This window comes from Pseudofrankia coriaricola, assembly GCF_032027725.1.
GTDB lineage: Bacteria > Actinomycetota > Actinomycetes > Frankiales > Frankiaceae > Pseudofrankia.
The window spans coordinates 115,344-172,732 of the sequence record NZ_JASNFO010000032.1 but is presented as its reverse complement, the minus strand read 5'-3'; the positions used below and the strand labels follow the sequence as shown (position 1 = coordinate 172,732).

General features: G+C 71.5%; 50 protein-coding genes (2 of these 50 cut by a window edge). 28 read left to right on the top strand and 22 right to left on the bottom strand.

Annotated features, from left to right (window positions below; genetic code table 11):
- Positions 1–245, top strand: the 3' end of a protein-coding gene (locus tag QOZ89_RS18295) for a TetR/AcrR family transcriptional regulator (protein ID WP_071050990.1). It extends 436 nt beyond the left edge of the window; the window shows 245 of its 681 coding nt (coding positions 437–681); its start codon lies off the left edge, out of view; the stop codon is at positions 243–245.
- Between the two features lie 29 nt (positions 246–274).
- Here the strand turns inward: QOZ89_RS18295 and QOZ89_RS18290 are convergent, their stop codons facing one another.
- The gene (locus tag QOZ89_RS18290; RefSeq protein ID WP_241841989.1) at positions 275–604 is read right to left on the bottom strand and encodes a hypothetical protein; all 330 of its coding nucleotides are present in this window, start codon (positions 602–604) and stop codon (positions 275–277) included.
- 121 nt (positions 605–725) lie between these two features.
- Here QOZ89_RS18290 and QOZ89_RS18285 point away from each other — a divergent pair, with 121 nt between their 5' ends.
- The gene (locus QOZ89_RS18285; RefSeq protein ID WP_312624317.1) at positions 726–1,958 is read left to right on the top strand and encodes an IS4 family transposase; all 1,233 of its coding nucleotides are present in this window, start codon (positions 726–728) and stop codon (positions 1,956–1,958) included.
- Positions 1,959–2,296: 338 nt separating this feature from the next.
- Here QOZ89_RS18285 and QOZ89_RS18280 read toward each other — a convergent pair whose 3' ends face one another.
- Complete coding sequence (locus QOZ89_RS18280; RefSeq protein WP_071051052.1) at positions 2,297–2,578, bottom strand: CopG family transcriptional regulator; 282 nt, start codon at positions 2,576–2,578, stop codon at positions 2,297–2,299.
- Positions 2,579–2,855: 277 nt separating this feature from the next.
- Between QOZ89_RS18280 and QOZ89_RS48270 the strand changes: the two genes are divergently transcribed.
- The 5 genes from QOZ89_RS48270 (at position 2,856) to QOZ89_RS18255 (ending at position 8,199) form a co-directional block, all read left to right on the top strand.
- Positions 2,856–3,152: a hypothetical protein gene (locus tag QOZ89_RS48270; RefSeq protein ID WP_157910561.1), complete on the top strand. Its 297-nt coding sequence runs from the start codon at positions 2,856–2,858 to the stop codon at positions 3,150–3,152.
- A gap of 56 nt (positions 3,153–3,208) precedes the next feature.
- Positions 3,209–4,744: an acyl-CoA carboxylase subunit beta gene (locus QOZ89_RS18270; RefSeq protein WP_071050988.1), complete on the top strand. Its 1,536-nt coding sequence runs from the start codon at positions 3,209–3,211 to the stop codon at positions 4,742–4,744.
- 2 nt (positions 4,745–4,746) lie between these two features.
- On the top strand, positions 4,747–5,865 hold the full coding sequence (locus tag QOZ89_RS18265; RefSeq protein ID WP_241841999.1) for an LLM class F420-dependent oxidoreductase: 1,119 nt from the start codon (positions 4,747–4,749) through the stop codon (positions 5,863–5,865).
- Positions 5,862–6,746 carry an enoyl-CoA hydratase-related protein gene (locus tag QOZ89_RS18260; protein ID WP_083419200.1) on the top strand — a complete coding sequence of 295 codons (885 nt, stop codon included), beginning with the start codon at positions 5,862–5,864 and terminating at the stop codon, positions 6,744–6,746. Before QOZ89_RS18265 ends, QOZ89_RS18260 begins: the two co-directional genes overlap by 4 nt.
- A 94-nt stretch (positions 6,747–6,840) precedes the next feature.
- The gene (locus tag QOZ89_RS18255) at positions 6,841–8,199 is read left to right on the top strand and encodes an ABC transporter substrate-binding protein (protein WP_312624316.1); all 1,359 of its coding nucleotides are present in this window, start codon (positions 6,841–6,843) and stop codon (positions 8,197–8,199) included.
- 157 nt (positions 8,200–8,356) lie between these two features.
- On the opposite strand, the gene QOZ89_RS18250 is transcribed toward QOZ89_RS18255, so the two are convergent.
- The 3 genes from QOZ89_RS18250 to QOZ89_RS18240 form a co-directional block, all read right to left on the bottom strand.
- Entirely contained in the window at positions 8,357–9,292 is a 936-nt protein-coding gene (locus QOZ89_RS18250) for a TolB family protein (RefSeq protein ID WP_312624315.1), read from the bottom strand.
- A gap of 239 nt (positions 9,293–9,531) precedes the next feature.
- Positions 9,532–10,818: a hypothetical protein gene (locus QOZ89_RS18245; RefSeq protein ID WP_312624314.1), complete on the bottom strand. Its 1,287-nt coding sequence runs from the start codon at positions 10,816–10,818 to the stop codon at positions 9,532–9,534.
- Complete coding sequence (locus QOZ89_RS18240; RefSeq protein WP_241841988.1) at positions 10,815–11,429, bottom strand: RNA polymerase sigma factor; 615 nt, start codon at positions 11,427–11,429, stop codon at positions 10,815–10,817. Before QOZ89_RS18240 ends, QOZ89_RS18245 begins: the two co-directional genes overlap by 4 nt.
- 319 nt (positions 11,430–11,748) lie before the next feature.
- On the opposite strand from QOZ89_RS18240, the gene QOZ89_RS18235 reads away from it, so the two are divergent.
- The gene (locus tag QOZ89_RS18235; RefSeq protein WP_071050984.1) at positions 11,749–12,270 is read left to right on the top strand and encodes a MarR family winged helix-turn-helix transcriptional regulator; all 522 of its coding nucleotides are present in this window, start codon (positions 11,749–11,751) and stop codon (positions 12,268–12,270) included.
- Here QOZ89_RS18235 and QOZ89_RS18230 read toward each other — a convergent pair whose 3' ends face one another.
- From QOZ89_RS18230 to QOZ89_RS18190, 9 genes are all read right to left on the bottom strand, one after another.
- A complete protein-coding gene (locus QOZ89_RS18230) occupies positions 12,271–13,044 on the bottom strand; it encodes an SDR family NAD(P)-dependent oxidoreductase (RefSeq protein WP_071050983.1) in 774 nt (257 codons plus the stop codon).
- A 279-nt stretch (positions 13,045–13,323) separates the two neighbouring features.
- Positions 13,324–13,857 (bottom strand): nuclear transport factor 2 family protein, encoded by a 534-nt coding sequence (locus tag QOZ89_RS18225; protein ID WP_083419199.1) that lies wholly within the window; start codon positions 13,855–13,857, stop codon positions 13,324–13,326.
- On the bottom strand, positions 13,848–14,774 hold the full coding sequence (locus tag QOZ89_RS18220) for a TIGR03619 family F420-dependent LLM class oxidoreductase (RefSeq protein ID WP_071050982.1): 927 nt from the start codon (positions 14,772–14,774) through the stop codon (positions 13,848–13,850). Before QOZ89_RS18220 ends, QOZ89_RS18225 begins: the two co-directional genes overlap by 10 nt.
- A gap of 398 nt (positions 14,775–15,172) precedes the next feature.
- Positions 15,173–16,456, bottom strand: coding sequence for an ABC transporter substrate-binding protein (locus tag QOZ89_RS18215; protein WP_312624313.1), 1,284 nt, complete (start codon positions 16,454–16,456; stop codon positions 15,173–15,175).
- Positions 16,457–16,823: 367 nt separating this feature from the next.
- The gene (locus tag QOZ89_RS18210; RefSeq protein ID WP_312624312.1) at positions 16,824–17,495 is read right to left on the bottom strand and encodes a TetR/AcrR family transcriptional regulator; all 672 of its coding nucleotides are present in this window, start codon (positions 17,493–17,495) and stop codon (positions 16,824–16,826) included.
- Between the two features lie 186 nt (positions 17,496–17,681).
- The gene (locus QOZ89_RS18205; protein WP_312624311.1) at positions 17,682–18,059 is read right to left on the bottom strand and encodes a hypothetical protein; all 378 of its coding nucleotides are present in this window, start codon (positions 18,057–18,059) and stop codon (positions 17,682–17,684) included.
- 415 nt (positions 18,060–18,474) lie between these two features.
- Complete coding sequence (locus QOZ89_RS18200) at positions 18,475–19,740, bottom strand: ABC transporter substrate-binding protein (RefSeq protein WP_312624310.1); 1,266 nt, start codon at positions 19,738–19,740, stop codon at positions 18,475–18,477.
- Positions 19,741–19,938: 198 nt separating this feature from the next.
- Positions 19,939–21,789, bottom strand: coding sequence for an ATP-binding cassette domain-containing protein (locus QOZ89_RS18195; protein WP_071050977.1), 1,851 nt, complete (start codon positions 21,787–21,789; stop codon positions 19,939–19,941).
- Complete coding sequence (locus tag QOZ89_RS18190) at positions 21,786–23,852, bottom strand: ABC transporter permease (protein ID WP_312624309.1); 2,067 nt, start codon at positions 23,850–23,852, stop codon at positions 21,786–21,788. The genes QOZ89_RS18195 and QOZ89_RS18190 overlap by 4 nt, the downstream gene beginning before the upstream one ends.
- 854 nt (positions 23,853–24,706) lie before the next feature.
- On the opposite strand from QOZ89_RS18190, the gene QOZ89_RS18185 reads away from it, so the two are divergent.
- The 4 genes from QOZ89_RS18185 (at position 24,707) to QOZ89_RS18170 (ending at position 28,785) form a co-directional block, all read left to right on the top strand.
- Entirely contained in the window at positions 24,707–25,783 is a 1,077-nt protein-coding gene (locus QOZ89_RS18185) for a beta-ketoacyl-ACP synthase 3 (RefSeq protein ID WP_312624308.1), read from the top strand.
- A gap of 176 nt (positions 25,784–25,959) precedes the next feature.
- Positions 25,960–26,823: a mycofactocin-coupled SDR family oxidoreductase gene (locus QOZ89_RS18180; protein WP_071050976.1), complete on the top strand. Its 864-nt coding sequence runs from the start codon at positions 25,960–25,962 to the stop codon at positions 26,821–26,823.
- 217 nt (positions 26,824–27,040) lie between these two features.
- Positions 27,041–27,874 (top strand): SDR family NAD(P)-dependent oxidoreductase, encoded by an 834-nt coding sequence (locus QOZ89_RS18175; protein WP_071050975.1) that lies wholly within the window; start codon positions 27,041–27,043, stop codon positions 27,872–27,874.
- Between the two features lie 62 nt (positions 27,875–27,936).
- Entirely contained in the window at positions 27,937–28,785 is an 849-nt protein-coding gene (locus tag QOZ89_RS18170; RefSeq protein WP_312624307.1) for an enoyl-CoA hydratase-related protein, read from the top strand.
- Positions 28,786–28,866: 81 nt separating this feature from the next.
- Here the strand turns inward: QOZ89_RS18170 and QOZ89_RS18165 are convergent, their stop codons facing one another.
- Positions 28,867–29,973 carry an acyl-CoA dehydrogenase family protein gene (locus tag QOZ89_RS18165; protein WP_071050974.1) on the bottom strand — a complete coding sequence of 369 codons (1,107 nt, stop codon included), beginning with the start codon at positions 29,971–29,973 and terminating at the stop codon, positions 28,867–28,869.
- 123 nt (positions 29,974–30,096) lie between these two features.
- Positions 30,097–30,891, bottom strand: coding sequence for an NIPSNAP family containing protein (locus QOZ89_RS18160; protein ID WP_312624306.1), 795 nt, complete (start codon positions 30,889–30,891; stop codon positions 30,097–30,099).
- Positions 30,892–30,944: 53 nt separating this feature from the next.
- Here QOZ89_RS18160 and QOZ89_RS18155 point away from each other — a divergent pair, with 53 nt between their 5' ends.
- The 5 genes from QOZ89_RS18155 (at position 30,945) to QOZ89_RS18135 (ending at position 37,768) form a co-directional block, all read left to right on the top strand.
- Positions 30,945–32,306, top strand: a complete 1,362-nt coding sequence (locus QOZ89_RS18155; RefSeq protein WP_071050972.1) for a thiamine pyrophosphate-binding protein — start codon at positions 30,945–30,947, stop codon at positions 32,304–32,306.
- Between the two features lie 96 nt (positions 32,307–32,402).
- Complete coding sequence (locus tag QOZ89_RS18150) at positions 32,403–33,686, top strand: amidohydrolase family protein (RefSeq protein ID WP_071050971.1); 1,284 nt, start codon at positions 32,403–32,405, stop codon at positions 33,684–33,686.
- Between the two features lie 157 nt (positions 33,687–33,843).
- Positions 33,844–35,523, top strand: a complete 1,680-nt coding sequence (locus tag QOZ89_RS18145; protein WP_312624305.1) for an AMP-binding protein — start codon at positions 33,844–33,846, stop codon at positions 35,521–35,523.
- A 183-nt stretch (positions 35,524–35,706) separates the two neighbouring features.
- The gene (locus QOZ89_RS18140) at positions 35,707–37,200 is read left to right on the top strand and encodes an AlkA N-terminal domain-containing protein (protein WP_491723656.1); all 1,494 of its coding nucleotides are present in this window, start codon (positions 35,707–35,709) and stop codon (positions 37,198–37,200) included.
- Positions 37,201–37,228: 28 nt separating this feature from the next.
- Positions 37,229–37,768 carry a methylated-DNA--[protein]-cysteine S-methyltransferase gene (locus QOZ89_RS18135; RefSeq protein WP_071050969.1) on the top strand — a complete coding sequence of 180 codons (540 nt, stop codon included), beginning with the start codon at positions 37,229–37,231 and terminating at the stop codon, positions 37,766–37,768.
- 116 nt (positions 37,769–37,884) lie between these two features.
- Here QOZ89_RS18135 and cysN read toward each other — a convergent pair whose 3' ends face one another.
- The 4 genes from cysN to QOZ89_RS18115 all read right to left on the bottom strand — a co-directional run bounded on the left by cysN (position 37,885) and on the right by QOZ89_RS18115 (position 43,162).
- Positions 37,885–39,807: a sulfate adenylyltransferase subunit CysN gene (gene cysN, locus QOZ89_RS18130; RefSeq protein ID WP_312624303.1), complete on the bottom strand. Its 1,923-nt coding sequence runs from the start codon at positions 39,805–39,807 to the stop codon at positions 37,885–37,887.
- A gap of 130 nt (positions 39,808–39,937) precedes the next feature.
- Positions 39,938–40,885, bottom strand: a complete 948-nt coding sequence (gene cysD, locus QOZ89_RS18125; protein WP_312624302.1) for a sulfate adenylyltransferase subunit CysD — start codon at positions 40,883–40,885, stop codon at positions 39,938–39,940.
- Entirely contained in the window at positions 40,882–41,919 is a 1,038-nt protein-coding gene (locus QOZ89_RS18120; RefSeq protein ID WP_312624301.1) for a DUF7064 domain-containing protein, read from the bottom strand. Before QOZ89_RS18120 ends, cysD begins: the two co-directional genes overlap by 4 nt.
- A gap of 16 nt (positions 41,920–41,935) precedes the next feature.
- On the bottom strand, positions 41,936–43,162 hold the full coding sequence (locus tag QOZ89_RS18115) for a sulfotransferase family protein (RefSeq protein ID WP_071050965.1): 1,227 nt from the start codon (positions 43,160–43,162) through the stop codon (positions 41,936–41,938).
- 128 nt (positions 43,163–43,290) lie between these two features.
- Between QOZ89_RS18115 and QOZ89_RS18110 the strand changes: the two genes are divergently transcribed.
- A complete protein-coding gene (locus QOZ89_RS18110; RefSeq protein ID WP_083419194.1) occupies positions 43,291–44,088 on the top strand; it encodes a TetR/AcrR family transcriptional regulator in 798 nt (265 codons plus the stop codon).
- 16 nt (positions 44,089–44,104) lie between these two features.
- Here QOZ89_RS18110 and QOZ89_RS18105 read toward each other — a convergent pair whose 3' ends face one another.
- Positions 44,105–44,875: an SDR family NAD(P)-dependent oxidoreductase gene (locus tag QOZ89_RS18105; protein WP_071050964.1), complete on the bottom strand. Its 771-nt coding sequence runs from the start codon at positions 44,873–44,875 to the stop codon at positions 44,105–44,107.
- 335 nt (positions 44,876–45,210) lie between these two features.
- Here QOZ89_RS18105 and QOZ89_RS18100 point away from each other — a divergent pair, with 335 nt between their 5' ends.
- Both QOZ89_RS18100 and QOZ89_RS18095 read left to right on the top strand, forming a co-directional pair.
- Positions 45,211–46,002, top strand: a complete 792-nt coding sequence (locus tag QOZ89_RS18100) for an enoyl-CoA hydratase/isomerase family protein (RefSeq protein ID WP_071050963.1) — start codon at positions 45,211–45,213, stop codon at positions 46,000–46,002.
- 269 nt (positions 46,003–46,271) lie between these two features.
- Positions 46,272–47,969 carry a FadR/GntR family transcriptional regulator gene (locus QOZ89_RS18095; protein WP_071050962.1) on the top strand — a complete coding sequence of 566 codons (1,698 nt, stop codon included), beginning with the start codon at positions 46,272–46,274 and terminating at the stop codon, positions 47,967–47,969.
- On the opposite strand, the gene QOZ89_RS18090 is transcribed toward QOZ89_RS18095, so the two are convergent.
- The gene (locus tag QOZ89_RS18090) at positions 47,917–48,528 is read right to left on the bottom strand and encodes a TetR/AcrR family transcriptional regulator (protein ID WP_071050961.1); all 612 of its coding nucleotides are present in this window, start codon (positions 48,526–48,528) and stop codon (positions 47,917–47,919) included. The genes QOZ89_RS18095 and QOZ89_RS18090 overlap by 53 nt on opposite strands.
- A 226-nt stretch (positions 48,529–48,754) precedes the next feature.
- Between QOZ89_RS18090 and QOZ89_RS18085 the strand changes: the two genes are divergently transcribed.
- The 8 genes from QOZ89_RS18085 to QOZ89_RS18050 form a co-directional block, all read left to right on the top strand.
- Complete coding sequence (locus QOZ89_RS18085; protein WP_312624300.1) at positions 48,755–51,079, top strand: xanthine dehydrogenase family protein molybdopterin-binding subunit; 2,325 nt, start codon at positions 48,755–48,757, stop codon at positions 51,077–51,079.
- Positions 51,079–52,065 carry an SRPBCC family protein gene (locus tag QOZ89_RS18080; protein ID WP_312624299.1) on the top strand — a complete coding sequence of 329 codons (987 nt, stop codon included), beginning with the start codon at positions 51,079–51,081 and terminating at the stop codon, positions 52,063–52,065. The genes QOZ89_RS18085 and QOZ89_RS18080 overlap by 1 nt, the downstream gene beginning before the upstream one ends.
- A gap of 131 nt (positions 52,066–52,196) precedes the next feature.
- Positions 52,197–53,120 carry an FAD binding domain-containing protein gene (locus QOZ89_RS18075; RefSeq protein ID WP_312624298.1) on the top strand — a complete coding sequence of 308 codons (924 nt, stop codon included), beginning with the start codon at positions 52,197–52,199 and terminating at the stop codon, positions 53,118–53,120.
- Positions 53,113–53,583: a (2Fe-2S)-binding protein gene (locus QOZ89_RS18070; RefSeq protein WP_071050957.1), complete on the top strand. Its 471-nt coding sequence runs from the start codon at positions 53,113–53,115 to the stop codon at positions 53,581–53,583. The genes QOZ89_RS18075 and QOZ89_RS18070 overlap by 8 nt, the downstream gene beginning before the upstream one ends.
- Before the next feature lie 513 nt (positions 53,584–54,096).
- Positions 54,097–55,380: an aromatic ring-hydroxylating oxygenase subunit alpha gene (locus tag QOZ89_RS18065; RefSeq protein ID WP_071050956.1), complete on the top strand. Its 1,284-nt coding sequence runs from the start codon at positions 54,097–54,099 to the stop codon at positions 55,378–55,380.
- Positions 55,381–55,417: 37 nt separating this feature from the next.
- Positions 55,418–55,744 (top strand): hypothetical protein, encoded by a 327-nt coding sequence (locus tag QOZ89_RS18060; protein ID WP_083419193.1) that lies wholly within the window; start codon positions 55,418–55,420, stop codon positions 55,742–55,744.
- A 285-nt stretch (positions 55,745–56,029) separates the two neighbouring features.
- Complete coding sequence (locus QOZ89_RS18055) at positions 56,030–56,623, top strand: carboxymuconolactone decarboxylase family protein (RefSeq protein ID WP_071050954.1); 594 nt, start codon at positions 56,030–56,032, stop codon at positions 56,621–56,623.
- 45 nt (positions 56,624–56,668) lie between these two features.
- Positions 56,669–57,389, top strand: partial view of a TauD/TfdA dioxygenase family protein gene (locus QOZ89_RS18050; RefSeq protein WP_312624297.1) — the 5' portion only. The gene runs 113 nt beyond the window's last position; 721 of the gene's 834 nt are visible here — the first part of the coding sequence; its start codon is at positions 56,669–56,671; its stop codon lies off the right edge, out of view.

The following is a 57,389-nucleotide window of genomic DNA, read 5'->3' as shown; positions in this document are numbered from 1 at the left end:
GGATCATTTCCCGCGAGGCCCGCCAGCACGAACGCGAGGTGCCGGACGAGGAGGCACGGGTCTTCGCGGCCTTCCTGCTGGTGGTGTCCCTCGGCTGGCGGCTGTTCCGCCCGATCGGCCTCGCCACCGCGGGCGTCGACCCAACCATGGTCGACGCCGACGCGATGGTGACGAAATGGCTCCACCTGCTGTCCGAAGCCTTCGTGCTCGGCCAGCCGGCCGCCAGCCCCGCCCCGCCCGCCTGACGGGCGTCCTCGGAACGTGAGTGTCGAGATCAGACTTTCTGGATCACGATGTGGTCGGGGAGAAGCTGGCAGAAGTCGTCCATGTCCGAGGTGAAGACAGTGACATCACCGCGTTGCCGCCGCGCCACGACAGCGACGACGGCGTCGATGGCGTACTTGTGGCCGTGAAGCCCTGCGATGGCAAGCAGACGCCTGGCCTCGCGAGCCTGGTCCTTGTCGAGCGGTGGCACGTCGACCCTGGAGAGTGCCCAGTCCCAGCGCTTTTCGATCGCGCGGCTGTCGAATGCCTCAATGAGGGTCATCGGTGAAGCGACGACCTCGATGTCATTTTCGTGCGCAAGGTCTAGGCGCTTGGTCATGGTTCAATGCCGTTTAGCCTAATTTGATCTTGCTGTTGGGGTCTGCCCGGCTCTGTTTCGGGTGAGTGGCTGCGGCGTGGCGGCGTGGCATCGGTGCTGGTGGGTGGTTTGGTGACGTTTCGTGGCTTCGAGGGTGACTCCCGATCAGGTGTCGGTCGGGGTGTTGGTGACGGCGGTGTCGCGGGATGCGGTGGACGAGGCGGTCGCGGTCTGTGGGGTCAGTGAGCGGCGCAGGGGTGGGAAGCTCCCGCCGCATGTGGCGATCTATCTGACGCTGGGTCTGTGTCTGTTCCCGGACGACGACTACGCCGAGGTCGCGGTGAAGGTCACCGGGTCGTTGGACCGGTTCGGCTGCTGGGACGCGGCGTGGTCGCCGCCGACGGCGGGCGGGATCACCCAGGCGCGTAAGCGGCTGGGTCGGGCGGTGATGGCCGAGGTGTTCGAGCGGGTCGCCGGGCAGGTCGCGACGCCCTCGACGCGGGGTGCGTGGTTGCGGGGCCGGTTGCTGCTGGCGGTCGACGGGTTCGAGGTCGACGTGCCCGACACCCCGGAGAACGCCGCCGAGTTCGGCTACGCCGGCTCGGGGGAGAAACGGTCGGCGTTCCCGAAGATGCGGGTCGTCGCGCTGGCGGAGTGCGGCACGCATGCGTTTCGGGCCGCCGAGGTCGGTGGGTGGGCGGCCGGGGAGAAGACGCTGGCGCGGGGGCTGCTGGTGCGGCTGGACCGGGATGAGGTGCTGACCGCGGATCGTGGGTTCTACTCGTTCGAGAACTGGTCGCTGGCGGCGGCCACCGGCGCGGACCTGATCTGGCGGGCCCCGACCGGGCTGGGGCTGCCGGTCGTGGAGGTCCTGTCCGACGGCACGTTCCTGACCGTGCTGATCAACCCGGAGATCACGGCCGGCCGGCGGCGGTCCGCGCTGCTGGCGGCCGCGAAGGCCGGGGCGCAGCTCGATCCGGACGAGGCGCACCTGGCCCGGGTCGTCGAGTACGACATCCCCGACCGGGCCGGAGGCGGGACCGGTGAACTGGTCGTCGTGCTGAGCACGATCCTCGACCCGGCCGACGCCCGCGCCGACGAGATCGCCGCCGGCTACAACGAACGCTGGGAACAGGAGACCGCGAACGACCAGCTCAAAACCCATCTACGCGGCCCCGGCAGGGTGCTGCGTTCCCGACTGCCCGAGCTGGCCGTCCAGGAGATGTGGGCCTGGCTGATCGTCCAGTACGCGCTCACCGCCCTGATCGCCGGCGCCGCCGAGGCCGCCGATCTCGATCCCGACCGGGTCGGCTTCGCCCGCACCCTGCGCCTGGTCCGCCGCTCCGCCACCGGAACGGCGGACATTCCCCCCTGAGGACTGGAAAGGCCAGCTCCCGGCCCTGCACGCCGAACTCACCCGCGTGCTCAACCCACCGCGGCGCCACCGCACCTGCCCCCGCGCCATCAAACGCGCCCGCCACAACAGCTACCGCGTCAAGAGACCCAACGAACCCGCCTCGACCCGCCACCCAGGCTTCGCCACGATCCGGCTCCACCCACTCAACCCGCGCGCCTCATCACCCGAAACATCAAGATCGACTTAAGCTAAACGGCATTGGGTCATGGTTCGGTCCCCGCGTACAGCCAGCGAGAGCGCCTCGGAATCGAGTACGAACACCTTGGGCCGCCGGGCGATGGCGGATCCGGACCCGCTCAAGACGCTGTTCCGGCCTGGTCGCCATCGCGCTTCGCGCGGCGGCGCGCGTGCTCCGCGTCGATCTCTTCCATTTCCCTACGGGCGTCGGCCCGCTCCTCGTCGGTAATCGGGCCGTACTCCTCTTCCAGCCAAGCGACAAGCTCGCCCAGTCGGTCGCGCGCAAGTTTGCGGCGCAGAACTTCGGCGATGTAGGAGGAGATGTCCTGCTCGCCGGTCTCGGCGCGGATTTCTTCCAGTAGTTCCTCGGGAACAGTGATCATGATCGTCTTGGTTCCCACGCTCGTGACCATAACCGCCGTATGCGGGGTTGGCGAGGGGTGCTCTCGGTGGCGGACTTCGGCCGGGGCCTGGGTCGCGAGTGGGGTCATGCACGCCTCCTGGCTGATGGCTACGACACTGTCGACTACGACAGTAGTTGCGTCAACCGAAAAGGTCAATTCGGGGCAAGTCGGCAAGTCGGCAAGTCGGCGTGTCGCGTGAGGGGGCGTGAACGTTGCCTCCGGTCTCCCGGCAGGAAAGTCGGCGCCTCGACGATCCGGAAGGGAGCACTGGGGCGTGCGGGCGCCCGTCCTACTTGGGCTGGAGGCGGGCGCCGGCGTCGATGCGGATGACCTGGGCGTTCAGGTAGCTGTTGGTGAGCAGCTCGACGGCCAGGGAGGCGAACTCGTCCGCGGTGCCGAGGCGGTGCGGGAAGAGGACGTCGCGCTTCAGCTTGTCCTTGAACGCAGCGGAGCCCGGGCCTTCGCCGTAGATCGGGGTGTCGATGAGCCCGGGGGCGATGCACTCCTGGCGGCCTGGCGACGATGGAACGAAATTCTAACGACGGTGCTGCCGACGCAAACACCTGCATAAGTGGTCATCGGCCCGAACCCTTGCGGCAGAGAAACAAGGTTCCATATTGTGGTCGGGTGGGCGGCGATGACTCGGACGGGGCGGACGGCTTAGGGGGATGGGGTCCGGCGCTCGCCGAGATCGGACGCCGCAAGGCGGTGGCGCTCGGGATGGGCGGCGAGGCCCGGCTCGTCCGGCAGGCCCAGCGCGGCCGGCTTAACGCCCGGCAGCGGCTCGCCGCGCTGTTCGACCCGGGCACGTTCTACGAGATCGGTGCCCTGGTCGGGGGAACCGAGGACCCGCCGGTCCCCGCCGACGCGTTCGTCGCCGGCTCCGGGCGGATCGACGGACGCCCCGCGCTCGCCGGCGCCGAGGACGTCACCGTGCTCGGCGGCTCGATCGGCACCGGCGCGGCCGACAAGCGTTACCGGCTGACCCAGCTCGCCCGCCAGGAGCGGGTGCCACTGGTGATGATGCTCGAGGGCGCTGGCCACCGGGTCACCGAGGGCGCGACCGGCCGCCGGCCCGGCGACCTTGGTGGCTTGGTCGAGCTTTCGGGTCTGGTGCCGATGGTGTGCCTGGTGCTGGGCGCTTCGGCCGGCCATGGCGCGCTCACGGCGCCGCTGTGCGACTTCGTCGTCATGACGGAGACCGCGTCGATCTTCTCGGCTGGCCCGCCGCTCGTGCGTTCGGCCACCGGCGAGGTGATCACCAAAGAGGACCTCGGCGGCCCGGACGTCGCCGTCACCACCAGCGGCGTCGTCCACAACGTCGTCGCGGACGACCGCGCGGCCATCGCGCTGGCCCGCCGCTATCTGTCCTACTTCCCGCTTAACGTCGCCGAGCCGCCGCCGCGCCGCCTGGACGGCCCCGATGCCGGACCGCGCCGCGTCGATGAGCTGCTCGAGCTGATCCCGCCCGATCCGCGGCGCCCGTACGCGATTCGGCCGGTGCTCGAGGCGATTGTCGACGACGGCGAGCTGCTCGAGGTGCAGCCCGATTTCGGCCGATCCATCGTCACGACCCTCGCTCATCTGGGTGGCCACGCCGTGGCGGTCGTCGCCAACGACCCGAGCGTGCTTGCCGGCGCGATCGACAGCGACGCGGCCGACAAGGTGGCCCACTTCCTCCAGGTGGCCGGCGTCTTCGGCCTGCCCTGCGTCTTTCTCGCCGACAATCCCGGTGTTCTCGCCGGCAGCGCCGCCGAACGCGCCGGCATCCTGCGCCACGCGGCCCGGATGTACGCCGTGCAGCATCGCCTCACGGTGCCGAAGCTGCACGTGACGTTGCGCAAGGCGTTCGGCTTCGGCTCCTCGATCATGGCGATGAACCCGTTCGACGGCCAGACCCTCACGCTCGCCTTCCCGTCCATCACGCTGGGCGCATTGCCCGCTTCCTCCACGGCGAGCAAGATCGAGGATCCCGAGGAGCGGGCCCGGGTCGCGGCCGAGCAGGCCAAGTCATCCATCACCGGAGGCGCCCGGCTGTCCTATGACGACGTCATCGACCCGCGCGAGCTGCGCAACGCACTGCTCGTCGGCCTCGCGCTGAGCGAGGGCCGCGAGTGGGCGGGCGTGAACCGCCCGCCCCAGCCGGGAGGGATCCTGCCTTGACCGTGCTCAAACTTGGCCTGCGCCTCAGCCTTTACCGGGCCGCCCGGCTCGCGGTGCCCGTCGACGAGGTCCGCCACGCGGAACGCCTCGGTTATCACTCCGTCTGGACCGCCGAGGCGTACGGAAGCGACGCACTCACGCCGTTGGCCTTTCTCGCGGCCCAGACCGAGCGGATCCGGCTGGGGACCGCCGTCGTTCAACTCGCCGCCCGACCGCCGGCCACGCTCGCGATGCAGGCGATGACGATCGACGCTCTGGCCGGCGGCAACCGGCTGATCCTTGGGATCGGGCTTTCCGGGCCGCAGATCGTCGAGGGTTGGTACGGCCAGCCATGGGGACGGCCGAACGCCCGGCTTCGCGACTACGTGACGATCGTGCGCAAGGTGCTGGCCCGCGAGGAGCCGCTCCGTCATGACGGCGAGGAGATCCAGCTGCCCTATGCCGGCCCCGGCGCGCTCGGCCAGGGCAAGCCACTGAAGTCGATCATGCATCCGGTGGCGCCGGTCCCGATCTGGCTCGGCGCCGGCGGCCCGCGCAACACCGCGCTCGCCGCCGACCTGTGCGACGGCTGGCTGCCGATGGGGCTCGGCCCGGACGGCGTGCCCCCGGCGGTCCAGGAACGGGCCGCGCGCGGCGGGTTCGACGTGTTCACCGGCTCGTCCGTGCGGATCACCGACGACGTACGCGGCGCGCTCGACGCGATGCGCCCGCTGACCGCCATGTACGTCGGCGGGATGGGCAGCGCGACGCACAACTACCACCGCGACGCGATGGCCCGCCGCGGCTTCGCCGCGGCCGCCGACCGCATCGGCGAACTCTGGCGCGCCGGGCGCAAGGAGGAAGCGATGGCGGCCGTTCCGGACGAGTACCTGGAGCAGACCGCCCTGCTCGGCTCGCCGGCCCGGATCCGGACGCGCTGGGAGACCGACTACGTCTCGCCCGGCATCACCGGGGTCATCATCGATGCCCACCAGCCCGAGGCGCTGGAGCTGATGGCCGACCTCGCCGGCACGAGAGACCTGGTGAGCGACCTAGAGGGCCAAAGGGCGCGCGAAAATAATCTTCCTTCGCACCTCCGGAGGACGTTGTCCCCAGGATCACCGGCGGGAGACGGCCGGTGACCGCCGACTACGAGTTTCTGCTGGTCGACACCCCGGCGGACGGCGTCCGCCGGATCACGCTGAACAGGCCGGAGAAACGCAACGCCATCTCGACCCCGTTGCGCACCGAGCTGCTCGACGCGTTGCGGGCGCATGACAACGACCCGGGCGTGCGGGTCAGCATCGTCCGTGGCGCGGGCCCGTGTTTCTCCGCCGGCTACGACCTTGGATCCCCGCTCATGGCCGACCCACCGTTCTACTCGGCGCCGGGCGATGGCCAGTGGGCGCGGCAGGCGGGCGAGACCTGGTTCAGCCTCTGGGACCTGGCCAAGCCGGTGATCGCCCAGATCCACGGCTACGCGATCGCCGGCGCGACGGAGCTTGCCTCCGCCTGCGACCTGGTCTATGTGGCCGAGGACGCGCGCATCAGCTACCCGGTGGTCCGGGTGGCGAGCCCGCCGGACTGGCAGTACCACACGGTGCTGCTCGGCCTGCGCCGCGCGATGGAGCTGATGCTCACCGGCGATGCCGTCGACGGCATCGAGGCCGCCCGCATCGGCTTCGCCAACCGCGCCTACCCGGCCGACCGGCTGGCGGAAGAGGTGCTCGCGATCGCGGTCCGCGTCGCCGGCATCCCCAGCGAGCTGACCCAGATCAACAAGCGTTCCGTCCACCGGGCCTTCGACGTCTGGGGCGCCCGCGCCGCCATCCGCGCCGGCACCGAGCTCACCGCCCTGGCCGCCCACACCGAGGCCGCAACCCGTTTCCGCCGCGACGCCCTGGCCGCTGTGAAGGCCGCCGTGACCGACAGTTCCAGCGGTTCCGCCCAAACCGCTGGCCCAGCCGGACCCGATGGTTCCGTTGGTTCCGGAAAAACGGGGAAGACGTCAGAAGCGGACTGACTTGCTAAGCAATGTGAGCCGTGTCACCCTCGGATGAGGAAATGCGTACGCGATGTGGGCGTGCGTTTCTTTGTCGTGAGGGTGAGGTATTCCTGTGCGATTATCTGGTATTGCCGCGGTGGCGGCGGCCGGCCTGTTATGCGTTACCGCCTGTGGCGGTGGTGGCGGTGGCGGTGGCGCCGCGGCGTCCGCGGCGCCGACGGTCGACCCGAAGGCCTTCCAACCGGGTGCCACGACGGGCTGGAACGACGGCGGAGTGAAGGTCGACGCGGCCGGCCTGCGCTGCGCGGACGCCTCTCCCGACCCGAACCGCGGCATCACCGCCACCGAGATCAAGGTGGGTGGGCTGGTGAGCCTCACCGCCCCCGGCGGCACGGCCCTGGGCGGCGCCGAGGTCGGCGCCGAGGTCCGCTTCAAACGGGCGAACGACGAGGGTGGCGTCAACGGTCGCAAGATCAATTATATTGGCACCAAGGACGACGGGACCGACCCGGGCCGCTCGGTGCAGCTCGCGCAGAGCCTCGCCGAGCGTGACCAGGTCTTCGCCGTCGTCCCGACCATTTCGACGTTCCCGAACTTCCTCGACCCGCTGTGCAAGGCCGCGATCCCGTTCTTCGGCTGGGGCACTAACACGGCGATGTGCGACTCCGCGCTCGGTTTCGCCTTCACCGGCTGCCTGCTGCAGACCGACCGTAAGTCCGTCCCGAGCGTGACCGGAATGCTCACCAGCGCGGTCCTCGGCGGCAGCCCGGCGGGCAGAACCGCCGCGGTGCTCGGTTCCGACAACGACTCCGCCCGCGAGGGCGTCGAGGTCTACAAGCGCACGCTGGGGCTCGCCGGCCTGAAGGTGACCTATGCCGAGGCCTCGGCGCCGACCAGCGGCGTGAACGACGCGACCCCGATCGTCAGCGCCATCATGACGTCCAACAAGGGCGCCCCGCCGGACATCATGGTTCTGAGCCTGTCCTTCCCGTCCACCCTGAAACTCACCGAGGCGCTGCGCGCCGCCGGCTTCACCGGTGAGATCGTCAACCAGGTCGGCTACGACCCGCGCCTGGCCGGCTTCGCGTCCTTCAAGGATTCGCTCACCTACCTGCAGTGGGCGCCGCTGGAGTCGTCGACCTCCTCGCCTGGCCTCGACCAGCTGAAGAAGGACTTCGCCAGGTACGCCCCGGACCAGAAGATCAGCCTAACGGCGATGGCCGGCTACTGGTCGGCCGACTTCTTCCTGACCGCGGCCGAGAAGGCCGGCCCGAACCTCACCGCCACCTCGTTGCTCAAGCTGCTCAACGGCGGCGGCTACACCTACGAGGTCCCCGGCGCGGTCGCCGAGAGCCGCTGGCCGCTCAACCACAACGTCCCGACCCCCTGCGGCTCCGCCGTCCGCCTCGTCGCCGGCCACTACGAGGTCGTCCAGCCGCTGGCCTGCGGCGCCACCGTCCCCATCCGCTGACCCTGGGCCGGGCCGCTGGGCAGGCCCGGCACGTCGTCCCGTGACGTGCCGGGCCTGCCGAGATGGGCCGGTGCCCCCCGGCCGCGCCGGGCCGGCCGCCCGCGGGAGGGCCGATGAGAGTCGGCCAGCTGCTGGCCCGCCGGCAAGGAGGTGCTGCCTACCAGGCCAGGATGGCGGGGTGGCCGCGACTCAGGGGAATGCGCGCGGCGTTGCCGGTGGCGAGGTCGATGCGGTACACATCGAGGCCGGCATCGTTCAGCATCAGCATCGTCCCGCTCGGGTCGAGCGCGAGCGTGCTGCCGTCCCCGGATCCATCGAGGGCCGAGTACTCGTGGTGCCCCTCCCACAGAACGCGTAGCTGCCTGCCCGTGGCCACGTCGAACTCGAGAAGGCGCTTTTCCACACCCCCATGATCGGGCCGGGACGTGGGAACGTAGAACCTGTCACCGTCCGCGCTCAGCAGCGGCGTCTGGTAACGCTCGTCGTCTTGCTGATGATCGAGGTTGACTTGGCGCGAGCCGGCCAACAGGTCGCCTCCGGCGCGGGTCGTGTCAAGAATCCATAGCCCAGCCTGGTCCAACGATGTCGCGGCGCCCACGACGTTGAGCTGGAAGGCGAGCGAGCGGCCGTCGGCGGACCAGCTGAAGCTATTGACGATGCCTCTGTCCGTCGTGAAGGTCGTGACGCTTCCGTCGCCGACGTCGATGACGTCGACGCCGGCACCGGTGGGAGTGCCGGTCGAGCTCGCGGCCTCCCGTTGGAATGCGATCCGGCCACCGTCCGGCGATACGGCGAACACCGAGATGCCTCGGTCTCTGACGGTATCGATGGGGATCAGCGACGCCACCGCGCCGTCGGTGTCGACGGTCAGCCGGAAGACATGTGCCTTCCAGGCGGAGTCCGTAGCGAGGAGGAAGAACGTCCGCGGGTCGGCCGCGGCGGCCGACACCCCCCACCAGGAGTCGTTGGCGGGTGGTGGCACCGTCGCCGTCACCTCCCCCGACAGGGAGTCGCGGACCGCGACCTCCTCAAACGCCTTGTCCTGGTCGCTTCCACCCCTATTGAGGGTGACGAAGGAGCGCGCCGGCGACACGGCGGGTGAAACCGAGGCGGTGAGTTCCTTCCCGCGCTGGAGCCCGTTTGCCAGTGGTCCGGCACCGGCGGCGAGCAGAAGCGACGCCGCGATGGCTACGGGTATGAGCCAACACGCGCGTCCTTTCCGGCCCGGGCGATGGGCAGGCGATCGCATGGGAAGGTGTCCCTCCCGGCGATCCGCGGCGTCTCCCGGCGAGATGTTTCCGGTGACCGGCATTTCCACGGCTCTCTCCCTCGTTACCAGGTGACCAGGGCGCCATAGCCGGCCAGGCTCAGGCGCGCGAATCGAGTGGTGTGTCCGGTCGCGGCGTCCACGACGGTGAGGCCTTGGTCGCCGCCGCCCCAGGCGACCAGCCAGCGCCCGCTGGGGTCCAGCGCGAGCTCCGAGATCATCCAGGTCGTCGCCGGGACCGGGTGGGTGAGCAGGACGCGCAGCTGACGACCCGTGGCCGCGTCCAGCTCGACGACACGGGTCGGCGCCAGTCCACCGTCGGCGACCGCGTGCCTGCTGATCACGAAGATCCGGGTGCCGTCCGGGCTGAGGACCGGGCTGATGTAGCCCTCGTCGCGGGCCTGCTGGCCGGTGACCGGCTGCCTGGAGCCCTCGAACAGGGTGCTGTGGGTACTCGTGTCGAGGATCCACAGCCCGGCCCGCGACGACGGGTTCGCCGGTACCGGCTGCTCCGGATGCAGGAGCGCGTCGATCTGGAAGGCAAGATGGCGCCCGTCGTCCGCCCAGCTAAGATCGGTCAGATACCCGCGGACGCTGTTGGGGAACTCTCTCTCGACCCCCCCGATCGCGACGTCGACGATCTGGATGCCCATGGCGGGCGGCGCGTCCAGGCTCGCCGGGGCGTACTCGGCCGGGAGTGCGAGGCGGCGGCCGTCCGGTGAGACGGCGAGCCAGGGTTCGGGAACCACCGGGACGTGCACGGCGTCCAGCCGGTTGATCGACGCGACGCGGCCAGCCGGGCCGAGCACCAACCGGTACAGCCACCAGGACGGATGCGCGCGCAGGTCGTCGCCGAGCAGGTAGAACGTCCCGGGCTGCGCAGCCGCGACGGCCTTCCACTCGATCCCGTCCGGCGGTGCCGGCGTCGCGGTGACCGAGCGGCTCCGCGCGTCGCGGACGGTCAGCTGGGGGCTCCGGACGCCGGTGTCGCCCAACTCCAGGGCGACGAGGTACCGGTCGGGGAGCACGTCCGCACCGGTGGCGGAGACCGAAGGGCCGGGGGAGACGGACGGCGCCACGGTGACGGTGACCCCAGCCGGGGTGACGGACGTGTGCCGCGCCAACCGCGGCAGCAGCACCACGCCGACGACGACGAGCAGGATGACCCCCACGACCAGCGCCGGCGCGATCCGCCGCCTCGGCCCGGCGCCGTCGCCGGCCCGTTCGCCTGGGCGCGCGTGGGCCCGACGGCCGGGCAGCGCCCGGTCCGGCTCGAAGGCCAGGTCGTCGGCAGTCACGATCTCGGCGACGGCGGCGAAGGCGTTGCGCAGGCGGTCCTCCAGGGCGGTCATGCTTCCTCCTCGCCGAGCAGGTCGCCGAGCGCGCGCAGTGCCCTGGTGGCGGTGGACCGGACGGTGGCGGGTGCGATGCCGAGCGTCTCGGCGATCTCGTCGTCGCCGAGGTCGAGGTAGTAGCGCAGGACGAGGACGATCTGGCGGCGCGGCGGCAGCCGGCGCACCGCGGCAAGCACCGCCCGCCGGTCCTCACCGAGCAGCACGGCCGACTCCGCCGACCAGACCGGTGGCTCGTAGCGCACCCCGACGCGGCGCGCCACCGCCCGGCGGCGCAGCTGGCTGCGCCCGCGGTTGACGACGCTCGCGCGCAGGTACGCCACCGCTCGCTCCGGGTCGCGCAGCCGCGGCCAGTGCCGCAGCAGCCCGATGAACGCGTCCTGGACGACGTCCTCGGCCGCGCGCTGGTCACCGAGCAGCAGCACCCCGAGCCGCAACAGCCCGAGCCGGTGCTCGGCGAACAGCAGACCGACCGCGTCGCGGGAACCATGGCCGGGGGCTGTGTCCGGGAACCGGGCGGTCATGCGGCCAGGATCTCGGCGCCCGCTGAGCCCGGCCGCGGTCGCCGCGTCCGCCGCGTCCGCCGCGTCCGCCGCGGTCCCGGCGGGCATGGTGGCCCCGGCGGGCACGGCTGGCGCGGCGGCGGCCTCGGCTCGTGGGCGGGGGGTGGATGGTCGCACGTGTAGATGACGCGCGACTCGGCCATCCGCTGCTCGTCCCGGCGAGTTTTCTCCGACCAGGCCGGCGGAGCTGCCTGCCCGACGGAACGTTCTGGTCGTGGCGGAGGCGGCGGGGAGGTCCGGGTGGCCGAGGGGCGCACGCTGGTTTGCTCGATACCGCGCCGTTTATATGTACCGTGCATACAGTGTGTACCGCGCACATCGAGAGTAGGCTCGGTTCCAGCGCGGATGCGAGGGGAGAGGGGTCGCGATGGAGCCCGAGACGACGGCGGATGCGGCCGGCCTGGCTGAAGTCGCCGACATCGAGCGCGAGCTGATGTTAATCAGCCGGTACATGGTCATGACTGCCACCGCCCGGGCGGAGGCGGCCAAGGCCGAGCAGCGGTTGGAACGTAGCGCCTACCTGTTGCTCAGCCGGATCGAGGCCGAGGGCCCGATGTCCATCGGCCAGCTCGCCGAGGCCTTCGGACTGGACGCGTCGACGATCAACCGGCAGACCGCCGCGATGCTGCGCGCCGGCTTGGTCGAGCGAATCCCGGACCCGGAGGGCGGGGTTGCCCGCAAGCTGCGCATCACCGATCATGGCCTCGCCCGGCTGTACGCCGACCGCGCCTGGGCGGTGGGTGGCATCGCCAGGATGGTCCGCGACTGGGACCCGGCGGATCTGGCGACCCTGGCCCACCTGCTCGCCCGCTTCAACCTCGCCATGGAGCGGGGCCAGGGGCGTCCCTGGCCCCGCCAGGACCGTTCGGAACTCCACCCCGCCCACTGATCAGCGGGCGACGACGAGGCCGCCGTCCACGAGAAGCACCTGGCCGGTGAGGAAGCTGCCGGCGTCGGCGGCCAGGAGGAGGGCCGGGCCGACCATCTCGTCGGGGTGGGCCAGCCGGGCCTGGTGGCTGGCCTTGGTCATCCGTTCCCGCGAGTCGGGGGTGGTGGCGCGGACCATGTCGGTGTCGACGGCGCCGGGGGCCAGCGCGTTGACCCGGACACCGCGCGGCGCGAACTCGGCGGCCATGGAACGGGTGAACGCGACCATCGCCGCCTTGGCGGCGGCGTACATCGACACCCCGGGGGAGTGCAGGAAGGCGCCGGCCGAGACGACGTTGATGACCGAGGCGGACGGGCTCGCGGTCAGGTAGGGCAGCGCCTCCTGCACGAGGAAGACCGGGCCGCGCAGGTTGACGTCGAACGACTTGCCCCATGCATCGGGGGTCATCGCGCCCAGTGGCTGAGCGAGGCCGGTCGCGGCGTCGTTGACGACGATGTCGATGCGGCCGAAGGTCGCGGCGGTCCGCTCGACGAGCGTGCGCAGGGCGGCCAGGTCGCCGACATGAGTGGGGACGCCGAGGGCCTGTCCACCCATCGCCTTCAGGTGGGTCTCGGTCTCGGCGCAGGCGTCGGCCTTGCGGCTGGCGACGACGACGGCCGCGCCGGCGGCGACGAAGCCCTCGGCGATCGCGCGGCCGATGCCGCGGGTGCCCCCGGTGATGACCGCGACCCGGCCGGTCAGGTCGAAGAGGGCCCGTAACTTCTCAGCGTCCATACCCGCATGGTGTGGTCTCCTAGAACCAGGAGTCAATCACTAGCCCCCAGAAGGAAGATGGAGGCCAGATATCGTGCTTTTAACTGGCCTCGCGGTCGGCAGGCGGCATTAGAACCTGGTTCTCGGGAGACGGGGTCGTGGCGCGGCTGGGCGGCCGGGCCGGTCAGCCGCCCGAGCCGAGGATGACGGCGCTGCGACCGATGGCGGCCAGCGCGCGGTGGACGTTCTTCACCTGGTTGGCGGCCGTGCCGCGGGGACGGTCACCCCGATGTCGAGATGTCAGGAGCGGTGCAGCGCGCTGGCGGAGACCGGTCCGACGTGCTGCCACAGCACGTTCACGGTCCGCCGGGCGAAGCGCCACGCGCCGTCGGCGCCCCTGCCGTAGGCGTCCGCGTAGCGGATCACCATGCGCAGGTCGGCGGGCTCTCCGTCCGCGCCGGTGTGCAGGTGGTGCGCGTCGCAGTACGTCTCGCCGACGGCGCTGTCCCCGTCGACCTGGCAGCGGTGGTTGCCGACGAGGTGGAACGTCTCCGGGAAGCGGGCGCCGAGCGCCCTCGGGATCGAGGCCATCGCGGCGGCTCCGGTGACCGTGGTCGCGGGATCCTCCAGGTTCGCGTAGCGCACCTGGAGCACAGCGTCGTCGGCGAACAGCGAGACGAACAACTGCTCGTCCCTGGCGTCGGCCGCCGCGGCGTAGCTGTCGACCAGGTCGCGCAGCGCGAGCCGGTCGGCCGGGTCGCCGGCCGAGCGGCCGGCGGGGAGCAGCCCGGCGGGGCGTGTCCTTCCGGCCGCGTTCAGCTCGTTCAGCTCCACAGCTTCTCCCAGCGCTGGCCTAGGTCGCCGACCCAGGCGGCCGCCTCGGCGTGGTCGCGGACGAACGCCGCGGCCGGCAGCGAGACCTCGGTGACACCGATCTCGGCCATCGCCGCCGCGCCGGCCAGCGTCCGGTCCAGGTCGAGCGCGCGGCCCTCGCCGCGGACCAGTGGCAGGGTGTGGCGCACGCGCGGGACGGCGTCGCCGCGGCCCGCGGCGGCCCAGGCCTCGCGGATCTTCCCGACCCCGGCCGCCACGCCCTCGGGCGACTCGCCCATGATCGGAATCCAGCCGTCGCCCAGCTCGGTGATACGGCGCAGGTTGCGCCTGGTCAGCGGGCCGCTGAACAGGACCGCCGGCCCGTTCCGCTGGACCGGCTTCGGGTCGCACCAGATCTTCTCGAAGCTGACCGTCGGCAGGTCCACGGCGGTGCCGCCGCCGGGAGCCCACAGTGCCCGGCAGGCGGCGATCGTGTCGTCGAGGATCTGCGCCCGGTTGTCGAAGTCGAGGTCGAGGGTCTCGTACTCCTCGGGCTGCCAGCCGGTACCGACGCCGATCTCGAGGCGGCCCAGGCTGAGCGCGTCCAGCGTCGCGCAGATCTTGGCGAGCATCGGGGCGCGGCGCAGCCCCGCGATGAGGACGCCGGTCGACAGCCGCACCCGCGACGTCGCCCCAGCGACGACCGACAACAGCGTGAGCGGCTCCAGCCAGGGCGAGCCGTTCGGGAAGTTGAACGTCCCGAACGGGTACCGGTCCGTTCGTTCGCCCATGATCACGTGGTCGCTCTGCACGAGAGTGTCGACGCCGGCGTCGTCGGCGGCGCGGCACAGATCGATGACCTTGTGTTGCTCGTCGGCCTTGAACATCGACTCCCCGACGGGCAGGCCGATCGCGAGCCGAGGACGCGACGTCGCCATCGCTCGGGCCTCCTTTGTGTGTCGCCGTCATGAGCTTGTGTGTCGCCGTCATGAGCTGCACCAAGATTATGTATATTGTCTACAATCATATCTTCCTTGAGTCGCGGGCGCGCGGGTTACGTGGAGGCCCCGGGTGTCAGAGGCGTGTGGCCGGCTGGCGCAGGCTCGCCGCCCAGGCCACGACGCGGTCCACAAGGCGACGCGGGTCGGGGGCCACATTGCTGTTGTGGTGGGCGTCCGGGAGGACGAAGAGCATCACGTCCGGGCAGGCCGTCAGCCAGCCGGGGCGTACTTCATGAAGTGACGACCGGGACGGCCACGAAGATCGTCGGCGGTGGCCGGCCGCCCGGCGGGGTCGGGCGGCCGGCCAGCCGCGGTTGGTCACTGGACGCGACAGCTCACTTGCGGGCGCCGCCCGAGCCCAGCGCGGTGCCGCACCAGAACCCCGCGGGGCCGTTGCCGCCGGGCACCACCTCGAAGGCGTCGCCCGCCGCGTTCACCCGCAGGAAGTTGAAGCACTTGGCCGGTGCCTCCGGCTCGTTGAGGTCCACGGGCGCGATCAGCCCGCCGGCGGAGTAGTCGTGCACCTGGCGCAGGTTCTGGATGAACGCCTCGCGGGTGGGGCACTGCCCGGCGCGGTCGAGGCCGAGCAGCATCTCGTCGGCCGTCACGTAGGAGGCGAGCGCGACCTCCTCGTCCGGGTCGGGGAGCTCCGGGGCGTAGGCGGCCATGGCGTCGTGGTAGGCGCGCATCGTGGGGGAGTTCTGCTGGAACGACTGGTAGCCAGTGATGACCGACATGCCGGCCATATCCCGGCCCCTGGTGGAGAGCAACTGGGTGCCGTAGCCGGCGCTGACCAGCGCCACCTTGAGCCTGATGCCGGCCGCCTTCGCCGCCGCGAGGATGTCGATGTAGGGTTCCGGCTGCATCGTGCCGATCAGCGCGTCGGCGCCGGTTCTCCTGAGGCCGTCGACCACCTTGGCGGGGCTGGAGACGGACTCGCTGTAGTCGCTCGTGCCGACGACGCTCACGCCCTGGGACGTGAGGCTGGGGGCGAACTGCACCGCCAGGCTGTGTGACGCCGGCGAGGACTGGTCGACGACGAGGTAGGCCTTCGTCCCGCCCTGCTTCTTCACGTACTCGCCGAACGTCGAGACCGGTTTTCCCTCGTTGAACAGCGAGCCGAAGTTGAACATGTTGTCGTGGCCTTCGGTCCAGGACTTGTCGGCGGCCACGCCGACCACCGGCACGCCGGCCTTGTCCATCCATTCGGCCGACGGCCCGATGACGATGGACTGCGCGATGAGGCCGAAGACGTGCTCGTTGTCGAGGAGGTCGTGCGCCGCCCGCGAGAACGCCTCGGGGGTCGACTCGTCGTCGCGCCACTCGAGGACGACCTGCCGTCCATGTACACCGCCCTTCGCGTTCTGCAGGTCCACCCGCGCCTCGATGGCGCTGCGCGCCGAATGGAACGCGGCGGAGACCACGCCGCCGGTGTCCGGGTAGATGAGTCCGAGCTTTATGGTCTTGCTGGTCACACCCGGCGACGGGCAGGAGCTGTCAGCGGCGTCCGTCGAGCCGGGTGAGGACGAGGCGGATGCGCAGCCCGCCGCGGCGGACAGCCCGAGCAGTGTGGCGGCCGCCGCGGCGACCGTCCGCCCGCGTAAGTGCTGACCTTTCATGACGTCTTCGTCTCCTGTCCGAACCAGAACGGAGTGGGGTCACATAGCGATCGTGATGTTGCGCACGCTACCGTTCCTGTTCCGGCCCTTTTCGGTGGGGTGGGGTGTCCCGGCCGTGGGCGGCTATTCGGGCATGTCCCGGCCACACAAAAATGATTTCGACGTCGCCGTCAAATATATGGGCGGCAAATTCGGATGTCGGCTGGCCCGCGGCGTTCCGGGCCATTCGTCAGGCCGGGGCGGGTCACGGCGTCGCGTGCGCCGCCCCGATGTCGGGACGGTGCGGAACGCCTCCGCGGTGAGCTGGGCGCTGTTGCCGACGTCGCGCGGCCGGTGACCGGGCGGCGGCTGGTGGTGCCGCTGTGGCCTAGTGGGCGCGCCGCTCCGCGGCGACGATGCTCGCGAGGAAGATCTTGCGGACCACGTCGTCGTGCCGGCCCTGCTCCGGGTCGACGGACTCGGAGAGCTGCCGGCTGAGCACGAAGCCGCGGATGGCGTGGAAGAGGGCGCTGCCCTGGGCCCGGTCGGAGCCGGGCCCGAGCGTCTCCTCGACAAGCCGCCGGATCTGATCGGCGACCCGCCCCGAGATGTCGGTCAGGGCCGCCGTCGCGGCGGCCGAGGTGTCCGGGTCGCTCTGCAGGTTCAGCATGATCTGTAGCCGGGCCAGGTAGCTCGGCGCGCCGTAGTACTGCGCGAGAAGCTCGTAGAGCGACTCGATGCGCTCCTCGAGCGTGTCGCCCTCGATGTGGCGCTGGGCTATCGAGGCGATGAACCGGCGGTTGAGCTCGTCGACGGCGGCGAGCATCAGCGACTCGCGCGAGCCGAAGTAGTACTGGATCGCCCCCCAGCTCAGGTTCGCGCGCCGGGCGATCTCGTTGGTGCTCGCCCGGTAGAAGCCCAGCTCGAGGATGCACGCGACGGCCGCGTCGAGGATCTGGGTGCGCCCGGCAGGGTCGCGTCCCGACCGGCGACGCCGTGACCGGTCACGCGGTGGCTGACCGGTCACGTTCTCCATGAGGTTCTCGGCCGTCTCGGACACGTCGCTCCTTGTGCGTACCACTTGGGCCGGGGCGACGGAGCTCTTCCGTGCGCCCGCCGCGGCCACCAGCGATGCGGTCGACCAGATCCTTTCACGGCGCGGACGTGCCCTGGAGGTCGTCATGCCTGGCGGGCGGCCCCGCGACCTTGACCGCCGCCGCATCCCACGGCCGCCGGGTCTCGCGGGTCAGCTCAGGTCGAGGTCGCGGGCCTCGCCGCTTGCCCACCAGTAGAGCCGCGTCTCGTCGTAGGTGACGACGAGCAGGGTTCGCACCGCGCCGGGCGGCCAGTTCCGCGCGCGTACCTCGTTCTCCCAGGCGTCCTTCAGCCAGCCCGGCTCGCCCTCCTCACCGCCGCGCAGGGCCACCGAGCCCGCGCCCCGGCTGCCGAGCCGCCAGCCGCCCGCCCGCAGCCAGGTGTCGACGGCCCCGGCGAACACCCGTGCCGGCTCCGTCGAGTGCGCGGCCCGCATGGCCGACACCGGCGGCAGCGCCAGCGGCAACGCGACCACCTCGACGAGGTGCCCGGCGCGCACGCCGTGCTCGTCGCCGTCCCATCTCGCCACGCGATTGCCCACCTGTGCAGGATAAACAATTCCGAGATCAGGGCAAGGCGCCGCCAGGGTTTTCCGCGGGTATGCCCGCCGACTTTCCGGCATCCGCCCACGACCACGCTGGCTTTTCTTTTGTATTGCGCTTTTCTAGCGCTTGCGACTGCCTTTTTGGCGGTGCATACCGCCGACAGGACCGGCGGCCGGCGCAGGAAATACCAAGACGCCGTCGCCATCGCTGAACGCTGTTGTCCTCGTCATCCCCCGGAACGCCGCGGCAAGCCGGCTCGACATTGCCGCCGTCCCGCGGTTCGCCAGTCCCGGGTCGCGCGTCCCGAGGGATGGCGTCTCGGCACACAGATCGGGCTCGGCCGCCCCCCGGCGGCCGAGCCCGACTGTCCCGGGTCCTGTTACCGGGCCCGTCCGCGGATCAGGACTGCGGCGCCACGGTGACGCCCGGGATCACGTCGCCACAGATCGGGTCGGCGCCCTTGACGAGGGTGAACTTGTCGCCCTCCAGCTTCGTGATCCAGGTGCAGTTGCCCGCCCCGCCCACGATGTTCTCGCGGTCGTTGATGTCGACCTTGCGCCCGCCGAACAGGCCCAGGCCGTCCCAGTCGTGGATGCCCGACAGCGAGGTGATGAGCGACGCCTGGGTCGGGTTGGCGCCGGCCCCCTTGAGCCCGCGGACGAGCAGGCCGATGGCCGCGTACCCGTTGTACGTGGCGTAGGAGGGCACGACGGTGACGCCGGCGGCCTTGAGGTCGCTCTGGAACTGCTTGGTGGCGGCCGTCTGCAGCTCGACGGGCTCGTAGCCGAGGGTGAAGTAGACGTTCTGCGCGGCGTTGAGCGCGCCGGGGCCGGCCTGCTCTAGGTCACCGCCGTATCCAGCGGGCAGCAGCGCGACCTTGATGTCGACGCCCTGCTGGCGCAGCCCGGTGATCAGGGCGAAGGAGGTGTTCGGGTCGACCGACGCGGTGAACGCGTCGATCCCGGCCTGCTTCATGGCCAGCACGGTCGGGCCGACGTCGGTGCTGCCGAACGGGAACTTGGCGTTGAGGTAGCCGACCTTGACGCCCGCGGCCTTGGCCGACTCCCCGGCCGAGAGGGCGGCCTCCGAGGACAGCGGCGAGACCGAGTAGCCAATCGACGCGAGGTTGGTGACGCCCTGCAGCTTGAAGAACTTGCCGATGGTCGTCGCGACCTTGGTCTGCTGCAGCGCCCCGACGACGGAGAACATGTTCTTCGCCGTGATCCACTCGGGGCCGTCCTCGGCCATGCCGACCACCGGGACCTTGTGGGCGGTCAGGTAGTTCGCCGCCGTGAAGGCCAGGGCCGAGTGTGCGATCACGACCAGCACGTGGTCCTGGGTGACCATCTTCTGCGCGGCCGAGAGCGCGCCGTCCGGCGTGGTCATCGTGTCGCCCACGACGTACTTGATGGTGTAGCCGTTCCGCGCCGCGTACACCACCCCGGCCTTGACGCCGTCGACACTGGTCTTGTTGCCAGAGGCGGCCGCGCCGGTGACGTCGGTTAATATTCCGACCGTAATTGTCTTGTTGCCGGCTGGGGCGTTCGCGTTCCCGCCGCCGCCCCCGTCCGACCCGGACGAGCCGCCGCAGCCGGCCGCCGCGACGAGCAGGGCGGTGGCACCGGCCACCGCGACGCCGAGAATTCGCTTTCTCCCGCGGATCATTTTTGCTCCCCGTGCATCGGTGGTGGGTCGCGGATGCGTTCTGGCTTGTCGTTTGGAGGAGAAGGATCCGGGACACCCGTCCGGCGCCGCCGTGCACCGGCGCTGTCGGCGCTGTCTGCGCTGTCGGCGTTGTCGGCGTCCGGCGTGGCCGGGCGGAGCGGCCGGTCGAGGCCACGGGGGCGCGGCCGCCGTTCCGATCTAGGTGTCGGCGGCCGTCGCGTCGCCGAGGTAGTGGCGCAGGACCTCGCCGCGGGCGTCGGTGGTGGGTCCCTGCCAGGCCACCGTGCCGCGTTGCAGGACCAGGCACTCGTCGGCGAAGTCCAGCGCGCGGTGGACGTACTGCTCGATCATGATCACGGTGACGCCGGCCTGGCGGGCCCGGGCGAGGCCGTCGAAGACCTGGTCGACCATTTTCGGGGCGAGTCCCAGCGACATCTCGTCGGCGATCACCAGTTTCGGTGAGGTGGCCAGGGCCCGGGCGAGGGAGAGCATCTGCTGCTCTCCGCCGGAGAGCAGCCCCGCGACCTGGCGGCGCCGGGACGCGAAGATCGGGAAGATCTCCAGCGCCAGGTCCACCGCCTCACGCCGGGCCCGCCGCCCACCGGACGCCCCGGCGGCCATCCGCAGGTTGTCGATGACCGTGAGGCCGCGAAAGACTCCCCGTCCTTCGGGCAGGTGGACCAGGGCGGCGCGGCGGATGCGGTGGGGCCGCCAGGCGCTGATGTCCTGGCCGTCGAAGACGACCCGGCCGGCGGACGGAGGGACCAGCCCCGAGACGGCGCGGGCCAGGCTGCTCTTCCCCGCGCCGTTCGCGCCCAGGATGGCCAGCGCCGTGCCGGTGCCCATGGTGAAGGAGACGCCGCCGAGCGCGAGCGCCTCGCCGTAGCGCACCGCCAGCCCGTCGACGGTCAGCAGCGCGCCACCCGCCGGGCCGGCGCCCAGGGCCGCGTCGCGGTCGCCAGCATCGGGACGGGCCGTGGCCAGGGCCGGCCCCGGGGCGCTCGCCTGGGCGACGGCGGCCGGACCGGCCGGGCCGTCGCCGTCCGCTGCACGCTCCCGAGACGCGTCGACCGCGTCCCCGGCCTCCGCCGCGTCGGCTTCGTCCGCGGCCTCCCCAGCACCCACGGCACTCGTGGTGTCCGTGGTGTCCGTGGTGTCCCGGGTGTCTGCCAGCTCCTCGCCGAGATAGGCGGCCTGGACCGTGGGGTCCGCCCGGACTTGTTCGGGGGTGCCGCTGGCGATCAGCTTCCCGAAGTCGAGGACGTAGATGGTGCTGGACAGGCGCATCACGAGTTCGACGTCGTGCTCCACCAGCAGGGCGGAGATGCCGCGCTCGCGGGTGGCGCGCCGCAGCACGCGTTCGAGCTGCTCGGTCTCCGCCGAGTCCAGTCCGGAGGAGGGCTCGTCCAGCAGGAGCACGGTCGGGGACGTCGCGAGCGCGCGGCCCAGCTCGACGAGCCGGGCGGTTCCCAGCGGCAGCCCCATGGCCGGGTGGTGGGCGACGTCGGTGAGCCCGAGCAGCTCCAGCAGGCCGTCGACGTCGTCGGTCTCGGCCGCCCGCGGCCGGTGCAGGCTGCCGACGGTGAACAGGTCGGACCAGACCCGTCGCCTGGCGTTGCGGACCCGGTGGGCGAGCACGAGATGGTCGCGGACGGTGAGGCTGGTGAACAGCTCGGGGTGCTGGAACGTGCGCGCCAGCCCCCGGGCAGCCCGCGCCTGCGCGCTGGCGCCGGTGACGTCCACGCCGTCGAGCAGTACCTGCCCGCGGGTCGGGCGCAGCAGCCCGGACACCACCGCGAACAGGGTGCTCTTCCCCGCGCCGTTCGGCCCGACCAGCCCGACGATCTGACCGGGTGGGACGGAAAGGCCGACGTCGTCGACGGCGACGAGACCGCCGAACCGCATCGTGACGCCGACGCAGGCCAGCCGTGGCGCCTCCGACGGGCCAGCGGGTAAAGGCGCCACGGCGCCCCGCGCCAGCTGCGCGGCCTCGGCGTCGGTCTGGGTCTGGGTCGTCGTGCCGTCCGTCGTCACCGGGCCGCCGGTCATGGTTCCGCCTTCGTCGTCGCGGCGGCCGCTTCCCGAGCCGGGCCGCCGACGTGGGCAACGGATGCTTCGGCCACGACCGGCGGGGGCGCGCCGGTCCCAACGTCCATCCCGGCCAGCGCGGGCGTGGCGGGCGACGACGGCTTCGCGATGCGTGACAGCGCCCCGGTCAGCAGCCCGCGCAGCTGGCGTCCGGCCTGCGGGACCGCGCCTTCGGGGTTGCGCGCGACCCCGATCGCGCCGAGGCCGAACAGGATCGGCAGCAGCGAGGTCAGCCGGGCCGGGGCGTAGCTCTGCAGCACTCCCTGCATCAGGGTGAACGACAGCCCGGCGAGCAGGGCGGCGGAGATCGACCGGACCCCGAGGGTCACCACCACCGCGAGCCACACCAGGCCGGCATAGGTCGCCCAGGACGTCGGCTGGGCCGTCATCTGGTACATCGCGACGAACGCACCACCCACCGCGGCGACGAACGCCGCCAGCGCGCCGACGATGACCTTCACCTGCACCACGGACAGGCCCAGCGTCCGCGCCGCCGGCGCGCTGTCCCGCACCCCGCGCAGCGCGAGCCCACTCGTCGAGCGGCGCAGGTTCAGGGTCAACGCCGCCAGGACCGCGAACACCCCCAACGCCAGGTAGGCGAACGTCAGGTCGTCGACGGCCCAGCCGGGGCGTTCGATGATGACCCCGAGCCCGCCCTGCAGGAAACGGCCGCGGGTGAAGACCAGCGTCTCGACCAGCAGCCCGAACGTCAGCGTCGCCAGACCCACATAGAGATCACCGAGCCGGATCGTGAGCAGCCCGAGGACCGCGCCGGCGGCGGCCGCGATGAGCCCCGCCAGGACGATCGCCAACAGCACGGGCAGGTGGGCGTTCGTCGCGAACTGGGCGGCGCCGAGCGCTCCCGCACCGGCGAAGACGATCTGCGAGAGCCACAGCATCCCGCCTTCTCCGGTGGCGACGGTGAACGTCAGATAGGTGATGCCGTAACACAGCCCGAGCGCCGTCAGCCCCAGCCAGTACGGCGAGCCCCTGAACATCAGCGGCACGAACGCCACGACGACCAAAGGGACCAGCCCGAGCCACTTCTCCCAGGGGGCGGCGTAGGCGGCCGCCGCGGTGGCCGCCGAATCCTGCGACGCGGGCCGGATCGCCTGGTCGAGCGGGCCGCCCGCGCCGGCGTCCTCGTCGACCGACCCCGACCGGACAACGTAGAAGATCAGGAAGACCACCATGAACGCGAACGGGACGCTGGGCACGATCGCCGCGGTCAGCGAACTGTTCGTGGGCAGGTACTTCTGGATCACGTCGGTGATGACGCCCATCGCCAGCGCCGCGACCACCGCGCCAGGCAGCGAACGCAGCCGCGCGGCCACCACCGCGGCGATCGCCGCCGACATCAGCGCCGTCATCCCACCCGGAGACAGGCCGTCCGTCGGAGCGACCAGAACACCGGCGAGCCCGGCCAGCGTCGAACTGACCGCCCACACCCCCAGCGAGACCCGGCCCGGGTGGGTGCCCGACAGCGAGGACATCGCCTCCGAGTCGACCATCGCCCGCACCTTCAGGCCCACGTCCGTCAGCCGCAGCACCACCGTGCCCGCGGCGACCACGAAGAGGAGGAACCCGTAGGTGATCACCTGGTCGGTGGTCACCACCGTCCCAAGAATGTGGAAGGGCTCGTCGTTCAGTGACGCCAGGCCCGGCGCGGACGTGATCGCCTGGTTGCCGAAAATCAGGTCGCTGATCGGGGGCAACGCCACCGACAGGCCGATCGTCGCGACAATCTTGACGAGCGTCGAGGAGTTCCGGATGAACCGGAACAGCACGGCGTAGAGCACGACGCCTAGCAGCGGTGCCAGCACGAGGATCGCCAGCAGGCCGGCCGACACCGTCGACATTCCATGCTGAGAGTTGAGCCAGTAGTAGAACCGGGCGACGACGTAGGCCATCGAGCCGAAGGCGAAGTTGAAGACGCCAGCCGAGACATAGGTGACCACCAGCGCCGCCGACGCGATCGCATAGATGGAGCCGAGCGCCAAGCCAGCCAAGATGTACTGAAGCACGCTAATTCCTCCGCGCCAGCCTCATCGGCCGACCGTTAACGTAAGAACGCGACAGTACTTTCGGGAAGTTCGGAATGGGTCCAGGTCGCGCGCCTTCTCACCGACATTGCTCCTTAGTCGAGCCGGTTGCCGGGGTCAGTGGCATGCCGCCTGCTTCACGTCGGCCGACGGGGTGTGACGAAGGTTACATTCTTCGATGTCGGAGTCAAGCTTTGCCGAGCTCCGCGACTCCCCGGAAGGGTGCACTCACAGAGTGTGCGTTCACTCGCATGGCTGTGGTCGGCGTGGAGGCCGCGCAGCCGCATGACCGCGGCGTGGAACAGGCCGCATGACGTCCGGGTCCCGCCAGCCCGTAGCGACTTCCATTACGGCCACGCGGGGCGCTCGACCACGATCCACGCCACGCCTGGCGGGAGGGCTCGGCCGCCCGGTCCACCCAGCCGGTATCGCGCGGTGCCGCCAGCCGATCGTTCTCCTTGCCGGCAGCCGGCAGCCGGCAGCCGGTGCGGGGACCGTTTCGGCGGATCCGGAGGGTCGAACGCCTCGGCCTCGACCCGCCCTGGCGGCATCGCCCGCCGCGCCGGTACGCTATCCATCCGCGATTTATTTTGTGTTTTCGCTGGCGTCACCGAAGGCGGGCTGGACGCGTACCGGCCGCACCTTTAAGGCGCGCCACGAGGCCGTGCGGACCAGTCCGTGGGGATTGGTATCGCCCATCGATCCATTGCTAACGAGACGTTGGTTCCTGCTATGTCGAAAAACAGTTCGACGCTGTTCATGGCACCCCTTGGCCGCATGACGTGCGCGGCCACTGGCGGATGTCGTCGAAGGTCGGCGTGAGGAGTACGGAGTCCATGACAGTCGTCGAAACCCCAGTGCTCAGCGGCTTCTCTCCCATCGCGGGCGCGGCCACCGCGGCGGGAGTGTCCGTGCCGGTCCCGAGGTCCGTGGGTTCGCGCGGCGCCCGGCCGGCGGTCGGCGGGGCGCGGTTGCTGGGTACCGGCGCCTACCGGCCCGCGGGCCGGCTGACCAGCGACGAGGTGGGCGGAAGGTTCGGCCGTACCGCGCAGTGGGTCGAGGCGCGGACCGGCTTCGCGGCCCGGGGGGTCGCCGCCGCGGACGAGACCGTGGGCGCGATGGCGCTCGCCGCGGCGCGCGACGCCCTCGACGACAGTGGGCTGCCCGCCGGAGCGGTCGACCTGGTGATGGTCGCGACCTGCAGCTCCCCGCCGCGCACCGGCGTTGTCGCCGCCGACGTCGCGAGCGGCCTTGGCGTGCCCGGCGTGGCGACCGTCGATCTCAACGCGGTCTGCGCCGGTTTCTGCTACGCCGTCGCGGCGGCGTCCGACTCGGTGCGCGCCGGCACCGCCCGCCACGCCGTCGTCGTCGGCGCCGAGCGGATGACCGACTACGTCGACCCGGCCGACTTGGGCACTTCGATCATCTTCGGGGATGGCGCCGGCGCGGTCGTCATCGGGCCGGCCGCCGCGGGCGCGGCCGGGGAGCCGGCCGCGATCGGCCCGGTGACGTGGGGGAGCGACGGCTCCCGCGCTTCGCTCATCCGGGTCGAGCCGGAGAACCAATGGATGCGGATGGAAGGACCCGCTGTCTTCCGCTGGGCCATCGAGACCGTCCACAAGATCGCGCTCGACGCCTGCGAGCGTGCGGGTGTCGCTCCGGCCGACCTGGCGGCCGTCGTGCCGCACCAGGCCAACCTCCGTATTGTCGACACCGTCGCCGAGAAGCTCGGCGCGGTCAGGGCCGTGGTCGCGCGTGACGGTGCCGGGGCGGGCAACACCTCGGCCGCCTCCATCCCGTTGGCCCTGCACCGGCTGCGCCGCGCCAGGGCGGTGCGGGCCGGTGACCTGGCGCTGCTCGTCGGTTACGGCGCCGGCCTCACCTGGGCGGCACAGGTGGTCCGCATCCCGTAGCACAGGTTGCTTGGCCGCGTCTGGCAGGTCTTTCATCTTCGTGTATCGGACTGCTATGGAATGCGTCTCTCCCCGCCAGAGAACTACGATGACGACCGGCGTCGTAGGCGCAGCCGCCACGATCGCGTCCCAGGCCACGATCGCGACGTAGATCGCGATTGAGGAGGAAGAGATACATGGGCAAGCTGGACGGCAAGGTCGCCTTCATCACCGGCGCCGGGCGGGGGCAGGGGCGTAGTCACGCCATCAAGCTCGCCAGCGAGGGTGCGGACATCATCGCGGTCGACATCTGCGAGGACATCCCGTCCGTCAACTACGAGATGGCGAGCGCCGAGGATCTGGCGCAGACCGTCAAGGAGGTCGAGGCGCTCGGCCGCGGCATCGTCGCCGTCAAGGCCGACGTGCGGATCAAGGAGCAGCTGAAGGCCGCGCTCGACCAGGGCATCGCCCGCTTCGGCAGGGTCGACATCGTCTGCGCGAACGCCGGCATCCTGCCGATGAACGACAACACCCTCATCGAGGGCTTCATCGACGGCATGGACGTCGACTTCGTCGGTGCGCACAACACGGTCGCCGTCGTCGCCCCGCACCTGCAGGCCGGTGCCTCCATCATCATCACCGGCTCCACCGCCGGGCTGATGAAGAACACCACCGAGGCAATGGGCAAGACGGGCGGCGTGGCGTACTCGTTCGCCAAGCGGCTGGTTTTCCAGTACGTCGAGACGCTCGCGCTGCAGCTGGCGCCGCACAACATCCGGCTGAACGCGGTTCACCCGACCAACGTCAACACCCGCCTGCTGCAGAACGACGACATCTACCGCTCGTTCCGTCCCGACCTCGTCGCCCAGGGCAAGACCCCGACCCGCGAGGACGCGGAGGCGGTCTTCCCCGGGATGCAGCCGATGCCGATCCCGTACATCGAGCCGGGAGACGTGTCGGCCCTGGTGCTGTTCCTGGCCAGCGAGGACTCCCGCTACATGACCGGCATCAACCTCCGGCTCGACGCCGGCTCGATGCTCAAGGGCGAACGCGCGATCTGACGGCGCGCGGGCAGTACGGCCCGGGGCGGTGCCCGGCACGGTAGAACGAACCGACCGTGCCGGGCACCGCCCCGCGTCGTTGCGACGGCCGGATGTCGTGACGACACGGGTCGGTGCGACGGCTGGATGGCTGGATATCTGGATGGACAGGCAAGATCGTGGTTGGATATAGTATCCGATCTGACGCCGTCGTCCGCCAGCTCAGGGAGCGCGCCGCATGGGTATCGAGATCGATCTGAAGGGCCGTCGGATCCTGGTCGTCGGGGCTTCGTCCGGTGTCGGCCGTTCGACCGCTCTCGCGATCGCCGCGCGCGGCGGTGAGATCGCCGTCGTCGGCCGGCGCGCCGCCCAGCTCGACGAGGTTGTCTCCACGGCCGGCGGCGGTGTCGCGATCCCCGCGGATCTGCACCGCGAGGACGACTGCGCCCGGATCGTCGAGACCGCGACGGCGACACTCGGCGGCTTGGACGCGGTGCTCTTCCCGGTAGGTGTCTCCCCGTTGGAGCTGATGGCCAGGCTGACCGCCGAGTCCTGGGGGAGCGCGTTCGCCACCAACGTCGTCGGCCCGGCACTGGTCACCGCCGCGGCCGTGAAGGCGCGGACCGAGCCCGGCCTGTTCCTCTATGTCTCCTCGGCCAACGTCGCCCAGCCGCTGCAGGGCCTCGGCGCCTACGGTGCCACCAAGGCCGCCCTGGAGCACACGGTCCGCACCTGGCGGCTGGAACACCCCGAGCACCGCTTCCTCCGGCTGACCATCGGCGCGACCACGCCGACCGACATCCACCGCGACTTCTCCGGTGACGTACTCAGCGAGGTCCTGCCGAAGTGGGCCGGCACCGGCGTCGTCACCGCCGAATTCATGCACGTCGACGACGTGGGTGTCGCCGTCGCCGAGCTGACCGCGTTCGCGCTCGCGCACCCGAAGATCGCCGTCGACGACGTCACCTTCAACCCGGCGAGCGCGCCGCTGGACGCCTCGACCCTGGGCCACCTGGGCCAGCGCGCCGCCGAAGGCGACCTGCTCGACGCGGAAGGGAAACTGCCGCTCTGACCGCCGGGGCCCCGCCGGCCCCGCGCCGATGCCCCACCCGACCGAGTTCGTCGGAGGTTGCCGTGACGGCAGGAACCCAGCACGCCCCGGATCCGGCGGCGCACGAACCGGCGGTACAGCGGCCGCTGGTCGCGACCGAGCTCCGGGACGGCTATGCGGTGCTGACGCTCGACGACCCGGCGCACCGCAACGCGCTGTCGCTGGAACTCTCCGACGCCCTTGCCGCCGCGGTCGCGGCGGTGCTGGGGGCGGGCGTGGGTGCGATCGTGCTGGCCGCGAGCCCGCCGGTGTTCTCCGCGGGCGGGAACCTGGACGATCTGATCACCCCGAAGGCGCCGCTGCGCGACGTGTACGCCGGGATGCTCGCCATCGCGAACGCCCCGGTGCCGACGGTCGCGGCCGTCGGCGGCCCGGCCATCGGCGCCGGGGTGAACCTGCCGCTGGCCTGCGACGTCGTGCTGGCGTCGCCGTCGGCGACGTTCGACCCCCGCTTCCTCGACGTCGGTATTCACCCCGGCGGCGGCCATCTGTGGCGGCTGGCTCATCGGGTCGGGCCGCAGGGCGCCGCGGCGCTGGTGCTGTGCGGCGACCGGCTCACCGGTGAGGAGGCGGCGGCCGCCGGGCTCGCCTGGCGCTGCGTGCCGGACGGCGAGCTGATGGACCGGGCGTGCGCGCTGGCCGCCCGCGCCGGGGGCCGCCAGCGTGACCTGGTGGCGCGTACGAAGGAGACGCTGCGGGCGAGCCTCGCGGTCACGTCGTCTGACGACGCGGTCGAGCTGGAGCTGGCCGCTCAGGAGTGGTCGGTCGGCCGGCCCGGTTTCGCCGACCACGTCCGCGCCCTGCGCGACAGCCTGCGCGCGGCGAAGGCCGCCAGGACCGCCGAGGCGGACCGCCAGCGTCAGGGCGGCTGAGGCCCAGACCGGGCCAGCGTCAGGGCGGCTGAGGCGGCCGTGTCAGGGCGGCTGAGGCGGCACGCGAGGCCCGCCCGTCGGCTACAGCTGACGGGCCAGCAGCTCCCGGTGGTGCACCGGGTCGCCGAACAGCACCCGCGAGCTCTTCGCCCGTTTGAAATAGAGGTGGGCCGGGTGCTCCCAGGTGAAGCCGATGCCGCCGTGGATCTGGATGTTCTCGGCGGCGGCGTGCACATACGCGTCGGAGCAGTAGGCCTTGGCGAGGCTCGAGACCAGCGCGAGCTCCGGGTCGTCGGGCCGCTGCGCCGCCGCGGCGGCGGCGTAGGCCGCCGAGCGGGCCGACTCGACCTCGACGAGGACGTCCGCGCACTTGTGCTTGATCGCCTGGAACGATCCGATCGGCCGGCCGAACTGGACGCGGGTCTTGGCGTACTCGACGGCCATGTCCAGCGTCCGGCTCGCGCCGCCGACCTGCTCGGCGGCCAGCGCCACGATCGCCAGCCGCAGCGCCCGCTCGATGGCGGGCCAGGCGGCCCCCTCCGCGCCGACGAGCCGCCCGGGCACGCCGGCGAGGTCGAGGCGCGCCTGCCGGCGGGTCTGGTCCAGGGTCGCGAGGCCGGTGCGGCGCAGGCCGTCCGCGGCGCCGTCGACCGCGAAGAGGCTCACCCCGCCGCCGGTGCGGGCGGCGACCAGCACCAGCTCGGCGGTGGCGCCGTCCAGCACGAACATCTTGGTGCCCGTCAGCCGCCAGCCGTCGGCGCCGTGCTCGGCCGTCGCCGTCACCGACGACTCCTCCCAGCGGCCGTCGGCCTCGGTGACCGCGAGCGTCGCGACGGTCCCGGACGCGACCCGCGGCAGCAGGTCGGCCGCCGCGGCGTCGTCGCCGGTGGCGAGCAGCGCCTGCGCGGCTGCGACCGTGGCCAGGTGGGGCGCGCAGAGCAGCGCGGCGCCGCTCTCCTCGAAGACGACGCCGATCTCGGCGAAGCCATAGCCGACGCCGCCGAGCTCCTCCGGTATGCCCAGGCCCAGTACGCCGAGGTCCTCGGCCAGGCCGCGCCACACGGCCGGGTCCCAGCCGGCGGGCGTGGCCATGGCCGCGCGCACCGCCTCCTCGCCCGCGACGTCCGCGAGGAACTCGCGCACCACCCCACGCAACTGCTCGCGTTCCTCGCTGAATGGCACGCTCACGTAGACCTCCCGAACGCCTTCCTCGACGCCTACGGATCCCGCGACGCCTACGGATCCCGCGACGTTCGCGGGATCCGTGCCTACAGCCTGCTTGCGCTGCCCGTGCTGTTCGCGGACCGGTGCCTACAGGTCCGTCCAGCCCTCGTGACGGTCGGCGCGGCTGGGCTGGCGCCCGATGCGCATCGGCGACAGCGGCGCGTCGCGCATCAGGAAACGGCCGGACGACTCGCTGACCTCGCGCAGCCGCTTGCTCCAGCGGTTCACCGCCTCGCCACCGAAGGTGGCCGCCTTCTCGAGTTCCGCCCAGGCCTGCATGCTCTCGATGGCCCACAGCAGCAGGCACTCGGAATCGTCGGCCAGCGCGGTGCGGAACGCGCCGACGAGCTTCCATCCGAACGACGCGTACACCGGCGCCGCCTCGTCGGCGGCGATCTCCAGGAAGTCGCTGGCGGTTCCGCGCGGGACCTTGACCAGCTCGTGCGCGTACACGTCGCCGCGCACGCCGTCTGCGCACAGCTGCTCGATGGTCGGTGCCCAGGGCGCCGGGACGACGATCCGGTCAAGGCCGCCGCTGCGGTAGCCGGACGCCTCCTGCCACCACTTCGCGAGCTTCGGGTCCTGGAAGGCGGCGGACTTCGTCTCGTGCTCGAGACCGGCGGCGAGACCGTCGAAGCCGTCCTCCTCCCACATGTTGATCACCTGCGGCCAGCGCCCCGTCGTGCCGATCACGCCCCAGACGCCGTAGCAGAGCTGGTTGCGCTCCTCCTGGGCGATCGGGCTCCAGTTCGCGGTCATGTGGTGGATGTAGTTCGCCCGGTTCGTACCCAGGATGTCGATGAACTCGTGGGTGTAGACCTTGGTGTTCGCCGTGGTGGTGTTCGCCGTGGTGGTGTTCGCCGTGGTGGTGTTCGCCGTCACACGCAGATTGTATATAACATACCTTTCATCATCGGAAGGGCTGAGGAGGGGGCATGACGGTCGGTGACTGGCTGCGCCGCCAGGGCCTCCGGCACGTGGTCGAGATGCCCGGCGGCCCGCGCGGCGGCGGCGCCGGGCGCGTGGTTCCCGGCATCCGGGCCGTGCCCGCGCCGGACCTCGACTGCGCGCTCGCGCTCGCCGAGGCCGAGGGAACGATGGGCGCGGGTCTCGGCGCCCTGTGGGACGGCGACGTGCTGACCCTGTTCTCGCGGCGGGTGGACCCCGGCGAGCCGGCGACCGCCCGCTCGGCGCCGGAGCTCGCGGCCGCCGTGTCGCGGGCAAGGAAGGCGGGCGCCGGCGCGGTGGCGGTCCACCTCGACTTCGACCTGACGGCCGACCCGGAGCCGCCCGTGGCCGGCACCCCCGCGACGGCGCTCATGGACCGGGGCCTCGCCCCGAGGCTGCCGGGCGCGGCTTGCCGGCCGGGCGCCGCGGGGCCGCTGGAAGTAGACCTGGTGCTCGCCGGGCACGGCGTCGTCCGGGCGGGCGCGGCGCGGGCCCTGGCGGAGCTCGCCGCGCGCGGCGGCCTCGGCGTCCTCAACGTCTTCACCGCCAAGGGCGTGTTCCGCTGGGACAGCCCGCATCACCTCGGCACCGGGTTCCTGCAGGAGCGCGACCTCGCGCTCGCCGGCGCGTACCCGGACGCGGTGGTCGTCACCGTCGGGCTGGACGCCGACGAGTGCGCGCCCGCGCTGTTCGCCGCCGCCGGCGTCGACCCCGCGCGGCTGGTCATCGTCGACCCCGCCGACCTGCCGGCCGCCGCGGCGACGATGCGGGCGCGGGTTCCCGTCACCGAGGGCGGCCCGCGTCCCGCGCTCTACCGGGAGCTCGCCGCCGTCGCCGGCCCTCTGTACGCGGCCACCGGCGCGCCGTTGAACCCGGCGTGCGCGGCGGCCGACCTCGCCGCGGTCCTGCCCGAGGGCGGCTCCGTGTGGACCGAGCCGGGCCCGGCGGCGCACTGGATCGGCCGGACGTTCTCGACGGTCCGGCTCGGCAGCGTCCGGGTGCCGGCGGCTGGGCGGGACGGCGTGGCGATCGCCGGCGCGCTGTCCGCCGCCCTCGCCGGTGACGGCATCGGCGTGGCCGTGGTCGACCACCCGCCTCACGCTGGTGTCGCGGCCGCCTGCCTGGACTGGGCCGGGCGCCTCGGCATCCGGCTCGTCGTCGAGGTCTGGGGCGAGCGCGGCGTGCCCCGATCGTCCGCCCAGCACCGGGAATGGCTCGTCGACGCGCTCGCCACCCCGGGTGTGCGCGTCCTTGAGTTACCGGTCGACTACACCGCCACCCAGGAACTGGTCGCCGCCGCCGGCCCGTTGGTCGCCTGGACTGTCAGCCCGTCGGCTGGTCCCATGTGATGCGGACTACTTGCCGATGGGCGGCATATTGGATGCAATCAGTTGTCAAGAGGACACGTTGCCTCTGACGTACTTGCTTGTGAGCGGAGGCTCGGCATGAACGCGGAAGACCTCATCCTGATCAGCGTCGACGACCATCTTGTCGAACCGCCGGACATGTTCCAGGGGCGCCTGCCGGCGAGGTTCGCCGACGCGGCGCCGAAGGTCCTCCACCGCGAGGACGGCTCCGATGTGTGGACGTTCAACGGTTCGATCATCCCGAACGTCGGGCTGAACGCGGTGGCCGGCCGGCCGAAGGAGGAGTACGGCGTCGAGCCGACAGCCTTCGACGAGATGCGTCCCGGCTGTTTTGACATCCACGAGCGCGTCAAGGACATGAGCGCCGCCGGCGTGCTCGGTTCCATGTGCTTCCCCTCGTTCCCAGGCTTCTCCGCCCGGCTGTTCTCCGCGGCGGACGACAAGGACCTGGCGCTGTCGGTCGTCCAGGCCTACAACGACTGGCACGTCGACGAGTGGTGCGGCGCCTACCCCGGCCGGTTCATCCCGATGGGCCTGCCGGTCCTGTGGGACCCGGAGCTCGCCGCCAAGGAGGTCCACCGGCTCGCGGCCAAGGGCTGCCACTCGATCACCTTCACCGAGAACCCGGCGACCCTGGGCCTCCCCAGCTTCCACGACGCGTACTGGGACCCGCTGTGGAAGGCGCTGGTCGACACCGACACGGTGCTCTCGATCCACCTCGGCTCGTCCGGCAAGCTCACGTTTACAGCGCCTGACGCCCCGATGGACGTCCTGATCACCCTGCAGCCGATGAACATCTGCAGCGCCGCGGCCGACCTGCTCTGGTCCCGGGTGCTCAAGGAGTTCCCGACGATCAAGATCGCCCTGTCCGAGGGCGGCACCGGGTGGATCCCGTACTTCCTCGAGCGCCTCGACCGGACCTACGACATGCACCACCTGTGGACCGGCCAGAACTTCGGCGGGAAGCTGCCGAGCGAGGTCTTCCGGGAACACTTCCTCACCTGCTTCATCGAGGACCCGGTCGGCGTCGAGCTGCGCCACAAGATCGGTATCGACAACATCGCGTGGGAGTGCGACTACCCGCACTCGGACTCCAGCTGGCCGTGGCCGGGCGAGGAACTGCTCAAGTCCGCACCGGGCGTGCCGGTCGACGACATCAACAAGATGTCCTACGAGAACGCGATGCGGTGGTACTCCTTCGATCCGTTCGCGCACCGGCCGAAGGAGGCCTCCACTGTCGGCGCGCTGCGCGCCGAGGTCGCCGGGCACGATGTGGAGATCCGCCCGTTCGACAAGGGCCGCTTCGAGATCAAGCACGAGGGCATCTCCCTCGCCGAGATGGCCTCGAAGGCCACTGCCTGACGCTGTTTCATCCCGGCCGCCGACGGTCGTCCGCCTCGCGCGGGCGGCCGTCGTCGGCGGCATCCTGACCCCTGGCATGGGCACCGGGCGTACGAGGCTTCCCGTCGTCGCGGGTCCTTCGCCTGGGCTGACCCGCGAGAAGAAAGCGGTTGATCGGGTGAGCGGCACGGCGGAAAGCCCGCGGACCGATGGCGTGTACGCGGGTCCGCCCGCGGCCGACTGGGACGCGCGCACCTTCTGGGAGCTGGTCGAGCGCCGGGCGGCGGCCACGCCCGACACCGAGCTGCTCCTCGACGACCTCGGCCGGAGCCTGACCGCCGCGCAGTTCAGGCGCGCCGCCGAGCGGGTCGCCGCGGCGCTCGCCTCGCGCGGGATCGGCGTCGGCACCGTGGTGAGCTGGCAGCTGCCGACGACCCTGGAGTCGGCGGTGCTCATGGCCGCGCTCGCCCGCGTCGGCGCCACCCAGAACCCGATCATCCCGACGCTGCGCGAACGCGAGGTCGCCCACGTCACCGCGAAGGCGGCGACCTCGCTGTTCGTCACCGTGCCGCGCTGGCGTGGCTTCGACCACGAGGCGATGATCTCCTCGATCAGCGCCGCGCGCGCCGGCACCGGCGCGCCCGCCATCGACGTGCTGCTCGTCGACCACCGCGCGGCCGCGGCCGGCGCGCCCGGCGCCACGGCGGCGGGCGACCGCCTTGCCCTGCCGATGGTCGACGACTCCGAGCCGATCCCGCCCCCGGCGCCGCCGGCCGGGCCGGGGGAGGCCCGCTGGATCTACACCACCTCGGGTACCACCGCGGACCCGAAGGGTGTGCTGCACACCGACGTCTCGGTGTCGGTCGCGGCGCGCGGCAGCGTCTCCGGCGTCGCCTCGACGCCCGCCGATCTCTACCCGATCGCGTTCCCCATCGCCCACATCGGCGGCGCCGTCATGCTCTCCGCGTCGCTGCTGTCCGGGATGAGGCTGCTGCTGCTCGACAGCTTCGACCCCGAGGCGTCCCCGCGGACGATGGCGGCGCTCGGGGCGACCTTCCTCGGCTCGGCCCTGCCGTTCCTGCGGGCGTACATCGCCGCCCAGTCCGCCGACCGCACGAAGGACCCGGACGCGGTGCTCTTCCCGAAGCTGCGGGCGGCGTTCAGCGGCGGCGCGCCCAAGCCCCCCGGACTGCATGCCGAGGTCGCCCGTGAGCTCGGCGGCCGTGGTGTGCTCTCCAGCTGGGGCATGACCGAGTTCCCGCTGGCGACGCACGCGCGCCTCGACGACACCGACGACGAGCTCACCGTCACCGAGGGCGGCCCCGCCCCGGGCGTCGAGCTGCGGGTGATCGCGTTCGACGGCACCCCGTGCCCGCCCGGCGAGGAGGGCGAGCTGCTGGTCCGAGGCGCACAGCTCTTCTCCGGCTACCTCGGCGTCCCCGCCGCCGAGACCGCCGGCCTCTTCGACGCCGACGGCTTCTTCCGCACCGGCGACCTCGGCGTCGTCGGCCCGCGCGGCCACGTCCGCATCACCGGCCGCCGCAAGGACGTCATCATCCGCAACGCGGAGAACATCGCGGCGCCCGAGGTCGAGGACATCCTCGCCACCCACCCGTCCGTCGCCGAGGTCGCCGTCATCGGCCTCCCCGACGACCGCACCGGCGAACGCTGCTGCGCCGTCATCCGTCTGGCCGAGGGCGCCGCGCCCGTCACCCTCGCAGACCTGGCCACCCATGCCTCGGCCGCGGGCCTGGCGAAGTTCAAGCTCCCCGAGCAGCTCGAGATCGTCGACGACCTCCCCCGCACCGACATGGGCAAGGTAGCCAAGAACGCCCTCCGCCGGCGCTACGTGCCCTGACCCTTCGCCTGTCGATGTGCGCGTCCGTGCACATCAGCCGCTCTGTGCGCGTACGTGCGCAGAGCCCGGTTGGGTGGCCTGCCGCCCGGGACCGTGTGGCCGCACCGCCATGTCGTATTTCCGCGAGACCTGGCGCCGGGCGGCGGGCACGCTGGACGGGTGGACATGGACGTTGAGCGGTGTGTGCGAGCTGTTCAGGCGCGGGACGAGCGCTTCGACGGCTGGTTCTTCACCGCCGTGCTCACCACCGGGATCTACTGCCGCCCCAGCTGCCCGGCGACGCCGCCGAAGCCCGAGAACATGCGGTTCTTCCCGAGCGCCGCGGCGGCGCAGCAGGCGGGCTTCCGGGCCTGCAAGCGCTGCCGGCCGGGCGCCGTGCCGGGCTCGCCGCAGTGGAACGAGCGCGCCGACCTCGTCGCCCGCGCGATGCGGCTGATCGCGGACGGGCTGGTCGACCGCGAGGGTGTGCCGGGGCTCGCCGCCCGGCTCGGTTACAGCGTTCGCCAGCTCGAACGGCAGCTGATGGCCGAGCTGGGCGCGGGGCCGCTCGCCCTGGCCCGCGCGCAGCGCGCGCAGACCGCGCGCCTGCTGATCGAGACCACGAAACTGCCGATGGCCGACCTGGCGTACGCGGCGGGCTTCGCCAGCGTGCGCGCCTTCAACGAGACGGTCCAGGATGTCTTCGCGGTCTCGCCGAGCGAGCTGCGGACGCGGGCGAAGGCCGTCGACGAGCCAGGAGCACCGGGCACCAGAACAGCCGGCACCAGAACGGCCGGAACCAGAACGGCCGGCACCATCGTCGTGCGGCTCCCGTTCCGGCGGCCGCTGTGCCCGGACAACCTGTTCGGCCACCTCGCGGCCACGGCGGTGCCGGGGATCGAGGAATGGCGCGACGGTGCGTACCGCCGGACGCTGCGGCTCCCACACGGACACGCCGTCGCGGCGCTGCGCCCGGCGCCGGAGCACATCGAGTGCCGGCTGGCCCTGTCCGACCTGCGCGACCTGACGACCGCGATCAACCGGTGCCGGTGGCTGCTGGACCTGGACGCGGACCCGGTCGCGATCGACGCCCAGCTCGGCGCCGACGAGGTACTGGCTCCGCTGGTCGCGAAGAACCCAGGCCGGCGGGTCCCGCGTACCACCGACCCGGCGGAGCTCGCGATCCGCGCGGTGCTTGGCCAGCAGGTGTCGACGGCCGCCGCGCGAACGCTCGCCGCGCGGCTGGTGACCGCGCACGGCGAGCCCGCCCGGGACGCCGACGGCGGGCTGACCCACCTGTTCCCGACCACGTCGGCGCTGGCCGAGCTGGATCCGGAGACGCTGGCGATGCCCCGGTCCCGGCGGGCGAGCGTGCGCGCGCTGGTCACCGCCCTCGCGACGGGGGACCTGGAGCTGGACGTCGGCGGCGACTGGGAGCGGGCCAGGGCCCAGCTCGCGGCGGTGCCGGGCGTCGGGCCCTGGACGGTCGACCTGGTCGCCATGCGCGCGCTCGGCGATCCCGACGCGTTCGTCGCCACGGATCTCGGCGTGCGGCGCGCGGCGGCCGATCTCGGCCTGCCGTCGACGCCCGCGGCGCTGACGAAGCGCGCGGCGCCCTGGCGGCCGTGGCGCGCCTACGCGGTCCAGTACCTCTGGGCGACCAGCGACCACCCCATCAACCGGCTTCCATCCGACTGACCCATCCGACTGACCCACAGGAGAGAAGATGCGTGCCCAGCAGTCAGAACACGTGACCCACACGGTGATCGACAGCCCGGTCGGGGATCTCACCCTGGTCGCCGTCGACGGCGTGCTCGCCGGCCTGTACATGGAGCAGCAGCGGCACCGTCCCGGGCCGGAGACGTTCGGCGATCGCGACCCGGCCGCGTTCGGCGACGTCGTCGCCCAGCTGCGGGCGTACTTCGACGGGGCGCTGACGGCCTTCGACCTGCCACTGGCCCCGCGAGGGACCGAGTTCCAGCGCGCAGTGTGGGCCGGGCTGCGCGAGATCCCCTACGGGCGGACCATCTCGTACGGCGAGCTGGCCGACCGCGTCGGCCGGCCGGGCGCGGCGCGCGCCGTCGGCCTCGCGAACGGCCGCAACCCGATCGGCATCATCGTGCCGTGCCACCGCGTCGTCGGGTCCGCCGGCGACCTCACCGGCTACGGCGGCGGCCTAGACCGCAAGCGGCACCTGCTGGCGCTCGAGGCGAGCCGCGCCCCGGCCGCGGTTGGGGCAGGAGACGTGCGCCGCACGTTGTGGTGAGTCCTCGCCGAACGGGTCAACCGACCGGGTGAGGCGGGTCCGGGGCGACCGAACGGCCGCCCCGGACCCGGGTGAGCTGATTGCCTACTCTGCCGGTTGCCTACTCCGCCGGTTGCCTACTCCGCCGGCGGTGGAGTGAGGAGGCCGGCCTCATGGAGATAGGCGACGACCTGGTTGGCACTGGTCTCGGCGGAGACCGCGCCGGAGGCGTCGAGGTGGAGTTCGGGGTTGAGGGGTGGTTCGTAGGGGGAGTCGATGCCGGTGAAGTTGGTGAGTTCGCCGCGGCGGGCTTTGGCGTAGAGGCCCTTGCGGTCGCGGGTTTCGGCGACGTCGAGGGGGGTGTCGACGAAGACCTCGATGAACTCGCCGTCGGCGAGCAGGTCGCGGGCGAGCTGCCGTTCGGCGCGGAACGGGGAGATGAACGACGTCAGGACGATGAGGCCGGCGTCGACCATCAGTCTGGCGACCTCGCCGATGCGGCGGATGTTCTCCACCCGGTCGGCTTCGGTGAAGCCGAGGTCCTTGTTCAGGCCGTGGCGGACGTTGTCGCCGTCGAGGAGGTAGGTGTGGTGGCCCTGGTCGTGGAGCTTCTTCTCGACGAGGTTGGCGATGGTGGACTTGCCGGCGCCGGACAGGCCGGTGAACCAGACGACCGCCGGGCGCTGGCCCTTGGCCGCGGCCCGCGCTGCCTTGTTGACCTCGACGGCCTGCCAGTGGATGTTGTCGGACCGGCGTAGGGCGAAGTGCAACAGGCCGGCGGCGACGGTGGCGTTGGTGAACCGGTCGATGAGGATGAACCCGCCCATGTCGCGGTTCACCGTGTAGGGGTCGAACGCGATCCGCCGGTCCAGGTTGAGATTGGCGACGCCGATCTCGTTGAGTTCGAGGGTGCGGGCGGCGGTGTGTTCGAGGGTGTTGACGTTGACCTTGTACTTCGGCTGGGCGACGGTCGCGCCGACGGTGCGGGTGCCGAGTTTGAGCAGGTAGGGCCGGCCGGGCAGCATCGGCTCGTCGCTCATCCAGACGAGGTGGCACTCGAACTGGTCGGCGACGGCCGGCGGGTCGCCCGCGGCGGCGAGCACGTCGCCACGGGAGACGTCCACCTCGTCGGCGAGGGTGATCGTGACGGACTGGCCGGCGATGGCCTCGGGCAGGTCGCCGTCGGCGGTGACGATCCGCTCGACGGTGCTCTCGGTGCCCGACGGGACGATGCGGACCCGGTCGCCGGGGCGGACCGTGCCGCCGGTGACCTGGCCGGAGAAGCCGCGGAAGTCCAGGTCGGGCCGGTTGACCCACTGGACCGGCAGGCGGAACGGGCCGGTGTCCAGGTCGTCGGTGACCTGCACGGTCTCCAGGTGCCCGACCAGGGTCGGGCCGGTGTACCACGAGATGTTCGGACTCGGCTCGGTGATGTTGTCGCCGCGCAGCGCCGACAGCGGTATGCAGACGATGTCGGTCAGCCCGATCTGCTCCGCGAACGCGCGGTAGTCGGCCTCGATGGCGTCGAAGACGTCCTTCGAGTAGTCGACGAGGTCGAGCTTGTTCACGGCGAGCACGACGTGGCGGATGCCGAGCAGGGAGACCAGGTAGCTGTGGCGGCGGGTCTGGGTGAGCACGCCCTTGCGGGCGTCGATCAAAATCACCGCGAGGTCGGCGGTGGAGGCGCCGGTGACCATGTTGCGGGTGTACTGCTCGTGGCCCGGGGTGTCGGCGACGATGAACTTACGGTGCTCGGTGGAGAAGAACCGGTAGGCGACGTCGATCGTGATGCCCTGCTCGCGCTCGGCCGCCAGGCCGTCGACGAGCAGCGCGAAGTCGAGCTCACCGCCCTGCGTGCCGACCTTCTTCGAGTCGGACTCCAGCGCGGCGAGGTGGTCGGAGAACACCAGTTTCGCGTCGTACAGCAGCCGGCCAATCAGCGTGCTCTTGCCGTCATCCACGCTGCCGCAGGTGATGAACCGCAGCATCGACTTGTTCTCGTGCTGGCGTAGGTACTCGTCGATGTCGGTGGCGACGAGGTCGCCCGCCGCGTGCGCCATGCTGCCTCCTGCTGGAAGGCCTCCGAGCGTGCGAAGGAAAAGCATTTTCGCACGCTCTTCGGCCGGGCTCCCTGTTGAAATGCCTCCGGGCATGCGAAGGAAAAGCATTTTCGCATGCCCTTTGGCGGGGTCAGAAGTACCCCTCCTGCTTCTTCTTCTCCATCGACCCGGACGAGTCGTGGTCGATGACCCGGCCCTGGCGTTCCGAGCTGGTCGTGAGCAGCATCTCCTGGATGATCTCGGTCAGCGTCGTCGCCGAGCTCTCCACCGCCCCGGTCAGCGGGTAGCAGCCGAGCGTGCGGAACCGGACCTCGCGCTGCTCGGGCACCTCGCCCGGTGCCAGCCGCATCCGCTCGTCATCCACCATGATCAGTGCGCCGTCGCGCTCGACGACCGGTCGCGGCGCGGCGTAGTACAGCGGGACGATCGGGATGTTCTCGTGATGGATGTAAAGCCAGATATCCAGCTCGGTCCAGTTCGACAGCGGGAACACCCGCACGCTCTGCCCCGGCGCCTTGCGGGCGTTGTAGAGCCGCCACAGCTCGGGGCGCTGCTGCTTGGGGTCCCAGCGATGCGCCGTGGAGCGGATCGAGAAGACCCGTTCCTTCGCCCGGGACTTCTCCTCGTCGCGGCGCGCCCCACCGAACGCCAGGTCGAAGCCGTACTTGTCCAGCGCCTGCTTCAACCCCTCGGTCTTCCACACATCGGTATGCACCGCCGAGCCGTGGTCGAACGGGTTGATGCCCTGCGCGAGCGCGTCGGGGTTCTGGTGGACCAGCAGATCCAGACCCAGGTCCGCGACCAGTCCGTCCCGGAAGGCGTACATGGCGTTGAACTTCCACGTCGTGTCGACGTGCAGCAGCGGGAACGGCGGTTTCGACGGGTAGAACGCCTTCATCGCCAGGTGCAGCATCACCGAGCTGTCCTTGCCCGCCGAGTACAGCATCACCGGCCGCTCGCTCTCCGAGACGGCCTCCCGGAAGATCTGGATGCTTTCCGCCTCCAGACGCTGCAGGTGGCTGAGGCGGGTGGTGCCTGGGAGCAGGTCCCGGGCACCGCCGCCGGTCGGCGCGCTCATGACCACTCGATCTGGTCGCGTACGGTAGACCGCTCGAGCATGCCGTAGGTCTCCTCTCCGTCCCACGTATACCTGCACTCGCCCTGGAACAGCACCGGGAAGTTGGGCAGTTCCGGCCGATGGACCGTGTCGTGGGTGGTGTTCACGGTCACGCCTTCGATACGGGTGATGCCGAGTTCGGACTCGAACACGACGGGGACGGGATCGCCCGACGGTACCAGCCGGCGCAGCCAGGGGGCCTCGACAACGCGGGCCGGAATGAGCTTCTCCTCACCCAGGAACAGGTAGCCCTCGTTGAACACCTCGCGGCCGTCCGGACGCGGTGGGTAGGTGATGTAGCCGAAGGCCTTGCCGCTGGGGAACACCGCGGACTGCCAGGTGTGGCCGCGGAACTCCTCCAGATGACGGACGCCCTGTCGCTTGATGCGCAGGCCGCTGCCGGTAAAGGTCTTCTCCTCGCCCGGTACCCGGACGACACCGGTCGCGGCGAACAACTGCTCGATGCGCGGCCCGTGGCCCATCATGTCGCCGTCGGAGGTGTTCGCGAGGCGCTCGGCCGCGTCGGGCAGCAGCGCTCCCTGCTCCCACGGCGGCGCGGCCATCGTCGTCTCGACCTCGACGCGCAGGTTCACCGTCGGGCCGTCCTGCCTGCCCTCGACGAGTGCCTGGGAGGTCGTCTCGACGGCCGGGCCGTCGTAGGTCATCCGCCACGTCCGGTAGGGCTCGAGGACCTCGAACGCGAGCCCGCCCGCGCCGAGGATCGCCGGCTGGCCGGCCGCGTTGAACGGTGAGTGCGCCGGGCCGGCGCCGCGCAGCCGATACACCCGGCCGTCGGCGAACACCACGTTGAACGTGACGAGGTGCGTGTCCCAGTTGGCCGCGACGGCCTCGATCCCGAACCGGGGCAGGCCGATCTCGCCCTTGTCGTCGGTGACCCAGAAGCTGGCCGAGTCCCGCATGTCGGGGTTGTCCGGCCGGGAGGGAAAGAAGTACTCCCGATCGATGGGCAGGCCACCGGAGAGGTCGATCGCCATGGAGATCGTGTCCTTCCTAACTTGCGTCGTGAGGCCGGAGGCCCCCGCCGGCGGGACTGGTGGCGCTGGCTGGCGCGTCGGTGGGATGGGTGGGGACGGTGCCCGGGCGGGAGGTCCAACGCGCCGCCCGGTCGATGTACTCCGCGAACCGTGGCCGGATCGCGTCGAGGTCGAGGCCGTAGTCGGCCGGGTCGGCGTGCTTGACGCGCACGCGGTCCTCCGAGTTCTCCTTCCACCACCGGCGCATGTTCTCCTCGAACGCCGGGGTGGCGGGCGCACCCAGCCAGTCGTAGAGGCCACGGATCTCGCCGATCGGGTCGCGCTGCATGGCGCGGAAGTCGATGTCGTAGAACCGGTGGGAGTTGCCGTTGTCGCGGAACGCCAGCGTCCGGGCCATCCCGGTGGCGAGCACCGTGGTGTTGATCGCGCCGATGTAGTGCTTGTCGACGGTGTCGTTGAACCGCAGCGCGACGTTGGAGTAGACGTCGCAGACCGAGACCAGGACCTCGGTCGGGTCGCGGTGGGTCATCACGAACCTCGCGTCGGGGAAGGCCTTGTCGATGTCGACCAGGTGGGCGAGGTGGTTGGGGTTCTTCAGCCGCCAGGGCTTCGCGGGCCGGCCCCACTGCAGGTACTTCAGCGCCCGGCGCATGTACTGGAACGTCTCGGTGAGGTCCGCGTCGAGCAGCCACTCGGCGTACGAGGGGACGCGGGCGAAGCACTCGAAGTAGTGCACCTTGAAGTCCAGGAGCATCAGCTCGTGGCATTCCTGCGGGCCGTCGGGGAAGGATGGGACGAGAGCCTTGTCGAGCTCGGTGCGCCGGGACTGGATCTCGATCTGGCGCAGCAGCCGCGGGTCCGGGGACTCCGTCACCGACGCCGGCGGTGGCACGAGCTCGGCGGCTTCCCAGCGGTGCAGGTAACGGATGTCCGGGTCCTCGGCGAGCAGCCCCGCCAGCGCGGTCGAGCCGGTCCGGGGCAGGCCGAGGGCGATGAGCGGCCCGATGATCGGCGCGTCGTCGGTCTCGGGGTGGTCCTTGTACCATTGCTCGATATACAGACGGGTCCTGAGGGCCCCGACCATCAGGCGGCTCAGCGCGGCCTGGCCGGTCGCGCTGAGCTGTGCCTCGGTCTCCAACGCGTGGGTGACCCGCTCCAGGCCCTCGCGGAACGAATCACCGCCGAAATCGTCGAGGCCGGTCGAGGCACGCGCCTCGTCGATGAGGCTGTCAGCTAATCGCACGTGAGCGCTCCCTTCTCGCGACCCACACCCCCGGGTAGGTGGCCGGTGCCGCGAGGGTGGGTGGGGACCGTGTATGGGTGAGAACAGTCGGCCGGCTGGCCCGGCCTATTTCATGACAGTAGAGTGCCATGAATACCGGCGTCCCGGCAACACCCGATGAGGAGGCGAGCGGGCAGGTGGGTGAGCACCGTCTCGATGGGCCACCGGAGACGACGCCCGACACGGAGCCCCACGACGTCGGCGACGACGCGGCGGGGGACAACGCGGCGTTCGATGACGCGGCGGCCGAGGACGCGGGCGACGCGGCGGGCCACGGACGCCGTCGCTATGACAGCCCGCTGCGGCGCGAGCGCGCGGCGCGGACCCGGGAGCGCATTCTCGCCGCGGGGTCCGAGCTGGTGCACGAGTTCACCACGTGGGACTGGAAGGGCCTCACCTTCCGCGCCGTCGCGGAGCGCGCCGGCGTGGGCGAGCGCACCGTCTACCGGTACTTCGCCACCGAGCGGGAGCTGCACGACGCCGTCATGCGCAGCCTCGGCGAGGAGTCCGGGATCAGCTACGAGGGGCTCAGCCTCGATCGGATGGGCCCGATCAGCGCGCGGCTGTTCGCGACCCTGCCGTCATACGCGGTCGCGCGCTGGGGCGACGAGACACCGTCCCAGCCGACACTGGTGGAAGCGGACGTGGTCCGCCGTGAGGCCGTGATCGGCGCGGTCGCGGGGCCGGCCGCCGACTGGACCGACGAGGAACGGCGGATGGCCGCGGCCATGCTCGACGTGCTGTGGAGCGTGCAGTCCTACCAGCGGCTGCTCGCCGCCTGGCAGCTCGACGGCGAGCAGGCGACCAGGGCGATCACCTGGGCGATCGGGGTGCTGGCCGACGCGATCCGCGAGGGCCGCAGACCGCCGCCGCCCACCGCGGTGTGAGCGAATCCGAACGGTCCTACAGCGTGCGGAACAGTCCGCCGTCGGCGAGGATCTGGGCGCCGTTGATGTAGCCGGACGCGTCGCTCGCCAGGAAGACGCAGACGCCGACCAGATCCTCCGGGACGCCGATGCGCCCCATCGGGTTCATCTCAGCCGCGCGGCGCTGCGCCTCGGCGCCCCACGCCTTGGAGATGTCGGTGTCGAACGCGCCCGGCAGCACCAGGTTCGCGCGCACCTTCGGCGCCCACTGGCCGGCCAGCCCCAGCGTGAGCGCGTTCAGCCCGGCTTTCGCCATGGCGTAGGGAAGGTCCTCCGGGCCTGGCCGCAGCGAGCCGGCGGTGGTGACGTTGATGATCGATCCGCCGTCGCCGGCCGCCATCCGCTCGCCGACGAGCGCGGACAGCCGGAACGGCCCGCTCGCGTTGACGGCGTGCACCTTGTCGTAGAGCTCGCGGGTGACCGTGGAGAGCTTCTCGTACAGCGGTGACATGCCGGCGTTGTTGACCAGCACGTCGACCTTGCCGAACTCGGCGTAGACGGTCTCGACGAGCCGGTCGCAGTCGTCCCAGCTGCCGACGTGGCAGGCGACGGGAAGCGCGCGTCGGCCGGTGGCGGCCTCGATCTCCTTGGCCGCCTTCTCGCACGCCTCGAGCTTGCGGCTGGCGATGACGATGTCCGCGCCGGCGGCCGCCAGGCCCTCGGCCACCGCCCGGCCGATGCCCCGGCTGCCGCCGGTGACGATCGCGACCCGGCCGGTCAGGTCGAAAAGCTCCGCGGGAGTCTTCATCAGGCGCCCTCCGTCCGAATCGTTGTCAACGTCGAAGTCAATCCTTGTCTCACCGGCCGTTCGGGCGCCATGCCACGAGGCGGCGACGTGGCGTGACCCGGGCCACTTTCGGGCCGCCCACGAAAATATAGTTGACCTGGTCCGCCGTCCACGGTGAGTCGGGCCAGAGCGGACCTACCGATGGCGTGTAGGGCGCGAGTAGGTAAGGCTGGGTGTGGGGTCGCTGGCCTGGGTCGGTGATCCGCGAAGCCGGGCTGAGGGGAGCCCGTCTCGCTATACAGTTGACCCGGTCACGGCGGTGCGGTGTCCGGGCTGTCGACACCTCAGGAGGACCAGTGGCGGACGAGCTTGGCGCGGGCGGTCTGCGGTTCGAGCGGGACGGCGCCCTCGCGTGGCTGTACATCGACCGGCCGCACGCGCGTAACGCCTTCACCCCGGCCATGTACTTCGGCATCAAGAAGGCCGTGCACCTGGTCAACTCCGACCCGGATCTGGCCGCCCTCATCATCACGGGCACCGGCGACGTCTTCGCCCCCGGCGGTGACCTGGCCGGCCGCAGCGACCCGGGCGACGAGCCGACCCCGAACATCGGCGCCCACATGCTGCCGTTCCTGACCATCCGCGACAGCACCGCGCCGGTGATCGCGGCCGTCAACGGCATCTGCCAGGCCGGCGGGCTGCTGATCGCGATGATGTCCGACATCTGCGTGGCCAGCGACCGCGCGACCTTCCGGGTGCCCGAGCTGCTGCGCGGTATCCCGGACGCGACCTACGCCGCCACCCTGCCGGCGCACGTCGGCATCGCGGTCGCCCGTGACCTGCTCCTCTCGGCCCGCAAGTTCGACGCGGCCGAGGCCCAGCGGATCGGCCTGATCTCCCGGGTCGTCCCGCACGAGCAGCTGCGCGACGAGGCGGTCGACGCGGCCAAGCAGGTGCTGCGGACACCGCCGATGGCCCGCATGCACGTCAAGCGGATGCTCAACGAGCGCTACGGTTTCATCGACTACCAGACGATGTTCTGGGCGCTGGAGAACTCGCCGGAGCCGCGCGAGGGCATGCGCGCGTTCATGGAGAAGCGCTCGCCGGAATGGGTCCCGAAGCAGTTCGCGGAAGACGGGCCCCTATGAGGCTGGCGCTGCGCGCCAGCCTTCGGGCGCTGGGCCTAACCTCCCAGATCGGCTACGCAAGCTCCGCCAATCCGGCAGGGACCCTGCTCCCAACGTGGTTCTGGGGCCGAAGCATATGACGGTGGTCGGTCTGGGCCCGAGGCTGGCGAGGTTGCTGAGTTGGCACAGCGCTGGGGCGCTGTCACCATCAGTGGCCGGGTTGGCGGGGTGCCGTCACCAGATGCGGCGCAGGCGAGGAGCGCTGTGAGGGTCGTAGGCGTGAAGGCGCGATGACGCCGTCGGCGGCGGCGGTCACGGGTCGTGTCCCCGCCGCCGGGACGTTGCGGCCGCCGGTCCGGCGCAGCCCACAGAAGATCGGGCATGTGCTGGCGGCCGACCTGCGCCGCCAGATCCTGCGCGGAACGCTGGCCGCCGACGCGCGGCTGCCGCCCGAGACCGAGCTCATGGCGGCCTTCGGCGTCTCCCGCGACACGCTGCGCGAGGCGCTGCGGATTCTCGAGGCCCAGTCGCTGCTCGACGTCCGCAGGGGCCGCGGCGGCGGGGCCGTCGTGCGCCGCCCCGGCCTCACCTCGGCGGCGAGCTACGTCGCCCTCCTGCTGCAGCTGCGCGGTACCACGCTGGAGCACCTGGAGGAGGCCCGCTCGGTGCTCGAGCCGCCCGCGGCGGGGCAGCTCGTCCTGCGCCCCGGCGACGACGCGCTCGACCACCTCGCCACCCTGCACGACAACGAGCGCGCCGCGGGCGACCTGCTCGCGTTCGTCACCGCGGTCTCGACCTTCGACCAGGCCGTCACCGACCTCTCCGGGAACCGCTCCATCGCGGTGATCGCCGGCATCCTGCGGGTGATTCACGCCGGTCAGGTGTACACCGCGCTGGACGCCGCCGACCCGAGGTCCTCCGAGCGGATCGGCCGGCGGATCGTCGCCGCGCACGGCGCGTTCCTCGCGGCGGCCCGCCAGCGGGAGGCCGCCGCGGCGAGCCGGGCCTGGAGCGGCTACCTGCTGTCCACCGGCCGGCTGCTGGTTCCCCGTGGCCGCGGCCGGGCGCCGATCGACGTCGTGCCGCTGTGGCGCGCCCACACCGACGGCGCGTCCACTGCCGGGGCGTCCACAGGCGGGACCTCCGCTGGCGGGGCGTTCGCCGGTGCCGCGGCGCCGCCGCGGCGGATGGCCGCCGTCGTCGCCAATGAGATCCGGGCCCGCATCGCCGAGGGCCGCCTCGCCGACGGCGACCGGCTGCCTTCACTCGCGGGTCTCGCCGCCGAGTTCGGCATCTCCCGGCCGACGCTGCGCGAGGCGCTGCGGATCCTGGAGATGGAGTCGCTACTGACGCTGCGGGCCGGCGATCGCGCCGGCGCCCAGGTTCACCACCCGTCCACGCTGGTCGCCGCCCAGCTCGCGGGCACGGTGCTCGAAGCCCGCCAGGTCACCCTCGCCGACTACTTCCACGCCGTCCGCCTCATCGAGCCCGCGATGATGGAGCTCGCGGCCACCCGGATCGACGACAGGTCGCTCGCGGCGCTGCGGGCGCTCGTGGCGGAGATGGCGACCGCGGCCGATGACGTCTCCCGCTTCTCCGACGCGTGGCGGCGCGCCGCCGCCGTCGTCTTCGGCACGACGGGCAACCCTGCCCTCGCCGTCGTCGCCGAGATCCTCCAGTGGGTGCGCCTGGGTACGAGGCCGGCGGTCAACGCACCGGCCGACGACTCGTGGGCCGCCGCCGCCACCAGCTGCCTCGTCCCGCTGTTCGCCGAGCTGGTCGACGCCTTGGCCGCCCGAGACCCCGGCCGGGCCCGCGGGTGCTGGGCGGCCCTCCTCGACGTCAACGTCCCCTTCGCCGAGTCCCACGACTACGCCCACCGCCTCATGGTCGACGTCATTGATGAGCCCGTCGGCGTCGTCCGGCCGGTGACTCCTACGGAACCGCCTTCTCGCCCGCGCCCGCCGCGGCGGATTCGAGCTGGGTGAGGTGTCGCTCGATGAGCGCGAGGGTCTCCGAGTGGCCGGTGGTAACGCCGAGAATGTCCTCCGAGATGAGGATCCGGGCGATGCCGACGACGACGAGGGCGACCACCGTCGGCGGGACGTCGTCGATGTTGACGCCGGCGTCGGCGAGAAGGCCGGTGAGGGCCTTCACCTGGAGCGCGCGGAAGCGTTCCGCGTAGTCGGCGATCTCGGTGCGGATGGCCTTGCGGTGGTTTGCCAGCGCCTGGAACTCCGACAGCAGGACGGTGCCCACCGGCTCGCTGGAGAGCTCCCAGAGCGCACGTAGCGGCTTTTCCGAGGCAAGCGCCTGCTCGTAGCGTCTCAGATTTACCTCGGCGCCTTTCTGGAAGAGCGCCAGGAAAAGGTCGTCCATCGTGCGGAAGTAGTAATGCACGAGCGCGGGCTTGACGCCGGCCTTCGCCGCGACCCGCCGCGAGGTCGCCGCGGCGTAGCCTTCCTCGATCATGATCTGGGCGGTGACGTCGAGCAGCGCGGCCCTGGTCTTCGAGTCCGGCGCGCCCATCCGGCGGGGAGTGGTCACGGCGCGGCGCTCCGTACCGCCGGCCGCGGCGCACGTGCCGCGGCCCGTGCTGGCGCCTGTGCCCCTACCAGCCCGGACGCCGTACCCCTTGACGTGTGAGGCGATGGGAAGGTAGGCATGCGCCCAGCATAACGATTGGGCGAGCGCTCAGCACCTGGCTCGCCCATGGGCCCCGCGCCCGCCGCCAACGCACCGCCAGCACGCCGCGACGCGAGGAGCCAGATCCATGACCGAGACGGCCACGGCCCCAACCCCGCCGACCCGCTACACGGGCAGCCGGGTGCCGCGGGTCGAGGACGGCCGGCTGCTCACCGGGCACGGGACCTTCGTCGACGACATCCAGCGGCCCGGAATGCTGCACGCCTGTTTTGTGCGCAGCCCGTTCGCCCGTGCGCTGATCAACGAGATCGACGCGTCGGCCGCGCTCGCGCTTCCCGGGGTGCACGCCGTTTTCACGGCCGCCGACCTGAACCCGGATGTGCACGAGCAGTGGTACTCCTCCTACGGCCCGAAGGTACCGGACACGCCGCGCCCGCCGCTGGCCTCGGGCGAGGTCCGGTTCGTCGGTGACCCGGTCGCGCTGGTGGTAGCCGAAAACCGCTACATAGCCGAGGACGCGGTCGAGCTGGTCGAGGTCGACTACGAGCCGTTAACCGCCTTGGCCGACTATCGCGATGCCCAGACCTCGGGCATCCTCGTCCACCCGAAATACCCGAACAACGTCGCCGGCGGCCTTGCCGGCCCGCCGCCGCAGGTCGTCGAGGCGGCCTTCGCCTCGGCCGCGCACACCGCCGACGAGACCTTCTACCAGCAGGCCTACGCCCCCGTCCCCATGGAGACCCGGGGCATGGTCGTCGAATGGTCCGCCGACACCGACGAGCTGACGATCTGGGCGGCGACGCAGACCCCGCACGAGGTGCGCGCCTTCGGCGCCCGGTTGCTGGGGCTCGAGCCTGAGCGCGTCCGCGTCCTCATGCGCGACACCGGCGGCGGCTTCGGCCAGAAGGTCGTGCCGATGCGCGAGGACATGTGCGTCATGCTCGCCGCGCGCAAGGTCCCGGCCGCCCTCAAGTGGATCGAGGACCGGCGGGAGAACCTGATGGCCGCGGGCCAGGCCCGCCACGAGCACGGCCACGCCAGGATCGCCTTCGCCGCCGACGGCACGATCCTCGCCGCCGGCATCGAGCACACCCAGGACATCGGCGCCTACCCGACGCCATGGCCGGTCGGCGCCGCCGCCGCCGTGGGACTGCTGTTCCCCGGCCCGTACAAGGTGCCGCTCGCGACCTGGTCGACGACGTCGATCTTCTCGAACACCGCCGGGCGCCACGCCTACCGCGGGCCGTGGCAGTTCGAGTCGGTCGCCCGCGAGCTGCTGCTCGACATCGCCGCCCGCGACATGGGCCTCGACCCGGTGGAGCTGCGCCGCCGCAACATGATCAGCCGCGACGAGCTACCCTACCCGAACCCGGCCGGCATGCCTCCGTACGACCACTCGTCGCCGCTGGAGACCTTCGAGCTCGCGCTGAAGATGCTCGACTACGACGCGTTCCGCGCCGAGCAGGCCGCCGCCCGCGCGGCCGGGCGCTACCTGGGGGTCGGCACCTCCACCTACATCGAGCCGACGGCCACCGGCCAGGAGTACTACGCCTGCGAGGGCGCGGTGCTCCGGGTCGCCCCCGACGGCCGAGTGACGGTCATCGTCAACGGCGGCTCGTCGGGCAACAGCCTGGAGACGACCGTCATCCAGCTGACCGCCGACGCGCTCGGCGTCCCCTTCGACAACGTTGACACCATCCAGGGCGACACGGCGGTGACGCCGTTCGGTTCCGGCACCGCCGGCAGCCGCAGCGGCTCGGCGACGGCCGGCGCCGTCGGCGAGGCGGCCGCGGCCCTGCGGGCGAAGCTCGCCGAGCTCGCCTCCCCGCGCCTGGGCGTGCCCCCCGAGGACATCGAGGTCGCCGACGGGCGGGCCCAGGTGCGCGGGTCGGGGCAGTCGTCGGGGCAGTCGTCGGGGCAGTCACTGACCTACGCGGACCTCGCGGGGCCGGACGGGGTCGAGGCCAGCGCCACCTACACCGCGAAGGCCCCGATGCTGTGGTCGAACGCGACCCACGTCTGCACCTGCGAGGTCGACGTCGTCATGGGCAAGGTGACCCTGCTGCGCTACATCGTCGGCGAGGACGTCGGCCCGATGATCAATCCGAACATCGTCGAGGGGCAGATCGCCGGCGGCACGGTCCAGGGCATCGGCGGCGCGCTGCTCGAGCACATGGTCTACGACGAGGACGGCAACCCGCTGGCCAGCACGTTCGTCGACTACCTGCTGCCGACGACGACCGAGGTGCCGCACATCGAGTACGGCCACATGGAGACGCCGGCGCCCGGGCCGGGCGGCCACAAGGGCGCCGGTGAGGGCGGGGCGATCGGCGCGCCGCCGGCCGTCATCAACGCCGTCGCCGACGCGCTGTCGCCGTTCGGCGTGAAGATCACAAATTTGCCGGCGAGCCCGGCCGCACTTGTTGCTCTACTGACCGAGGCGGGGCACTGATGGAGCTGGTGAACGAATTCCGGGTCGCGCTGCCGGTCGAGGCCGCCTGGGCGCTGCTGACCGACCCGGAGCGGATCGCGCCCTGCATGCCGGGCGCTCAGCTGTTGTCGGTCGACGGCGTGGACTTCCACGGCGCCGTCAAGGTCAAGGTCGGCCCGATCGTCGCCCAGTACAAGGGAAAGGCCACCTTCCGGGAGAAGAACGCCGAGACCCACCGCGCCGTCATCAAGGCCGACGGTAAGGAGTCCCGCGGCCAGGGCAACGCGAGCGCCGTCGTCACCATGGGGCTCACCCCCGACGGCGACGGCACCGCCGTCCACCTCGTCACCGACCTCACCATCTCCGGCAAGGCCGCGCAGTTCGGCCGCGGCGTGCTGGCCGACGTCAGCGGGAAGCTGGTCACCCAGTTCGTCCGCAACCTGGAGGCCGACGTGGTGGCGGCCGGCGCGGCGGACCCGGCCGCCGCCGGTCCCGCGGAGCCTGCCAGCCCCGTCAGCCCCGTCAGCCCCACAGGCCCCGCCGCCTCGGCCGGCCCCGCGGTTTCGGCCAGCCCCGCCGAAGCATCGGGGCCGGCTGGGGCGGACGGCTCCGCCGGTCCCGCCAACCACTCCGTCGCCTCGCCGGCCGCCGGCAGCGAGGCGACGACGCCGGCCCAGACCGTCGCGTCGGCGACCGCGCCGGCACCGGCAGGGCTGGCCGCCGCCCCGCTGCCGGCGGCCGGCGCCGGCGCGACCGCGCCAGCACCCGCACCACCGGACGCGCCCGCGGCGGGATTGGCCGCACCGGCACCGGCACCGACACCGACACCGACACCGGCACCGGCACCGGCAGCGAAGGCGCCGGCCGCACCGGTGCGGACCGCCGAGGCCGAGCCAGTGAGCCTGCTCGGCGTGGTCGCCTGGCCGCTGGCCAGGCGGGCGCTGCCGGTGCTCGTCGGCGCGGCCGTCGTCGGGCTGGTCATCTGGCTGATCGTGCGCAACGCCTGACCGTGCCCAGGGCCGCGGGGCGAGTGCGGCTCCGCCACCATCGCGCGCCCCGCGGCCCTGCACCACAACCCATCCTTGGGAGTCCTCATGACCCAGTCCACGCGGCTGGCCCGGTCCACGCGGCGGGCTGGATGAAGCCCGCGCGGTTCGAATACCACCGTCCCGGCAGCGTGGACGAGGCGGCGGCGCTGCTCGCCGAGCTGGGGGACGAGGCCAAGGTTCTCGCCGGCGGCCAGAGCCTGGTACCGATGCTGTCGCTGCGCCTGGCCTACTTCGACCATCTGATCGACGTGTCCCGGCTGGACGGTCTGCGCGGCCTCACGGTCGACAGCGCGAGCCTCCGCTTGGGCGCCGGCGTGACCGAGGCCGCTGTCGGGGCGGACGTGGGCGTTGCCCGCGCGGTACCGCTGCTCGCGCGTGCAACGCCCCTGATTGGACACTTCCAGATCCGCAACCGGGGCACCCTCGGCGGCTCGATCGCGCACGCCGACCCGGCGGCCGAGTACCCGGCCGTCGCGCTCGCGCTCGACGCCGAGCTGGAGGCCTTCTCAGCCTCGGCCGGCCGGCGGGTCATCCCCGCCGCCGAGTTCTTCACCGGCCTGTGGAGCACGGCGCTGGAGCCGGACGAGCTGCTCGTCGGGGTTCGCTTCCCGGTGTGGACGGGCCGGTGCGGGTTCGCGGTCGAGGAGTTCGCCCGCCGGGCCGGCGACTTCGCGATCGCCGGCGTGGTCGTCGCCCTCGAGCTGGACGGCGACGACCGGGTCGCCCGCGCCGCGATCGGGATGCTGGGCCTCGGCTCGACGCCGCTGCGCGCGCCGGCGGCGGAGGCGGCCGCCGTCGGCCAGCGAGCCGGCGAGCTGGACGGGGCCGAGCTCGGCCGGCTGGCCATGAGCGGCCTGGAGGACATCCCCGCGGACCTGCAGGGTTCGGCGGACTACCGCGTCCGGGTCGGCGCCGAGCTGGTCGCGCGGGCGTGGGCGGCGGCGAGCGCGGAAGCGGCCGGCTCCGACGGGGTTGGCGTCACGGCGGCGAGTGCGGGAGCGATCGATGGCTGAGCTACCGGTCCGGCTGACGGTGAACGGCGAGACGGTCGAGAAGACGGCCGAGCCGCGGATGACGTTGGCTGATTTCCTGCGGGAACGCTGCGGCCTCACGGGCACGCATCTCGGCTGCGAGCACGGCGCCTGCGGCGCCTGCACCCTGCTGGTCGAGGGCGCCGCCGTCCGCTCCTGCCTGATGTTCGCCGTGCAGGCCGACGGCCTGGACGTCACGACCGTCGAGGGCATCGCGGCCCCTGACGGCACGCTCTCCCCGGTCCAGGCCGCGATGCGTGACTGCCACGGCCTGCAGTGCGGCTTCTGCACGCCCGGCTTCGTCATGTCGATCACGGCGCTGCTGCGCGACAACCCGAAGCCGACGGACGAGGAGATCCGCGAGGGCCTGTCCGGCAACTTCTGCCGCTGCACCGGCTACCAGGGCATCCTCGCCGCCGTCCACCAGGCAGCCGAGACGGCCTGACGGCGCTCGGCGGCCCCGCGAGGGGCACCGCCGCGCCAGGACCGCCATCCATATCCAGATCGTGTCGGATGGGCAGGTCCATAGGCAGGCTGAGCTGACACAGTTCGCACCCGATGGTTGGGAGTGCGTCAGCTCAGCCTGCCTATAGACAGGCCCATCCGACACAGTCGGAGCTGCGCGGCGCCGCTGTGGCGCCAGACACCCGCGAGGACCGCGGCGCGCGGCCTATCTGGTGCCTGGATCCGGTCCATCGCGGGCCGCTACGGCCCGCTCAGCCGTGCGGGGATTGACGCTCTCCGTGACCGGCGCGGTGGCGTGCCGGCCAGCGGCGCAGTCGCCGGTACATGGTGGCCAGGAAGCGCCGGAATTCTCGTCGCTGCGCCGCCAGCGGCGTGAGGACATTGGCGCATCCGGTGGGGGTCAACACTCGCGGGATGAGAACGTCCTTCTCAACACCAGAGAGGACTGCTACCATGGCCTCCAGTCCGGGGTACGGAAAGGAACCGCGCGAACATGGCTCACTTCCCGAAGCCAGCTGAGGGCAGCTGGACCCAGCACTATCCCGACCTGAGCACGGCGGATGCCTCGTACGAGGACTCGATCTCGCCCGAGCACTACGAGCTCGAGCGCAAGGCGATCTTCGGCAAGACGTGGCTCAACGTCGGCCGGGTCGAGCAGCTTCCGAAGGTGGGCAGCTACTTCACCAAGGAGATCGACGCCGCTCGCTCCTCGGTGATCATTGTGCGGAACGCCGAAGGCATCCAGGCGTTCCACAACGTCTGCCGCCACCGCGGCAACAAGCTGGTCTGGCAGGACTTTCCGCGTGAGGAGACGTCCGGCACGGCGCGGCAGTTCATCTGCAAGTACCACGCCTGGCGGTACGACCTCGGCGGCGCCTGCACCTTCGTGCAGCAGGAGTCCGAGTTCTTCGACCTCGACAAGGCGAAGTACAGCCTCGCGGACGTGCGCTGCGAGATCTGGCAGGGCTTCATCTTCATCAACTTCGACAAGGACGGCACCCAGTCCCTCGTCGAGTACCTCGGCCCGCTCGCGGCCGGCCTCGAGGGTTACCCCTGGGGCGAGATGACCGCGGTGTACAAGTACAAGTCGGACATCGGCGCCAACTGGAAGCTGTTCATCGACGCGTTCGCGGAGTTCTACCACGCGCCGGTGCTGCACAGCCGCCAGGCAACCGCGGAGGAGTCCCGCAAGCTGCAGCAGTACGGCTTCGAGGCGCTGTCGTACCAGATCGAGGGCCCGCACTCGATGGTCTCCAGCTGGGGCGGCATGTCCCCGCCGAAGGACCCGAGGATGGTCAAGCCGATCGAGCGGGAGCTGCGCACCGGCCTGTTCGGCCCGTGGGACAAGCCGTTCGACATCGAGCTGCCGCCCGCGCTCAACCCGGCCCGGCACAAGGCCTGGGGTGTCGACTCGTTCGTGTTCTTCCCGAACTTCATGATCCTGGTCTGGGAGCCGGGCTGGTACCTCACGTACCACTACTGGCCGACCGCGGTGAACCGCCACACCTTCGAGGCGGCGCTGTACTTCGCGCCGGCGAAGAACGCGACGGACCGGCTGCGCCAGGAGCTGGCGGCGGCGACGTTCAAGGAGTACGGCCTGCAGGACGCCAACACCCTCGAGGCGACCCAGAGCATGCTCGAGTCCCGGGCGGTCAGCGAGTTCCCGCTGAACGACCAGGAGATCCTCCTGCGCCACCTGCACCAGACCGCCCGCGCGTTCTGCGCCGAGTACGTCAAGACCACCCCGGGCGCCAAGCCGTCCCCGGCGCTGGTCTGACCGCCCGGTCGATCGAGAAATCGAGAAGGAGCCACCCGTGGCCAAGCTGCCCGCGGACTTCGCGGACCTGGAGCCGTTCACCGACTGGTGCCTCGCGGCCGAGGACGACCGGTTCGCCAAGCGGTACGGCTCGAACATGGACGAGATGCAGACGTTCTACGACGCGGTCTTCCCCCGCATGCAGGACGCGCTGGCCTATCTCGACAAGTTCGACCTGGACGACCTCCCCGAGGACGCCTACAACCTGCTGCTTCTGTACTACTCGCTGTGCACGATCTCGTTCCCGGTCGAGGCGTGGCGCCAGCCGCGCGTGCCGGACGCGGGCGCCGCACACATCTCGAACGTTCTCGCCCCCGCGGTCTGACCGGTCCTCGACGGACCAGAAGATCCCTCGGGCGGACGGATTCGGGATAACTGCCACCGGCTCCTCGTGGGCCGGCGCGGCCCTGGCCGGGGCCGACGAAGCCATGTTGACCAGCCCCGTTGACATGGCGACGCCGGCACCGGCCGGGTCTGTCTACCTCCCCTACCCCCCGATGACCATGGCTCCTGTCGGCTCGGCTTCGGTCGACGCGGCGACCCGCTCCGCGAAAGACTGGGAGCGTCGCCCACACCGGCAGGCGATCTTGACGTAGGGGACTCACCTGACATGGCTCGAATCGATCCGCTCCCGCTGAAGCAGTGGCCCAAGGAGATGCGGCAGGTGCTGGCCGCGCTCGAGCCACCGGGCGTGCCCGCGAAGCTGTCCCCCGAGGGCCGTTCCAAGGCCCTGAACACCCTGGGTGTCTACGCGTACCACACGACGCTGGCGCAGGCGTTCTTCACCTTCAACGGCCACATCCTGTCGACGAGCACCCTCACGCCGCGCCAGCGCGAGCTGCTGGTGCTGCGGGTCGCCGCGGCCCGCGGGGCGGGCTACGAGTGGCTGCAGCACACCTTCCTCGGGCGGGACGCTGGCCTGTCCGACGAGGAGATCCAGCGGATCGCGCTCGGCCCGGACGCGCCGCTGTGGGACCCGCTGGACGCGGCGCTGCTGCGCGCCGTCGACGAGCTGGTCGACGACGGCAAGATCGGCGACGAGACCTGGGCCGTCCTCGCGGACAAGTTCGAGGTCAAGCAGATCCTGGACGTGATCTTCACGGTCGGCGCGTACGAGACGCTCGCCTACCTGCTGCGTTCCTTCGAGGTCGACATCGACGACGACATGCTGGCGGCCGTCCGCCGCCAGTCGACCACCGCATAGACGGGCGCGCGCCCCGCGCCGCGTTCTGACCAGACGGGAGAGACCATGTCCGTCACCGTCAGCCCGATCAGTCCGGGAATCGGCGTCGAGATCGTGGGCCGTACCGGGCCGGAGCTCGCCACTTCCGAGGTCGCCGCCGAGCTGCGCAAGTACCTCGACGAGCATGGCGTTGTCATCTACCGCGAGGCGCACATCAACGACGCCGACCTGGTGACGCTGTCCCGGATGCTCGGCGAGGTGGTCGTCGCGCCGATGGGCGGGGAGAAGGACCACCCCGAGGTCTCGGCGATCACCCTCGACCCGGCGCAGAGCACCCTCGCGGCCTACCGGGCGGGCACGTTCTTCTGGCACATCGACGGCGCCAACGACCTGGTCCCGCAGAAGGCCACGCTGCTGACCGCGCTCGAGGTCGCCACCGAGGGCGGCGACACCGAGTTCGCCAACCTCTACGCCGCCTATGAGGCGCTCTCCGACGAGGAGAAGGCGCGGTTCGCCGAGCTTCGGGTGGTGCACAGCTTCGCGGCGACGCAACGGCTGGCCCAGCCGGACGCGTCGCCGAAGATGCGCGCCTCGTGGGACAAGGTGCGCTCCGGGGAACACCCGCTGGTGTGGACCCGGCGCAGCGGGCGCAAGTCGCTGCTCGTCGGCGCCACCGCCGACCACGTCGTCGGCCTGGCCGAGGACGAGAGCCGCGCCCTGCTCGACCGGCTGCTCGACTGGGCGACCCAGCCCGACTTCTCGCTGCGCCACCACTGGCACCGCGGCG

Coding starts and splice junctions, on each gene's coding strand:
- QOZ89_RS18290 (WP_241841989.1), bottom strand. CDS start 604: ATGACCAAGCGCCTAGACCTTGCGCACGAAAATGACATCGAGGTCGTC.
- QOZ89_RS18245 (WP_312624314.1), bottom strand. CDS start 10,818: ATGACCGCCCTGGAGGACCGCCTGCGCAACGCCTTCGCCGCCGTCGCC.
- QOZ89_RS18240 (WP_241841988.1), bottom strand. CDS start 11,429: ATGCCCGCCGGGACCGCGGCGGACGCGGCGGACGCGGCGGACGCGGCG.
- QOZ89_RS18235 (WP_071050984.1), top strand. CDS start 11,749: ATGGAGCCCGAGACGACGGCGGATGCGGCCGGCCTGGCTGAAGTCGCC.
- QOZ89_RS18230 (WP_071050983.1), bottom strand. CDS start 13,044: ATGGACGCTGAGAAGTTACGGGCCCTCTTCGACCTGACCGGCCGGGTC.
- QOZ89_RS18220 (WP_071050982.1), bottom strand. CDS start 14,774: ATGGCGACGTCGCGTCCTCGGCTCGCGATCGGCCTGCCCGTCGGGGAG.
- QOZ89_RS18215 (WP_312624313.1), bottom strand. CDS start 16,456: ATGAAAGGTCAGCACTTACGCGGGCGGACGGTCGCCGCGGCGGCCGCC.
- QOZ89_RS18200 (WP_312624310.1), bottom strand. CDS start 19,740: ATGATCCGCGGGAGAAAGCGAATTCTCGGCGTCGCGGTGGCCGGTGCC.
- QOZ89_RS18195 (WP_071050977.1), bottom strand. CDS start 21,789: ATGACCGGCGGCCCGGTGACGACGGACGGCACGACGACCCAGACCCAG.
- QOZ89_RS18185 (WP_312624308.1), top strand. CDS start 24,707: ATGACAGTCGTCGAAACCCCAGTGCTCAGCGGCTTCTCTCCCATCGCG.
- QOZ89_RS18180 (WP_071050976.1), top strand. CDS start 25,960: ATGGGCAAGCTGGACGGCAAGGTCGCCTTCATCACCGGCGCCGGGCGG.
- QOZ89_RS18175 (WP_071050975.1), top strand. CDS start 27,041: ATGGGTATCGAGATCGATCTGAAGGGCCGTCGGATCCTGGTCGTCGGG.
- QOZ89_RS18155 (WP_071050972.1), top strand. CDS start 30,945: ATGACGGTCGGTGACTGGCTGCGCCGCCAGGGCCTCCGGCACGTGGTC.
- QOZ89_RS18150 (WP_071050971.1), top strand. CDS start 32,403: ATGAACGCGGAAGACCTCATCCTGATCAGCGTCGACGACCATCTTGTC.
- QOZ89_RS18135 (WP_071050969.1), top strand. CDS start 37,229: ATGCGTGCCCAGCAGTCAGAACACGTGACCCACACGGTGATCGACAGC.
- cysN (WP_312624303.1), bottom strand. CDS start 39,807: ATGGCGCACGCGGCGGGCGACCTCGTCGCCACCGACATCGACGAGTAC.
- cysD (WP_312624302.1), bottom strand. CDS start 40,885: ATGAGCGCGCCGACCGGCGGCGGTGCCCGGGACCTGCTCCCAGGCACC.
- QOZ89_RS18120 (WP_312624301.1), bottom strand. CDS start 41,919: ATGGCGATCGACCTCTCCGGTGGCCTGCCCATCGATCGGGAGTACTTC.
- QOZ89_RS18110 (WP_083419194.1), top strand. CDS start 43,291: ATGAATACCGGCGTCCCGGCAACACCCGATGAGGAGGCGAGCGGGCAG.
- QOZ89_RS18105 (WP_071050964.1), bottom strand. CDS start 44,875: ATGAAGACTCCCGCGGAGCTTTTCGACCTGACCGGCCGGGTCGCGATC.
- QOZ89_RS18095 (WP_071050962.1), top strand. CDS start 46,272: ATGACGCCGTCGGCGGCGGCGGTCACGGGTCGTGTCCCCGCCGCCGGG.
- QOZ89_RS18085 (WP_312624300.1), top strand. CDS start 48,755: ATGACCGAGACGGCCACGGCCCCAACCCCGCCGACCCGCTACACGGGC.
- QOZ89_RS18080 (WP_312624299.1), top strand. CDS start 51,079: ATGGAGCTGGTGAACGAATTCCGGGTCGCGCTGCCGGTCGAGGCCGCC.
- QOZ89_RS18075 (WP_312624298.1), top strand. CDS start 52,197: ATGAAGCCCGCGCGGTTCGAATACCACCGTCCCGGCAGCGTGGACGAG.
- QOZ89_RS18070 (WP_071050957.1), top strand. CDS start 53,113: ATGGCTGAGCTACCGGTCCGGCTGACGGTGAACGGCGAGACGGTCGAG.
- QOZ89_RS18065 (WP_071050956.1), top strand. CDS start 54,097: ATGGCTCACTTCCCGAAGCCAGCTGAGGGCAGCTGGACCCAGCACTAT.
- QOZ89_RS18055 (WP_071050954.1), top strand. CDS start 56,030: ATGGCTCGAATCGATCCGCTCCCGCTGAAGCAGTGGCCCAAGGAGATG.